The 56,691-nt window shown below is 59.8% G+C and carries 52 protein-coding genes (2 of these 52 cut by a window edge); 25 read left to right on the top strand and 27 right to left on the bottom strand.

All coding sequences use genetic code 11. From position 1 onward, the window contains the following. Together ACF8YQ_RS02035 and ACF8YQ_RS02030 are read left to right on the top strand one after the other, a co-directional pair. Positions 1-514: the 3' portion of a sigma-70 family RNA polymerase sigma factor gene (locus tag ACF8YQ_RS02035; RefSeq protein WP_014420382.1), read on the top strand. Its footprint begins 86 nt before the window's first position; the window shows 514 of its 600 coding nt (coding positions 87-600); its start codon lies off the left edge, out of view; its stop codon occupies positions 512-514. Then, complete coding sequence (locus tag ACF8YQ_RS02030; RefSeq protein ID WP_206855169.1) at positions 511-1,149, top strand: ChrR family anti-sigma-E factor; 639 nt, start codon at positions 511-513, stop codon at positions 1,147-1,149. The genes ACF8YQ_RS02035 and ACF8YQ_RS02030 overlap by 4 nt, the downstream gene beginning before the upstream one ends. A gap of 34 nt (positions 1,150-1,183) precedes the next feature. Here the strand turns inward: ACF8YQ_RS02030 and ACF8YQ_RS02025 are convergent, their stop codons facing one another. Then, entirely contained in the window at positions 1,184-1,918 is a 735-nt protein-coding gene (locus tag ACF8YQ_RS02025) for an SDR family oxidoreductase (RefSeq protein ID WP_396622469.1), read from the bottom strand. Positions 1,919-2,094: 176 nt separating this feature from the next. Here ACF8YQ_RS02025 and ACF8YQ_RS02020 point away from each other — a divergent pair, with 176 nt between their 5' ends. The 3 genes from ACF8YQ_RS02020 to ACF8YQ_RS02010 all read left to right on the top strand — a co-directional run bounded on the left by ACF8YQ_RS02020 (position 2,095) and on the right by ACF8YQ_RS02010 (position 6,812). After that, positions 2,095-3,870, top strand: a complete 1,776-nt coding sequence (locus ACF8YQ_RS02020; protein ID WP_396622468.1) for an acyl-CoA dehydrogenase C-terminal domain-containing protein — start codon at positions 2,095-2,097, stop codon at positions 3,868-3,870. 260 nt (positions 3,871-4,130) lie between these two features. Beyond that, positions 4,131-4,922, top strand: a complete 792-nt coding sequence (gene tcdA, locus ACF8YQ_RS02015) for a tRNA cyclic N6-threonylcarbamoyladenosine(37) synthase TcdA (protein WP_396622467.1) — start codon at positions 4,131-4,133, stop codon at positions 4,920-4,922. 21 nt (positions 4,923-4,943) lie between these two features. Beyond that, positions 4,944-6,812 (top strand): cation:proton antiporter, encoded by a 1,869-nt coding sequence (locus ACF8YQ_RS02010; protein WP_396622466.1) that lies wholly within the window; start codon positions 4,944-4,946, stop codon positions 6,810-6,812. A gap of 15 nt (positions 6,813-6,827) precedes the next feature. Here ACF8YQ_RS02010 and ACF8YQ_RS02005 read toward each other — a convergent pair whose 3' ends face one another. The 4 genes from ACF8YQ_RS02005 to ACF8YQ_RS01990 form a co-directional block, all read right to left on the bottom strand. After that, positions 6,828-7,808, bottom strand: coding sequence for an NADP-dependent oxidoreductase (locus tag ACF8YQ_RS02005; protein WP_226597560.1), 981 nt, complete (start codon positions 7,806-7,808; stop codon positions 6,828-6,830). A gap of 81 nt (positions 7,809-7,889) precedes the next feature. Further along, positions 7,890-8,360: a thioesterase family protein gene (locus ACF8YQ_RS02000; RefSeq protein ID WP_226597559.1), complete on the bottom strand. Its 471-nt coding sequence runs from the start codon at positions 8,358-8,360 to the stop codon at positions 7,890-7,892. Then, entirely contained in the window at positions 8,357-9,448 is a 1,092-nt protein-coding gene (locus ACF8YQ_RS01995; RefSeq protein ID WP_396622465.1) for an SMP-30/gluconolactonase/LRE family protein, read from the bottom strand. The genes ACF8YQ_RS02000 and ACF8YQ_RS01995 overlap by 4 nt, the downstream gene beginning before the upstream one ends. Before the next feature lie 98 nt (positions 9,449-9,546). Further along, complete coding sequence (locus ACF8YQ_RS01990) at positions 9,547-10,341, bottom strand: alpha/beta fold hydrolase (protein ID WP_113879499.1); 795 nt, start codon at positions 10,339-10,341, stop codon at positions 9,547-9,549. Between the two features lie 384 nt (positions 10,342-10,725). Here ACF8YQ_RS01990 and ACF8YQ_RS01985 point away from each other — a divergent pair, with 384 nt between their 5' ends. From ACF8YQ_RS01985 to ACF8YQ_RS01975, 3 genes are all read left to right on the top strand, one after another. Next, positions 10,726-11,766, top strand: a complete 1,041-nt coding sequence (locus tag ACF8YQ_RS01985; RefSeq protein ID WP_226597558.1) for an AraC family transcriptional regulator — start codon at positions 10,726-10,728, stop codon at positions 11,764-11,766. Next, positions 11,763-13,199: a cardiolipin synthase gene (gene cls / locus ACF8YQ_RS01980; protein ID WP_396622464.1), complete on the top strand. Its 1,437-nt coding sequence runs from the start codon at positions 11,763-11,765 to the stop codon at positions 13,197-13,199. The genes ACF8YQ_RS01985 and cls overlap by 4 nt, the downstream gene beginning before the upstream one ends. A 64-nt stretch (positions 13,200-13,263) precedes the next feature. Then, positions 13,264-13,923: a GntR family transcriptional regulator gene (locus ACF8YQ_RS01975; RefSeq protein WP_396622463.1), complete on the top strand. Its 660-nt coding sequence runs from the start codon at positions 13,264-13,266 to the stop codon at positions 13,921-13,923. A 12-nt stretch (positions 13,924-13,935) separates the two neighbouring features. Here the strand turns inward: ACF8YQ_RS01975 and ACF8YQ_RS01970 are convergent, their stop codons facing one another. Together ACF8YQ_RS01970 and ACF8YQ_RS01965 are read right to left on the bottom strand one after the other, a co-directional pair. Continuing rightward, positions 13,936-16,182, bottom strand: coding sequence for a patatin-like phospholipase family protein (locus tag ACF8YQ_RS01970; protein ID WP_396622462.1), 2,247 nt, complete (start codon positions 16,180-16,182; stop codon positions 13,936-13,938). Further along, a complete protein-coding gene (locus ACF8YQ_RS01965; RefSeq protein ID WP_396622461.1) occupies positions 16,160-16,768 on the bottom strand; it encodes a hypothetical protein in 609 nt (202 codons plus the stop codon). Before ACF8YQ_RS01965 ends, ACF8YQ_RS01970 begins: the two co-directional genes overlap by 23 nt. 239 nt (positions 16,769-17,007) lie before the next feature. On the opposite strand from ACF8YQ_RS01965, the gene ACF8YQ_RS01960 reads away from it, so the two are divergent. Next, positions 17,008-17,373, top strand: a complete 366-nt coding sequence (locus ACF8YQ_RS01960) for a hypothetical protein (RefSeq protein WP_396622460.1) — start codon at positions 17,008-17,010, stop codon at positions 17,371-17,373. Positions 17,374-17,387: 14 nt separating this feature from the next. Here ACF8YQ_RS01960 and ACF8YQ_RS01955 read toward each other — a convergent pair whose 3' ends face one another. Continuing rightward, entirely contained in the window at positions 17,388-20,156 is a 2,769-nt protein-coding gene (locus ACF8YQ_RS01955) for an ATP-binding protein (protein WP_396622459.1), read from the bottom strand. A gap of 96 nt (positions 20,157-20,252) precedes the next feature. Between ACF8YQ_RS01955 and ACF8YQ_RS01950 the strand changes: the two genes are divergently transcribed. Further along, positions 20,253-20,486 (top strand): DUF2789 domain-containing protein, encoded by a 234-nt coding sequence (locus tag ACF8YQ_RS01950; protein WP_396622458.1) that lies wholly within the window; start codon positions 20,253-20,255, stop codon positions 20,484-20,486. A gap of 9 nt (positions 20,487-20,495) precedes the next feature. On the opposite strand, the gene ACF8YQ_RS01945 is transcribed toward ACF8YQ_RS01950, so the two are convergent. From ACF8YQ_RS01945 to ACF8YQ_RS01915, 7 genes are all read right to left on the bottom strand, one after another. Continuing rightward, complete coding sequence (locus ACF8YQ_RS01945) at positions 20,496-21,881, bottom strand: diguanylate cyclase (protein ID WP_396622457.1); 1,386 nt, start codon at positions 21,879-21,881, stop codon at positions 20,496-20,498. Between the two features lie 11 nt (positions 21,882-21,892). Then, entirely contained in the window at positions 21,893-22,867 is a 975-nt protein-coding gene (gene xerC, locus ACF8YQ_RS01940; RefSeq protein ID WP_396622456.1) for a tyrosine recombinase XerC, read from the bottom strand. Then, a complete protein-coding gene (locus tag ACF8YQ_RS01935; RefSeq protein ID WP_011784041.1) occupies positions 22,864-23,613 on the bottom strand; it encodes a DUF484 family protein in 750 nt (249 codons plus the stop codon). The genes xerC and ACF8YQ_RS01935 overlap by 4 nt, the downstream gene beginning before the upstream one ends. Before the next feature lie 18 nt (positions 23,614-23,631). After that, positions 23,632-24,558: a diaminopimelate epimerase gene (dapF, locus tag ACF8YQ_RS01930; RefSeq protein WP_226597549.1), complete on the bottom strand. Its 927-nt coding sequence runs from the start codon at positions 24,556-24,558 to the stop codon at positions 23,632-23,634. Positions 24,559-24,572: 14 nt separating this feature from the next. Continuing rightward, positions 24,573-25,823 (bottom strand): diaminopimelate decarboxylase, encoded by a 1,251-nt coding sequence (gene lysA / locus ACF8YQ_RS01925; protein ID WP_396622455.1) that lies wholly within the window; start codon positions 25,821-25,823, stop codon positions 24,573-24,575. 37 nt (positions 25,824-25,860) lie between these two features. Then, positions 25,861-26,055: a lipoprotein gene (locus ACF8YQ_RS01920; protein ID WP_396622454.1), complete on the bottom strand. Its 195-nt coding sequence runs from the start codon at positions 26,053-26,055 to the stop codon at positions 25,861-25,863. Between the two features lie 71 nt (positions 26,056-26,126). Next, positions 26,127-28,976, bottom strand: coding sequence for a class I adenylate cyclase (locus ACF8YQ_RS01915; RefSeq protein WP_396622453.1), 2,850 nt, complete (start codon positions 28,974-28,976; stop codon positions 26,127-26,129). Between the two features lie 127 nt (positions 28,977-29,103). Between ACF8YQ_RS01915 and ACF8YQ_RS01910 the strand changes: the two genes are divergently transcribed. Beyond that, entirely contained in the window at positions 29,104-31,548 is a 2,445-nt protein-coding gene (locus ACF8YQ_RS01910) for an EAL domain-containing protein (protein WP_396622452.1), read from the top strand. Between the two features lie 72 nt (positions 31,549-31,620). Here the strand turns inward: ACF8YQ_RS01910 and ACF8YQ_RS01905 are convergent, their stop codons facing one another. The 5 genes from ACF8YQ_RS01905 to argH all read right to left on the bottom strand — a co-directional run bounded on the left by ACF8YQ_RS01905 (position 31,621) and on the right by argH (position 36,493). Beyond that, a complete protein-coding gene (locus ACF8YQ_RS01905) occupies positions 31,621-32,226 on the bottom strand; it encodes a DUF2931 family protein (RefSeq protein ID WP_396622451.1) in 606 nt (201 codons plus the stop codon). Positions 32,227-32,260: 34 nt separating this feature from the next. After that, positions 32,261-32,863 (bottom strand): DUF2931 family protein, encoded by a 603-nt coding sequence (locus ACF8YQ_RS01900; RefSeq protein ID WP_396622450.1) that lies wholly within the window; start codon positions 32,861-32,863, stop codon positions 32,261-32,263. Next, positions 32,860-34,317: a phospholipase effector Tle1 domain-containing protein gene (locus ACF8YQ_RS01895; RefSeq protein WP_396622449.1), complete on the bottom strand. Its 1,458-nt coding sequence runs from the start codon at positions 34,315-34,317 to the stop codon at positions 32,860-32,862. The genes ACF8YQ_RS01900 and ACF8YQ_RS01895 overlap by 4 nt, the downstream gene beginning before the upstream one ends. Beyond that, complete coding sequence (locus ACF8YQ_RS01890) at positions 34,290-34,940, bottom strand: hypothetical protein (RefSeq protein ID WP_396622448.1); 651 nt, start codon at positions 34,938-34,940, stop codon at positions 34,290-34,292. The genes ACF8YQ_RS01895 and ACF8YQ_RS01890 overlap by 28 nt, the downstream gene beginning before the upstream one ends. A 143-nt stretch (positions 34,941-35,083) precedes the next feature. Further along, positions 35,084-36,493: an argininosuccinate lyase gene (argH, locus tag ACF8YQ_RS01885; protein ID WP_224850912.1), complete on the bottom strand. Its 1,410-nt coding sequence runs from the start codon at positions 36,491-36,493 to the stop codon at positions 35,084-35,086. A 119-nt stretch (positions 36,494-36,612) separates the two neighbouring features. Here argH and ACF8YQ_RS01880 point away from each other — a divergent pair, with 119 nt between their 5' ends. From ACF8YQ_RS01880 to ACF8YQ_RS01855, 6 genes are all read left to right on the top strand, one after another. Continuing rightward, positions 36,613-37,656 carry a sensor histidine kinase gene (locus tag ACF8YQ_RS01880; RefSeq protein WP_396622447.1) on the top strand — a complete coding sequence of 348 codons (1,044 nt, stop codon included), beginning with the start codon at positions 36,613-36,615 and terminating at the stop codon, positions 37,654-37,656. 11 nt (positions 37,657-37,667) lie between these two features. Continuing rightward, the gene (locus ACF8YQ_RS01875; protein WP_396623265.1) at positions 37,668-38,426 is read left to right on the top strand and encodes a LytR/AlgR family response regulator transcription factor; all 759 of its coding nucleotides are present in this window, start codon (positions 37,668-37,670) and stop codon (positions 38,424-38,426) included. Between the two features lie 85 nt (positions 38,427-38,511). Further along, positions 38,512-39,453 (top strand): hydroxymethylbilane synthase, encoded by a 942-nt coding sequence (gene hemC, locus ACF8YQ_RS01870; protein ID WP_396622446.1) that lies wholly within the window; start codon positions 38,512-38,514, stop codon positions 39,451-39,453. Next, positions 39,434-40,246: a uroporphyrinogen-III synthase gene (locus ACF8YQ_RS01865; protein ID WP_396622445.1), complete on the top strand. Its 813-nt coding sequence runs from the start codon at positions 39,434-39,436 to the stop codon at positions 40,244-40,246. The genes hemC and ACF8YQ_RS01865 overlap by 20 nt, the downstream gene beginning before the upstream one ends. A gap of 10 nt (positions 40,247-40,256) precedes the next feature. Beyond that, positions 40,257-41,372: a uroporphyrinogen-III C-methyltransferase gene (locus ACF8YQ_RS01860; protein ID WP_396622444.1), complete on the top strand. Its 1,116-nt coding sequence runs from the start codon at positions 40,257-40,259 to the stop codon at positions 41,370-41,372. Beyond that, positions 41,369-42,610, top strand: a complete 1,242-nt coding sequence (locus ACF8YQ_RS01855) for a heme biosynthesis HemY N-terminal domain-containing protein (protein WP_224850918.1) — start codon at positions 41,369-41,371, stop codon at positions 42,608-42,610. Before ACF8YQ_RS01860 ends, ACF8YQ_RS01855 begins: the two co-directional genes overlap by 4 nt. A gap of 78 nt (positions 42,611-42,688) precedes the next feature. Here the strand turns inward: ACF8YQ_RS01855 and ACF8YQ_RS01850 are convergent, their stop codons facing one another. The 3 genes from ACF8YQ_RS01850 to rho all read right to left on the bottom strand — a co-directional run bounded on the left by ACF8YQ_RS01850 (position 42,689) and on the right by rho (position 46,609). Further along, positions 42,689-43,681, bottom strand: a complete 993-nt coding sequence (locus ACF8YQ_RS01850) for a CDP-6-deoxy-delta-3,4-glucoseen reductase (RefSeq protein ID WP_396622443.1) — start codon at positions 43,679-43,681, stop codon at positions 42,689-42,691. A gap of 12 nt (positions 43,682-43,693) precedes the next feature. Next, positions 43,694-45,181 (bottom strand): 4-hydroxy-3-polyprenylbenzoate decarboxylase, encoded by a 1,488-nt coding sequence (gene ubiD, locus ACF8YQ_RS01845; protein ID WP_396622442.1) that lies wholly within the window; start codon positions 45,179-45,181, stop codon positions 43,694-43,696. 165 nt (positions 45,182-45,346) lie between these two features. Continuing rightward, a complete protein-coding gene (rho, locus tag ACF8YQ_RS01840; protein WP_014420346.1) occupies positions 45,347-46,609 on the bottom strand; it encodes a transcription termination factor Rho in 1,263 nt (420 codons plus the stop codon). Between the two features lie 355 nt (positions 46,610-46,964). Here rho and moaB point away from each other — a divergent pair, with 355 nt between their 5' ends. Genes moaB through ACF8YQ_RS01820 form a run of 4 tightly spaced genes read left to right on the top strand, consistent with a single transcriptional unit; the run spans position 46,965 to position 49,475 of the window. Further along, positions 46,965-47,537, top strand: a complete 573-nt coding sequence (gene moaB / locus ACF8YQ_RS01835; protein ID WP_014420345.1) for a molybdenum cofactor biosynthesis protein B — start codon at positions 46,965-46,967, stop codon at positions 47,535-47,537. A 12-nt stretch (positions 47,538-47,549) separates the two neighbouring features. Further along, on the top strand, positions 47,550-48,764 hold the full coding sequence (gene glp, locus ACF8YQ_RS01830; protein ID WP_396622441.1) for a gephyrin-like molybdotransferase Glp: 1,215 nt from the start codon (positions 47,550-47,552) through the stop codon (positions 48,762-48,764). A 2-nt stretch (positions 48,765-48,766) separates the two neighbouring features. Continuing rightward, positions 48,767-49,027, top strand: coding sequence for a molybdopterin converting factor subunit 1 (gene moaD, locus ACF8YQ_RS01825; RefSeq protein WP_396622440.1), 261 nt, complete (start codon positions 48,767-48,769; stop codon positions 49,025-49,027). Position 49,028: 1 nt separating this feature from the next. Next, positions 49,029-49,475 (top strand): molybdenum cofactor biosynthesis protein MoaE, encoded by a 447-nt coding sequence (locus tag ACF8YQ_RS01820; protein ID WP_224850926.1) that lies wholly within the window; start codon positions 49,029-49,031, stop codon positions 49,473-49,475. Between the two features lie 170 nt (positions 49,476-49,645). Here ACF8YQ_RS01820 and mobA read toward each other — a convergent pair whose 3' ends face one another. Both mobA and trxA read right to left on the bottom strand, forming a co-directional pair. Continuing rightward, a complete protein-coding gene (gene mobA / locus ACF8YQ_RS01815) occupies positions 49,646-50,236 on the bottom strand; it encodes a molybdenum cofactor guanylyltransferase MobA (RefSeq protein WP_224850928.1) in 591 nt (196 codons plus the stop codon). Positions 50,237-50,293: 57 nt separating this feature from the next. Continuing rightward, on the bottom strand, positions 50,294-50,620 hold the full coding sequence (gene trxA, locus ACF8YQ_RS01810) for a thioredoxin TrxA (RefSeq protein ID WP_011784020.1): 327 nt from the start codon (positions 50,618-50,620) through the stop codon (positions 50,294-50,296). A 318-nt stretch (positions 50,621-50,938) separates the two neighbouring features. Here trxA and ppx point away from each other — a divergent pair, with 318 nt between their 5' ends. Beyond that, a complete protein-coding gene (ppx, locus tag ACF8YQ_RS01805; RefSeq protein ID WP_224851086.1) occupies positions 50,939-52,420 on the top strand; it encodes an exopolyphosphatase in 1,482 nt (493 codons plus the stop codon). A gap of 12 nt (positions 52,421-52,432) precedes the next feature. On the opposite strand, the gene ACF8YQ_RS01800 is transcribed toward ppx, so the two are convergent. After that, the gene (locus tag ACF8YQ_RS01800) at positions 52,433-54,379 is read right to left on the bottom strand and encodes an ATP-binding cassette domain-containing protein (protein ID WP_396622439.1); all 1,947 of its coding nucleotides are present in this window, start codon (positions 54,377-54,379) and stop codon (positions 52,433-52,435) included. A 42-nt stretch (positions 54,380-54,421) separates the two neighbouring features. On the opposite strand from ACF8YQ_RS01800, the gene ACF8YQ_RS01795 reads away from it, so the two are divergent. From ACF8YQ_RS01795 to ACF8YQ_RS01785, 3 genes are all read left to right on the top strand, one after another. Continuing rightward, entirely contained in the window at positions 54,422-54,964 is a 543-nt protein-coding gene (locus tag ACF8YQ_RS01795; protein ID WP_224850935.1) for a DUF2390 domain-containing protein, read from the top strand. Continuing rightward, complete coding sequence (locus ACF8YQ_RS01790) at positions 54,955-55,335, top strand: DUF4124 domain-containing protein (protein ID WP_224850937.1); 381 nt, start codon at positions 54,955-54,957, stop codon at positions 55,333-55,335. Before ACF8YQ_RS01795 ends, ACF8YQ_RS01790 begins: the two co-directional genes overlap by 10 nt. A gap of 136 nt (positions 55,336-55,471) precedes the next feature. Then, the gene (locus ACF8YQ_RS01785; RefSeq protein WP_224850938.1) at positions 55,472-56,203 is read left to right on the top strand and encodes an FKBP-type peptidyl-prolyl cis-trans isomerase; all 732 of its coding nucleotides are present in this window, start codon (positions 55,472-55,474) and stop codon (positions 56,201-56,203) included. A gap of 94 nt (positions 56,204-56,297) precedes the next feature. Here ACF8YQ_RS01785 and rsd read toward each other — a convergent pair whose 3' ends face one another. Beyond that, positions 56,298-56,691: the 3' portion of a sigma D regulator gene (gene rsd, locus ACF8YQ_RS01780; RefSeq protein WP_224850940.1), read on the bottom strand. 86 nt of this gene lie beyond the right edge of the window; 394 of the gene's 480 nt are visible here — the last part of the coding sequence; its start codon lies beyond the right edge, outside the window; the stop codon is at positions 56,298-56,300.

Raw genomic sequence — 56,691 nt, 5'->3', positions numbered from 1 at the left:
GGATCGGGCGGCTTATCATGCTTTGTTCGAGCACTTTGCCCCGCAGATCAAGTACTACGCGATCTCGAACGGGCTGGCCAGCCACGCGGAAGAGCTGGTGCAGGAAGTCTTCGTCTCTATCTGGCGCCGTTCCTGTCTTTACGACTGGCGCAAAGCGGCCGCATCCACCTGGATTTTCACCATTGCCCGGAATCAGCGCATTGATATGCTGCGTAAAATGCAGCGGACCAGTGCTGAGATGGCGGTGGAAACCGAGGATCTCTGGCAGATTCCGGGTGATAACGAAGACGAACCAGTTACCTCCCTGCACCGCCTGATGTCCGAGCGGCGCATCCGGGAGTCGCTGAGCCAGCTCCCGGAAGAGCAGATTACCGTAATCGCGAAGGTATATATGGAGCACAAATCCCACCAGATGGTGGCAGATGAGCTCAACATTCCTCTCGGCACCGTGAAAAGCCGGGTTCGCCTGGCACTGAACAAACTGAAAGTGATTTTGCAGGATCAAAACGTATGACACGGCACCATCCCGACAGCCTGAGTCTGATGGAGTACAGTGCGGGCAACCTGAGCGAGCCCCATGCTCTGTGCATCCGCCTGCATCTGGAGCAGTGCCCCCACTGCCGTAGCCGGGTAGATACTCTGAACAGCCTGGGCGCGGTCATGATGGATCACCAGCCAAAGGTGACGGTGGCTGATTCGAGCTTTGACCAACTGATGGCGCGTATCGATAGCTCCCCGCAAGCATCATCTCCGGTGGTTCCTCAACCGAAGGTGAGCCCTCTGCAGAAACTGCTCGGGGATGACATCAATGCGCTGCCCTGGAAACGTCAGCTTGCGGACGTGAGTGTGCTCGACATTACCGACAAGTTTCCCGGCCAGAACGAGAGGGTCGTTCTGCAAAAACTGGTAGCGGGCGGCAAGGCGCCGGCCCATACCCACCGTGGCGATGAAACCACGATTGTACTTCAAGGGGCATTTGCAGACCAGAAGGGCGTATTCAATCAGTGGGACTTTGTGGTTCTGAACGAACAGGACGAACATCGTCCGGTGGCCGTCGGTTGCGAAGACTGCATTACGCTGTCAGTGCTGAGCGCCCCCCTGAAGCTGACCGGGACCTTCACCCGCCTGCTCAATCCGTTCCTGCGTTAACAGTATGCTGCGGCGCCGCCGCAGCATGACTGCGCTACCATGGCAGATCACTGCCATCCCAACTGATAAAACGTCCATTATCCCTGTCATCAAGGCTTTCCAGAACCGAAAACAGATTGCTTGCCGTCTGCTCTGGCTCGTGTACCGTTAACCGCTCCAGCGACTGCTGAAATGGTTGGCTCAGCGACGACAAGGTGGTGCCCGGGTGCACGGAAACGCATGCCAGTGGCGCGTAACGCCTCGACAATTCAATAGAAAGGTTCTTCACCACCATATTCATCGCCGCCTTGGAGGCGCGATAGGCGTACCAGCCCCCTAACTGGTTGTCCGAAATAGACCCCACTTTCGCAGACACCGCGGCAATACGCTTGAAGTGCTTTCCCCTCAGCACCGGAGCCAGCCTCTGCATCAGCGAGACAAACCCGAGGCAGTTCACCTGGTAGCTTCGCATCATGCTTCGGCCATCAATATCCTCCAACCGTTTCTCCGGAAACAACTGGTCATCGTGCAGCAGGCCTGCGGCATAAATAACGGTTTGAACCGGACCAGAAGCTTCCAGCACAGCCTTGAACTCGGCGACATCAAGCCGCTGCTCGTCCTCTGCATCCCAGGCCATCAATCTCACGCCAGAGTAATTTTTCAGATCGTTCGGTGCCGTCTCCGGCTTACGGCACAAGCCAACCAGGCTCTGGTCCGGATAGCTTCCCAGATAACGCCGGGCCAATGCCGCACCGATGGCACCGGATACGCCCGCAATAACGGTTGTCATTCGCTACTCTCCCAATGATCAATCAACACCATGCCGTTGATACGAAAAATCAATGCTTTCAGGCCATCCAGAAGCAAACCAAAAATTTCAAACGCCCGTATGAAGAAAAACTTCCAGATCAGAACGACGACATCCGTCGGTCATTTAGACCGCCAAATCAAAACAGGAGAGTATCCATGCAATACCAGGCACCAGCGAACGACCTTCGCTTTCTGTTGTTTGATGTGTTGGGCGCAGACAAGCTGCACGAGCTGGAAAAGTATGCCGATGCCACACCAGACCTGATCTCCGCGGTCATTGATGAGGCCGGAAAACTGGCGGCAGAGGTCATTCAGCCCACCAACCAGGTTGGCGACCGTCAGGGCTGCAGCTACGACCCGGAAACCAAACTGGTCAAGACACCAGACGGCTTCAAAGAGGCCTATCAGAAGTTTGTCGAAGGTGGCTGGACCGCGCTGGACGCGCCACTGGAGTTTGGCGGCCAGGGCCTGCCTCACACCCTGAAATTCGTCGTGGACGAAATGGTATGCTCCACCAACCTGTCGCTGGGCATGTACCCCGGCCTGACGCATGGTGCCATCAGCGCCCTCTATGCCCACGGCTCGGAAGAGCTTAAGCAGACATATCTGGAAAAACTGATTTCCGGCGAATGGACCGGCACCATGTGCCTGACCGAGCCCCAGTGCGGCACCGATCTGGGCCTGATCCGCACCAGGGCCACGCCGAACGACGATGGCAGCTACGCCATTGAAGGCACCAAAATCTGGATTACCGGAGGCGAGCACGACCTGGTGGACAACATTGTCCATCTGGTGCTGGCCAAGTTGCCGGGCGCACCAGACACCACCAAAGGCATTTCCCTGTTTGTAGTACCCAAGTTCCTGCCGGACTCCGGCGAGCGCAACCCGGCCTTCTGTGGTGGCCTGGAGCACAAGATGGGTATCAAAGGTTCCGCCACCTGCGTGATGAACTTTGAAGGCGCCAAGGGCTGGCTGGTGGGCGAGCCCAACAAGGGCATGAGCGCCATGTTCACCATGATGAACGAAGCCCGCCTGATGGTGGGCATGCAGGGCCTGGGCCTAGCGGAAATGGCCTACCAGGAGAGCCTGGCCTTCGCCAAAGAGCGTCTGCAAAGCCGCTCCCTGAGTGGCCCGAAAAACCCCGACGGCCCGGCCGACCCGATCATTGTGCATCCGGATGTACGCCGCATGCTGATGCGCCAGAAAGTGCTGAACGAGGGCATGCGTGCGCTGGCACTGTTTACCGGCCACCAGCTGGATCTCTCCGTGGCACACCCGGACGAAGAGGTTCGTGAAAACGCCGACGACCTGGTACAGCTGCTGACGCCGGTGGTCAAAGCCTTCCTGACCGATGAGGGCTACAACAACGCCAACTGGGGCCAGCAGGTACTGGGTGGCTCCGGCTTCACCCAGGACTGGCCGCTGGAACAACTGGTACGCGACGGCCGTATCGCCCGTATCTACGAGGGCACCAACGGCATCCAGGCGATGGATCTGGTAGGCCGCAAACTGTCGCTGAAGGGCGGGCAACTGGTACGCGCCCTGTTTGCCGAGCTGACTGGTTACCTGAAAGACAATCCTGATGCGCCCTACCGGGAAGAACTGAAAGGCGCCATCAAGGGTCTTGAGCAGGCCACTCTGTGGCTGGCCCAGAATGCCCCGAAAGATCCGGAGCAGGCTGGCGCTGCGGCAACACCATATCTGCGTCTGACAGCCCTGACCGTCATCGGCTATCTCTGGTCTCGCATGGCTGCCGTTGCCGGCCAGAAGCTCGAAGCCGGCGAAGGCAACAAGCCTTTGCTGGAAAGCAAGCAAGTATCCGCCCGTTTCTATTTCGAGAAACTGATGCCCGAGGCGGACTGGCTGCTACGGGATATCCAGTCCGGCAAAGACAGCCTGATGGCCCTGGAGGATGAGCAGTGGATGGCCTAAGCGGCAGAACTTCCGGTCAGGCCAAAAATCCTGGCCGGAAATGACCGGCAAATGGCAATTTGTGACCTTCATCAAGACAGATCAGAAATTGATAATAGTCACGTTGATTAGTGTCTCTGAACTAGTCCAACCCGCCTCCTTGCGAGGCTGGTACCTTCTTGAAGCCGCGCTATGCGCGGCTTTTTTTATGAATGCTTTTCGCCAGTCCTGCTACACAAGTACAATGCACACTGTATTTTTGATACTCCAGTAGAGACTGCATGACCTCCGACGACTACCACCTCCGCTTCGGCGGCATAGAACGTCTGTACGGCCGCAAGGCCCTGCATGCTTTCCGCCATGCCCACATCGCCATTGTCGGCCTCGGCGGCGTGGGTTCCTGGGCGGCGGAAGCCTTGGCGCGCAGCGGTATTGGCACGATCACCCTGATTGATATGGACGACATCTGTGTCTCCAACACCAATCGGCAGCTGCATGCTCTGCAGGGCCAGTATGGTCGAACCAAAACCGACGCCATGGCGGAGCGGTTGCGGGCCATCAATCCCCAGGCGGATATTCGGGTGCACTTTGGCTTTCTCACGGTGAAGAATGTCGGCGAGCTGATCACCGAAGATATGACCGGCGTGGTGGATGCCATCGACAGCGTGAAGGCAAAAGCGGCGCTGATTGCCCACTGCCAGCGGCGCAAGATTCCGATCATCTGTGCCGGTGGTGCCGGGGGCCAGATGGATCCGACCCAGATCCAGGTTGCAGACCTGGCGAAAACCACACAGGATCCATTATTGGCCAAGGTCCGTAATATGTTGCGCCGGGAATACGGTTTTTCCCGAAACCCGAAACGGCGCTTCGGCGTAGAAGCTGTATACTCTCTGGAACAACTGACCTATCCCGCCCCGGACGGCGAGGTATGTCAACAGAAACCGACAAGCGACGGCCCGGTGCGGCTCGACTGCGCCACCGGTTTTGGTGCTGCCAGCCCGGTGACAGCAAGTTTCGGCTTTTTCGCAGCGTCGCGGCTGCTGAATCGCATCGCCCGCAAGGCCAACGCCTAATTCAACCATCGGGGCCCTTTTATGGCCGTAAGCACCACGTTAATTCTGGCCGGCATCGGCGTTTCTTCCCTGGTTTGCCAGTGGCTGGCATGGCGGGTACGCATGCCGGCTATCCTGTTCCTGCTCGCCGGTGGCATCCTTGCCGGCCCAGTGACCGGGTTCCTGCAACCGGAAGCCATTTTTGACGACCTGCTGTTTCCCGTCATCTCCCTGGCAGTGGCCATCATCCTGTTCGAGGGCAGCCTTACCCTGCGCTACGAGGAAATCAAAGGCCACGGCAAGATGGTGCGCAATCTTATTCCTGTGGGCACCATCGTCACCTGCATTATCGGCACCCTGGCCGCCCGCTGGATTCTCCAGGTATCCTGGGAAGTTGCTTTGTTGTTCGGTGCTATCTCCGTCGTCACCGGGCCTACCGTGATTGCGCCCCTGCTCCGGGCGGTGCGCCCTACCTCCAAGCTGGCGAACATCCTCACCTGGGAAGGCATCATCATTGACCCGGTAGGCGCACTGCTGGCCGTTCTGGTGTTCGAGGGCATTGTTTCCTGGGGCCAGGGCAATGTTTTCAGCCATTCCCTCTATATTTTTGGCAAAACCCTGCTGGTAGGCTTTGCCATCGGTGCCGCCGCCGGCTACCTGAACGGCCTGGTCCTCAGAAAGCACTGGATCCCGCAGTACCTGCATAACGCCGGCACGCTCACTTTCATGCTGGGTGTCTTTGCCATCTCCAACGAACTGGCCCACGAATCGGGGCTGCTGACCGTGACCGTGATGGGCATCTGGATGGCCAACATGAAGCAGGTTCCGGTCGACAGCATTCTGGAATTCAAGGAATCCCTCAGTGTGTTGCTCATTTCGGCCCTGTTTATCATTCTGGCCGCCCGCGTGGAGTTTGCCGCCATCGCCGAATTGGGCTGGGGCCTGGTTGCTGTGCTGGCTATCCTCATGCTGATTGCACGCCCCGCGAGCATTTTCCTCTCGGCCATTGGCACCACACTGAACTGGCGCGAAAAGCTGTACCTGAGCTGGATTGCTCCACGTGGCATTGTCGCTGCGGCGGTCTCAGCGCTGTTCGCATTCCAGCTTGAGCGAATCGGCTATGAGAGTGCCGGCGTACTGGTGCCACTGGTGTTTATGCTCATCATCACCACCGTTACCCTGCAAAGCCTCACTGCCCGGCCAGTGGCAAAGCTGCTGGGGGTTCAGGAACCGCCCGCGCACGGCTTCCTGATTCTGGGTGCCAACCCGGTGGCCCGGCTGGTGGCCCAGGCCCTGAAAAAGCATGACATTCCCACCATGCTGACCGACACCAACTGGGAGAACGTGCGCCAGGCACGCATGGAAAACCTGCCGGTGTATTTCGGCAACCCGGTGTCGGAACACGCGGCCAAGCATATGGACCTGACCGGCATCGGCAACCTGCTGATTCTGTCGCCGTACAAGCAGATGAACAGCCTGGCCACCTACCATTTTCTGGACTGGTTCGGAGATGATTCAGTGTTTGGTTTGGTAGAGGGCGACCAGGATCAGCGGGCGCGGCTTCAGACCGCAGGCAAGGTGCAGCGAACCCGGGGACTGTTCGATGGTGTCAGCTATGCCAAGCTGGCGAGCCTGGTCAGCCAGGGCTACACCGTGAAAACCACGCAGCTAAGCGAAGAGTTCAGCTACCAGCAGTTTCTGAACCAGTATCAGAACCAGGCCCTGGTGTTGTTCGTACGCGACAGTCGGGACCATATTCACCCGGTCAAGGACATGGAAACCCTCGAGCCCGGTGACGACTGGGTACTGATCAGCCTGGTTCCCCCACAACCCCAGAAGGAACGTCGGGACCGGGAAGAACCTGCCGGTGAGAAGGGCGACAAAACGGCAAGCGGTGCCGCTCCAGCCTGACGCTATTCGCAACCGTCAGCGGCAGTCGAGTACCAGCTTGCCACGGACGTGGCCGCCCTCCAGCAAAGCGTGGGCGGCCTGCACCTGATCCAGCGGGAAAGCCTGGTCAATGTGGACCCGCACATCGCCGTCTTCAATGAGCTCGGCAATTTCGTCCAGGTGAAACACGTCCGGCCTTACGGTCATGCCGTGGGCCCGGAGCCCCATGGCCTCGGCGGCGCTGACAATGTCATCTGCAGTCACAGTGGGAATGGTCACCAGCACGCCGGTTTCTGACAGGGTATGCAGGGAGCGTTTGCCGGCTTCCCCTCCCACCAGGTCCAGCACCACATCCAGGCCATAGCACTCCTCAGCCACGTCGGTAGTGTGGTAATCAATCACTTCGTGCACGCCGAGCTCTGCCAGAAAATCCCGATTGGCCGGTGAGGCTGTTGCCACCACATGGGCACCACGCTCCAGCGCAAACTGAACCGCAAAATGGCCGACACCGCCTGCCCCGGCATGAATCAGTATCTTCTGACCGGATTCCAGCCTGGCCACCTCAAACAGGGCCTGCCAGGCTGTCAATGCCGCCAGGGGCACCGCGCCGGCGGTCACCAGATCAAGCTCATCAGGGACGATGGCCAACTCGTCAGCACGAGCCAGTGTGTACTCCGCATATGCACCACCGCCGGCCGGAAAGCCCACCATACCCATCACCCGGTCGCCCGGGGCCAGGGTGGTCACGCCCTCAGCAACGGCGACGACCTCACCGGCAACGTCGTACCCCGGCGTCCAGGGCAGCCGGTTTTCGATCTGTCGGGCGGCGAACCCCAGCCCCTTCCGGGTCTTCCAGTCAATCGGGTTCAAACCGGCGCCATGCACTCGGATGACCACTTCACCTTCCCGGGCCTCAGGCACCGGAGCCTGCGCCACCTGAAGCACCTCCCGCTCACCAAACTCGCCGTAGATCACGTGCTGCATGAGGATTGATTCACTAACGTCGGTAGGTTCCATGGTTGCCTCCGGAGTGCATGGGGTCAGATGTCCCTCGAAGGGCATCAAGGATGAGACTAGCAGATATTTCCGACGACGGCCCTAGCGCGGCAGGCCCCGGCCACCGGGCACCAGAGCGCCGGACAGAATATCGACGAATGCTTTCGGAGCCCGTGCCGGGCGTTGGGATTTCATATCAACGCAGGCGTGAGTGGACAGACCCCGCAACAGGGTTTTGCCATCGGCCCTGCGAATCAGCTGGAACTGTCGGGCGGAGCGGAAACGACCATCCCAGTCCGTCAGCCAGGTGCCCAGCACCAGCTGGTCTCCGGCATTAGCCGACATCAGGTAGTCCACGTCGGTGTGGGTAATGGCCATGGCCTTGCCGGTTTCCTCGTGCAGGGCCCAGGTCATGCCCAGACTCTCGATGTGCGCCCAGCTCACCTCCTCCAGCCAGCGGATGTACACCACGTTATTGGCATGGCCAAGTCGATCGGTATCTTCGGCCTGAACCGAGATTTCCAGGGTGAACGGGCCGGGCAAATCCCAGCTCAGGGCGGGGGCATCAGTCATGGGGTTGCTTCTCCAAGGCCAGGGATGGCCTGCAACGGTAGCCGGCCAATACGGTCGTTGTGAAGTGAACCAAAGTATAGAACACCGTCGTGGGGATTAACTGAGGTAATCTCCTGCAGATGAGTACCACGAGTGTCGTGCAGGCTGGTCAGCATCTGGCCCTTGCTATCGAAGGCGACCACCAGGCCGTAGTTCTGGGGCTTGGGCTTCAGGCTATCCGGCAACTTGGCAACCAGATCCTTCAGCCACGGGGACTTGTGCATGGCATCCACCTGGGGATTGCGCAGGGTCGGGAAGGCGACCCAATAGCGACCCTCATCATCCACCGCCAGGTTATCCGGAAAACCCGGCAGGTTGTCGGCAAACACCTCTGCCCGGCCAGCCTTGGGACCGTTGATCCAGTAACGGAGAATGCGGTATTTCCAGGTCTCGTTCACCAGCACATAATCGCCCTGAGGGGATACCGCCACGCCATTGGCAAAATGCAGGTTACCCAGCAACACCTCGGTTTTCCGGGTTTTCGGGTTGTACCTCAACAACCGGCCGTGAGGACGCATCTCCAGCAAGTCGAGCACGTAATCCGGCTGCTGAAAGCGGGAACTGGCATCGGTGAAATAAATTCGGCCATCCGGGGCGATCACCACATCATCCGTGAACCGGAAGGGGGTGCCTTCGGCCTCCCGGGTAAGCACCGTGATGTCACCCTCAGGGGTAATGGATAACAGGCCTTTCCAGGCGTCGGCGACAATCAGATTGCCGTTGCTGTCAAACACCATTCCAAGGGGCCTGCCACCGGTTTCCAGCCAGTGTTCAACCGTATCATCAGAGTGAACACGCACAATCCAGCCGTCCTGGGTACCGGTGTAGAGTACGCCATCAGGGCCGATGGTGGTGTCTTCAGGGCCGTATACCTGACCACGGGCGAGCAGATCGGCCAGTCGCAACCGTTCATTGGGTGCCAGTACGCCGGTCATCGCCGGTGGCGAAGGCGCCTGCCAGGCTTTGCTGTCAATCGGGGACGGGGTCAGCAGAAAGCTGCCAAGCAAAAAAAAGACAACCAGCAAGCCAACCAGCAACCATTTCATCATGCGCGCCCGTTCCCTTTTATGATTCTTTGTCCGCAGGCGACCCGGCGGATAACTCCGTGTGCCTAACCTTAGCAGACATCACAGGGTTTCTGACAAGGTCAGGCCTGTTCCAGAAAACGCCGGCACAGCATGGCAAAAGCGTCCGGCTTTTCCGCGTGCAGCCAGTGCCCGGTGCCTTCAATGATTTTCAACTCGGCGCCCGGAAACAGGGTACGAATCGTGTCCCGGTGTTTCTCCTGGATGTAGGCCGAATCCGCTCCCTTGATAAAAAGCACCGGCCCCTCAAACGGTCCCTGCCCTTCCGGCGCCGCCGCCAGTTTGTCATAACAGGCATCAATAACAGACAGGTTCAGCCGCCAGCGGAAGGCCACCTCATCGTCGGCCTGTTCCTGGGCCGGAATACGCTCCAGGTTTTTCAGCAGGAACTGGCGCACACCCGCCACTTCGACAAACCTGGCCAGGCGGGCATCCGCCTCGCTGCGGGATTTCACGCCACGAAGATCCATCTGCTGCATGCCTTCAAGAATGGCGTCGTGGTGGGCCTTGTAGGTAACCGGCGAGATATCCGCCACAATCAATGACCGCACCCGCTCAGGATGCTTCAGGGCAACCTGCATGGCGACTTTGCCGCCCATGGAGTGGCCCAGCAGACTGGCTTTTTCAATACCCTGGGCATCCAGATAGGCAATGACATCCTCGGCCATAGCCGGATAGTCCATGTCGTCAGTATGGGGAGAGCTGCCGTGATTGCGTTCATCCAGAGCATGGATCTGCCAGCCGTCCTCAAGCCGGCGGGCAATACCACCCAGGTTTTCCAGGGAACCAAATAGTCCGTGCAGCAGGATCAAGGGATCTCCCTGACCGGAAATACGGTGATTCAGTGCAACACTCATGGTCTGGCGGCCTCCGGTTGTCGGATCAAACCGGATACACTACCACTGCCAGTTTACGGGGCAAGGGGAATTTGGTGCCAACCCGACAGGCAGAAAAAAGCCGGGCATGGCCCGGCTGGAAGGTCACAGACATACGCCTGAAAGATCAGCAATAGAAAATGCTGTCCAGGTATTCAGCGAGTGCCAGAACGTTTTTGCGCTCCATTTCGCTATGGGGTACAAAGATTTCCTGTTCCATACAACACCTCCACTTTGTAACGCATTACTTCAACCTGATAGCCAACATGCTATCGTTGAAGCAGTGGCAACCCGTTGACTTGCTGTCCCAATCATTTGACATTTTGTATCAGTCCACCAGATAACAAACGGGAGCAGAACCCAGGCATGCAGCCCCAGACCGAATATCCGGAATCGCCCCAGGTGGCGGCATCCAGCACCCTGGCGCTGGTGCATTATCTGGAAACACGGGGCCTTCTGGATCGTGCCCGGGTTGAACAGGCTACCGGGCTGGCGCTGGAAACCTTGAAAGATCCGGATCTGCGGGTACCCGCTTCTGCCCACTACCGTTTGTGGGAACTGGCCGAGCAACTGACCGCCGATCCGGGCGTCGGCCTGCATGCCGGCCAGGTCATCGACCCCGAGCGCATGGGGTTGGTCGGCCATGTGTTCTTCAACTGCGACACTCTGGGCGAAGCCGTCGTGCAGTACGTCCGGCTGCACCGACTCATCAACGAATCGGTCACCCTGAGTTTTGAGCAAACCCCGGACCAGGCCATCCTGACCTGGCAGCCGGATCGCCCGGATCATTACTGTCGACAGGACATGGACCGCACCCTGGCCGCTGCCCTGTGCCGGACCCGGCATTTTATCCATCGCGGGATCGAGGCTGACTGGCTGGAAATTGCCCATCCGGAGCCCGCATATGCCGCTGAGTACCGCAAACTGTTCGGTGGCACCGTTCATTTCGGCTGTGGCGTTACCCGCATGGCGTTTGACAGCAAGCATCTGGGCCACCCCATCCCGCACCGGAATCCCTATGTTTACTCAGCGGTGCTGAAACAGGTCAATGCGGTCATGGCCCGGCTACAGACCCGCCGCTCGTTCAGCCGAAAGGTGCGGCGCCTGATTTCCCGTCAGATGGCCACCGACCGGATTGATGCCGACACCCTGGCCCGGCAGTGTCATATGAGCCGCCAGACCCTGTACCGAAAACTCAAGAAAGAAGGCATGAGTTTCCACGACCTGGTGGAGCAGGTCCGCAAGGACAAGGCCCTACGCTATGTCGCCGACGACCAGTACGCGCTTGGCGAAATCGCCTTTCTCCTGGGGTTCTCCGAGCTGAGTGCCTTCAGCCGTGCGTTCAAGCGCTGGACCGGTGTTGCACCGGCCCAGTTCCGGGCCAGTCATCAGGGGCGCGAGTCATGATTTTAGAAAACCTGTCGCTGCTGGCCATTCCCCTGGCGGCGCTGTACCTGGCGGCGCTGGCCTGTATTTACCGCATCCTGCTCACCTATCGGACGGCCCAGGGAGCCATAGCCTGGATTCTCGCACTGGTGGGCCTGCCATACATTGCCGTGCCCATGTTCCTGTTGTTTGGTCGTTATCGCTTTGGTGGTTACGTCAAGGCGCGCCGCATGGGCGATGAATCCCTCACCAACCTGTTGGATCAGTTTGAAAGCCAGACCACCTCCATCACCAATCCGGGCCAGGAGCATTTCAGCGATGAGCTACAGGTGCTGTGCAAGCTCGGCCGACAACCGATCACCAGCGGCAACCGGTGCACGCTTCTGAGAGACGGCGAAGCCACCTTCGAAGCCTTGTTCGATGCCATGGAAGACGCCCGCCACTACCTGCTGCTGGAGTTCTATATTGTCCGCTCAGACCGGGTCGGCCAGCGCATCAAGGCCATCCTTGAACGCAAGCTGGCCCAGGGCGTGGAAGTCTGGTTCCTGTACGACGATATTGGCAGCGCGTTTCTGTCCCGCAAATGGCTGAATGAACTGTCTGCTGCCGGCGCCCGCATTGCCTCGTTTGGTGACGGCAACATCCGGCGTCGGCGCTTCCAGATCAACTTCCGTAATCATCGCAAGCTCCTGGTCTGCGATGGCAAGGTGGGATTCGTCGGTGGTATCAACCTGGGCGACGAATACCTGGGCACCGCTATGGACCAGGAACCTTGGCGCGACACCCATTGCCGGATTGAAGGGCCAGCTGTCACCGGCCTCCAGCTGGCCTGGCTGGAGGACTGGAACTGGGCCAGAAATACCCGGCCGGAACTGAACTGGGCGTCCGTGTCGCAGCCTCCCGGCGACCAGGAAGTACTGATATTGCCCACCGGCCCGGCAGACACCTGGGAAACCTGCACCCTGTTCTTCCTGAACTGCATCAACAACGCGCGCACAAGGATCTGGATTGCCTCACCCTATTTTGTGCCGGATTTCCAAATCATGAATGCCCTGCAGTTGGCGGCGCTCAGGGGGGTGGATGTTCGCATCCTGATACCGGAGAAAACCGACAGCCCACTGGTCCGGCTGGCCGCCTATTCCTATCTGGTACAGGCCAGTCAGGCCGGTATCGGTATCTATCGTTACCAGCCAGGCTTCATGCACCAGAAAGTGGTTCTGGTGGACAGCCGCTACGCTGCCATCGGCACCGCCAACCTCGACAACCGGTCCATGCGCCTTAACTTCGAGATTACCGCCGTCAACACCAGCCCGACGTTCATCCAGCAGGTGGAAACCATGCTGGAGGAAGATCTGGGGGCCTGCCGGCCCATGACCGAAAACGACTATCGCCAGCGCTCCATCCTGTTCCGGCTGGGCTGCCGGGCAGTACGACTATTGGCGCCCCTGCTTTGATCTGGCCCCGGGCGGGCGCTTGTGCGAACATGAGCGCTCGACTGATGCTGTAAACGACCATTTCATGAACGCATTCAAGCCCAGAGAAACTCTGACCGAGCAGGTCGCTCGTCACATTGAAAACCTGATTGCCTTCGAGCAACTCCGTTCCGGCGAGCGCATCTATGAAAGTGCCATGGCCAAGCAGATGGATGTCAGCCACGGCTCCATCCGGGAAGGCCTGCTGCTGCTGGAGAAGCGCCATCTGGTGCGTAACGTCCCCCGCAAAGGCGCGTTCGTCACGCCGCTGGATGAACACTTTGTCCGCAGTCTCTATGAGACTCTGGAACTGTACCTGACTCACACCGGACGGAAGCTGGTGCGTCAGTGGCAACCGAATGACATGCAGCGGCTGGAATCCCTGTACGAGCAGATGCGTGACCGTTTTCAGAACAACGATCTGATGGCGTTTCTGGAGCTGGGTATTGAATACACCAAAGCCTCATTGGTGTACGCCGACAATTACTTTATTGTCTCTGCCATTGAGGATCTCTGGCCCTCAGCCAAGCGCTGCGCCTTTGTCGCCTTTCGCCATGGCGGCAAACAGGTTCTGGAAGACAACCTGGTGCACATGGAAGAATCTATCCGGATAATACGGGAACGGGACGAACAGGCCCTGGCCGATATCCTGCACCGCTATGCCGTGCAGCAGTGTGAGCAGGTGTTATCCGCTCTGAACAAATGATACCGCGAAAACTCAGTAGAACAGCTGGGTGAACGAGAAGCCGATATTGAGATACGCGGTCCATTCGTCTTCGTTGTTATAGGCGGCCGAGAGCTGTACCGGTCCCAGGAAGGTATCCACCCCGGCGAAAACACTCCAGGATCGCACCAGCCCGGACCAAGTGGCATCATCCATCTGCTCCCAGGCATTGCCGGTCTCAAATCCTACGCCGGTGAACCAGGGCAGCACCGGCCCGCCGAACTCACGCCGGGCCCAAGCCGCCAGCAAAGCCGCATCATTTCCTGTGATCTCGCCCGGGGCGTAGGCTGACAACTGCCGAAAGCCGCCGAGGCGCGCTGCGTTCTCAACGCCCGGCTCACCGCTGATGACCTGCCGGGTATACAGCAAGCCGGTGAGATTGAAACGTTGCCAGGTACCGGTTCCCAGCAACATGCCGGTGAGGGCGTCGAACTCCCGGTCACTGCCGAGTTCTTCCCGCTCTACCCTGGCCCGGATACCGGCAAAAGCACCGGATTTCGGATAAAAGGCATCGCTCAGGGAATCATGCACCAGCTGCAGGCTGCCGTAGCCCTGATGGATCTTGCCTGACGGCGCAACCGGAACACCCACTTCGTCATCCACGGTGGCATAGCCACGGACATAGCCCAATCGGATTTCACCATCGCCGCCCAGTTCCATGCCAAGGGCCAGATCCACCTCCCGAAAGGTCACATCAATCTCGGAAATACGGTCGCCGTTGTCGTAGACACTGTAATCATCCCGGCGATATTCCACCCCAACCACCGCAAACCGGTCATAACCGTAATCGAGAGGCTGGTACCATTGGCTACGCACCCAGGGCTGAGTGCCCAATTGAAGCCCGGTCTGCCATTCCGCGCCCAGGCGATTGAGTTCGGTCATCCGCAACCCGGTGGCCAGATTGAATCGGGTATCGCCGTCGAAGTTGTCCTCATAATTCAGGCCGAACGACAGGTAATTGGGCCCCCAACTCTTCTCCCTGGCCTGGATAATCAGCACGGGGCCGGCCTCGGAAGGACGCATGGACCAGGACACGGTCTCGTAGTACCCCAGCCCGTAGATGCGTTTGAGATCGGCTTCCAGTTGCTCCACATCGAGCGGCTCACCCTCTTTCTGCCGGATCCGCTCGCGCAGAAAATCACTGGCCAGGCGGTCGCCTTTACGGAATTCGATACGGGCGACCGGCCCCGGCGCCAGTTCCTCGGCTCGAAGCCGGTTGCGGTAATCCCGCCACTCCGAGTCAGACACTGCCAGCCGGTTCAGGGCCACAGCATGATCCCTGGCTCCGCTGGCCCCCAGCTCAAACAGCACCGGCGCGTCGTAGAAATCGGCAGAGGTGTAGCCTTGCAGATCTGGCTGGATCAGGATGTCGCGTTCGGTTAACAGGCCCAGCTGGAATTCGGTGTTGCGCCGGGTCATCAGCGTGGTGAGCTGCCCGACCACTGAAAAAGCTTCGCGCATGTCTTCAGTGGTCATAAGCGGATCGGTGATGTCCACGGCAATGACCACATCGGCGCCCATTTCCCGGGCCACGCTGACCGGTAAATTGTTGGCCACACCACCATCCACCAGTAATCGCCCGCTCCTTTCCACCGGCGCGTATACGCCGGGAATGCTCATGCTGGCACGAATCGCATCAGCCAGGTTACCGTCGCCAATCACCGCTTCAACGCCGGTTTCCAGATCGGTCGCCACAGCCCGAAACGGGATGGGTAGCTGATCAAAGTCATCCACCAGGGCGGCGTTACGGGTCAGCTCGTTGAGAATAAAGCCGAGATTCTGGCCGGTAACCAGTCCGCCACCAAACCGAACGCCCTCGGAACCGACGCCAATACCCGGCACCAGAGGCAGGCGCCAATCGTCCTGCTTTCGGCGCACCGGCTTGTAGGCCCGGCCTGGGTCATCGCGAAAACTGGACAGCCAGTCCAGCCCGATAAATCGCTGTTCGATTTCTTCCACTGGCATCCCGGTGGCGTACAGGGCGGCAACGGCCGATCCGGCACTGGTACCGACCACCACATCAACCGGCACCTGCATTTCTTCCAGTACCCGCAGTACCCCGACATGAGCCATGCCTTTGGCACCACCGCCACTGAGCACCAGGCCAATGGTTGGGCGAGCGCTACTGGCGCCAGCATCGGCGAAAGCAGAAGGGAATACGGGCAGGACAAGCAGAATGCACAGTAACCAGGACGGCCAACGAGTGCTCACAGTCCCGTCACGAGCTCTGTTTTTTGTCATCGTCGGCCAGTGACAGATGGGAAGTATCCGGCACAATCGGTGGGGGAAGGTCCCGCTTTACCCCCAGATCACTGCCGGCCGGAGCCAGTGTCCAGTCATCAAGATGCTCAAACATCGGTGCCTCAGCCTCCTGATGCTCAACCAGAGTCACCCCGACCGGGTCCAGGCTCAGGCCGGAACCGGCCAGAATATCATCCACCTTTTCGCCGGCCACCGGCAGGCGATCGCCCGGTTCAACGGCGGGAGTTTTACCGGATTTCGCTTCCGGTTGCGCCGGCTTTGGTGCCGGAGACTGTGGCGGGACAGGCTGTGACGCCGGAGTCTGAGCAGAGGGCGCCGGCGCTTGCCTGGCCGGCTCGGCTCCGGGCATCGGCTGTGCATACGCCACCATTCCGTGTTTTTTCAGCACCGCCAGGTACTTCTCGGCCTGAACCTGCTCAAGCTTGTTACGAATGACGACCGGTTGCCCACTGAACATGCGGTCCAGCTGCTCGACGCTGGCCTTGAACAGAGCCCGGGCATTGTTGCGAGCGGTTTCCAGATCGGTGCCTGGTGTGCACTCTCCTTTGAACACGAGCTGGTACATGGCTATCCCTCTGCTTTTACAACAACTGTTGGTCAATGATAGCTGAAATCACAGGCCACAACAGGCATTAACCAACGCCGGGCCTTACCATCCGGAAATCATTTCAGCATTGCAAACAATTGAAAAATCCAGCGTCCACAGGAGGAAAAGTACGCCACACTCTGCAACAATCAACTGTAACCAAACTTTACACTTGGTTACACTAACAAGAATCGCAGATTACCTTTCGGGAGCCTCACATGCGCACCTTTACTACCGCCCTTCTCTCTGGTCTGGTGCTCGGCTTGTCATCGGCGCAGGTAGCCGCCGAAAATCTGGATGTATTGATGAGCCAGGTTTTTCAGGCCAATGAAGCCACCTACATCGGCTACGAAAGTATCGAGCGCGAGGACATTCCCGCCCAGGCCAGAGTAGACCGGAAATACCTGATTGTGGATTTCCGCTTTCCGAACCAGCAACCGGCCGCCGAACAACTTCAGGCCAGCGTACACAAAGTGTGCATGACCCTGCTGAAAGATCGCGAACTGATCCGCTCGCTGTCGGATTCCGGCTACGACATGGTGGCCGTGGCCTTTAACCGCCAGTCCCAGTTTGACTGCCTCTGAGCAAGCCGCCCGTGCTATTCCTGCCCCAGTAGTCGGGGGAACGCATCCAGGGCAGTATTGACCGCGTCCAGGTTGAAAGCCTCCACATCCGCCAGCAGCTTCTCCCCGTAACGCGTGACCGACGATGACCGGTGCCGCTGGCCCCATTCGATAATGCGGGCAGCAAAATCCTTCATCTGTTCCGGGTCGCCGCTCTCCCGCACTTCCTGCCATTCGTTACCGAAGTCTTCAGCCAGCTTTTCCCGTAGCCAGCCCCGCTCATGCATACTCATGGTCTGGGCCAGCAGGCGTTCGGATTCCTCCGGCGCGCCCTCGTCATCAGCCTGCTCCACGGTCGCTTCTACCCTGGGCAGTACCACCTTGAACGTCGAGCCCACATTGGCCTCACTTTTCACGGTCAGTCTGCCGCCCATCATTTCCACCAGTTTACGGCTGATCGCAAGCCCCAGCCCGGTGCCGCCATAACGCCGGGAACTCTGGCCTTCCTGCTGCTCGAAGGCTTCAAAAATGCGCTCCTGCTGGTCCGGCGCAATGCCGATACCGGTGTCTGCCACGGTAACCACCAGCCGGTAGAAACAGACCTCGGAATCGGCATCCGCCGGCTCACCCAGCGGCTTGGCCACCGCGCGCACGGTAACCCCGCCCTCATGGGTGAATTTGATGGCATTGCCCACCAGATTAAACAGCACCTGTCGCAAGCGGGTCTCGTCCAGCATCATCGCCGAGGGCATACCCGGCCCCACGCTCACTTCCAGGGTAATGCCCTGCTCCGTCGCCCGCAGGTCAAAGATGTGGCGGACATCACTGAGCAGCCGGCGCACGGACACAGGGCCGAAATCCAGGCGCATCTTGCCGGCCTCGATCCGCGACAGGTCCAGAATGTCATTGATCAGCATCAGCAGGCTTCGACTGCCCGCCCGGATAGCATTGAGGTAGTTGCGCTGTTGCGGGTCCGTCACCGAGTTGTAGAGCAGATCGCTGTAGCCGATCACCGCGTTCATAGGCGTTCGGATTTCGTGCGACATGTTGGCCAGGAATTCGCTCTTGGCACGGCTCGCAGCCTCCGCTTCCCGGGCCAGCCGCTCCGCCTCAAGCTTGGCGGCACGGAGTTCATCCTCACTCCGGCGCAGCGCGTTCTCGGACCGGATTCGCTCATCCACTTCCAGTGACAGTTTGCGGTTCCAGTACAGGAAGATCAGCACCACCACGATGGCTATCAGAATGATCCGCCGAACCACGGTGTAATCGGCTTCCTGTTCGATATCCAGGTGAATCCAGCGATTATAGATGGCTTCGGTTTCGGACGTCGGCAGACTGCCCAGCGCCTTGTTCAGAATGCGGTGGAGCTCGGGCTGGGCCGGGCTGACCGCCAGTCTCAGATCGTACTGATAAGGCGTAATACTGGTAATCCGCAGGTTCGACAGACCGAGCCGTGCCACCGTGTAGCTTACCGCGGGGATGTGCGTCACCATCACATCCAGATCGCCGTTGGAAAGCGCAAGCAGCCCGTCTTCCACGGTCTGCTGGGGATAGAGGTCGAGATTCGGATGGTTGATCAGCAGGTAGTCATGACTGGCCTGGCGGTTTACCACACCGACCCGTTCATCCCGCAGTTCACGCAGGTCTCCGATAAAGCGGCCGGTATCGCGGATCGCCAACGCAATGGGCACGTTGACATAGGCCCGGGTGAACAGGAATTCCTGCTCGGTACGGGGCGTGCGGGACATGCCGGGAAGAACATCCAGCTCACCGGATTTCAGTTTTTCCTCAGCACTGGCACGACTGTCTACCGTCACTCGCTGAAAGCGCATCCCGAGATCCTTCTCCAGCCGGCTGAGCAAGTCGGCGACCAGCCCCGTGGGCCGGCCGTCCTGCTCAAACTCGAACGGTGGCCAGTCCGGCCTCAGCCCCACGGTAATCTCCGAGTTGCCGGCCAGCCATTCCATTTCACCCGCCGTGAGCGCAACATTTCGGGTCTCGACTTCGGGCAACTCCCCCGCCAACCAGGACTGGCGAATATTGCGATGTTCCTGGTGAGTCAGTGAGGAAACCGTGCGATCAAACACCCGGAACATGCGCTCCTGCTCGATCGGAATCTGAAGCACCACATCCACAGGACGCCGATCCAGCAGCACCGCCAGCCCGACACCATTGATCATCGCCGATTCCAGATAGTCGGACACCACAGGAACCGGCCCAAGAAAAGCACCCGCCTCACCAGACATGACCCGGCTGACGGCCTCACCCAGGCTGGAAACCGGCACTGGCGTGAAACTTTCCACCGGGTCAAGCAGCGGGAACTGATTGGGGTCGTCACCGACAATCACAACCTTCGCCGCCTCCAGATCCGACAGATTCCGGATTGCCGGGTCACCGGCATTCACAAACACGCCGTAGGTAAGTGACATCAAGGGGGCTGTATGTCGCACGCCGGGAATAACCGGGGCACCGGGCAATCGGGTGGTGAGAATCAGATCCGGCTCTGGCCGCTCAGTGCCCAGCGTCTGGTTCATCAGAAAGGGCTCAATGGGCAAGCCCAGCTTGGAAGACAGTCGATTGAGGTAGTCCACCCAGATACCCGCCATCCGCCCTTCGCCGGTATCGAACACCAGGGGCACCTGGGTGTGCCGGACCCCCACATTGAAGCCATCCTGTTCTGCCAGCCAACGCAGGTCATCAACACCCAGTACGGGAGCCGGCGAATCCTGGGGCGGATCAGCCAATACGGCCCCTTGAAAAACCAGCAACAGGAGGCAAAACATGAACTGTGAACGAGACTTCACTGGATATCCTCGGCGGGTCCACTACATTTCAGGAAAACCATACCTGCAAACGGGCAGGATTGCATTTTGCCAATGAGCTGATGGAGGCAAGTAACCATGGACACCAGCAAACACAGCCTGAGCACCCTGTTCGAACAACTGGGGCTGCCCTCCGGTCAAGCGGAAATCGAGAATTTTATCGCCCGACATTCACCATTGCCCAGTGAAGTCGCCATCCGGGATGCGCCTTTCTGGTCTGAGAGCCAGTCCCACTTTCTGGAGGAAGGGCTGGAAGAGGACAGCGACTGGGCAGAAGTGATCGACGAACTGGATGCCCTGCTAAGACACTGATTGGCTGCGTCAGAGCACCGACACCCGGTTTCGGCCCTCATCCTTGGCCTGATAGAGGGCCCGATCAGCCCGGTCAAACACCGACTCCTCGGTGTCGTCGTCCTGAAAACCGGCCAGCCCCGCTGAAAAGGTAATGCTTACCGGCTCGCCGCTGAAATGGAACGGCAGGCCGGATACATGTTCGCGCAGTGAGTCCAATACCTTGCGGGCTTCATCTGTAGGCGTTTCCGGCAGCAGTACCACAAACTCCTCGCCACCGAACCGGGCGATAAAATCCGTCGACCGCAGGCGAGTGCTCATCTCCCGGGCCACCAACTGCAGCACGCGATCCCCTGCCTTGTGGCCATAGGAATCGTTGATGCGCTTGAACAGATCCACGTCCAGCACAGCCACCGTGAGCGGGTGCCGGTAGCGCAACCAGCGATTGTATTCAAACGACAGCCGTTCCTGCCAGGCTTCACGGTTGGGCAGCTGGGTGAGCAGATCGGTCAGGGCTCGCTGACGCTCTTCACGCACCTGGGCCTGCATCTGTTCCGAATGGGCCTCCATGGCCGCGACTTTCTCCTGCATGGCTTCCAGTTGGTTCGCCAGCAGTTTTTCACGCTCGCTTTCCGACGTCCGGAACCGCTCCAGCGCACTGCCAATAAATTCCAGGCGTTGACTGACCGACTGCTTCAAAGCTTGAATATCCTCGCTGGCGCGGATGTCATCCCCCACCTTGTCCAGCTCGGCACGGATTTCCCGGTCCAGCGTCGCTGTGGCGTCCTGCCGGCCAGTCTGGGCATCACTCTGCTGGGCAAAATGCTCCCGCAACGCCTGCAAGCGTTCATCCAGACGTTTCAGGAAGGCCTCGAATTCGCGCTGGCTGCGGGTAATGGCGGCAATCACCAGATCGGCGACCCGGTTCAGCCCCTCCCGGAGCACTTCCCAGTCGTTGCTGGTCAGCAAGGTCTGCTGTAATTCCCGGGCTTCTGCTTCTGCGGCCGGCTCCAGGGAAGCCTGTTGCAACAGTTGCCCCAGTAACTGGCCGATGCGGCGTGCAATTCTCAGTCGCTGGGTGGTATCCGCCAGATCCACACCTTCTGCCGGGGCTTGCGGTTCCGGTGTGGGCGACACAGCCTGAGGCCCGGCCTGCTCGTCCAGCAGGGTAATCTGCCGGTCAATCTGGTCCTGCAGTTCCCGCCAGTGCTGCAGGTTGATCTGCTTCTTACGGATATCCTCCCGCAACCGACCCAACAATTCGTCCAGCTCCGGTCGCTGCCCTTCAGAGGCCAGACTGGTTCGTACCAGCATTCTTTCCAGCAGATTACGTTCGGATTCCCACTGTTTTTCCCGATGCTCTGCCTCTTCCAGTTCCCTGAGATATTTCTCTTTCCAGGAATCTTCAGATGCCATGAACTGCTCCCTTACTGGCCGGCACGATGGTCTTCCTCTTCACACCCTGTGCGATCGGTCGTTCGGCGGCGCGCCCGGGGATGGCTCTGGTCATAAACCCGGGCAAGATGTTGAAAGTCAAGATGAGTATAGACCTGGGTTGTGGCAATGTCCGCATGACCCAGCAATTCCTGAACCGCGCGCAGGTCGCCACTGGATTCCAGCATGTGACTGGCAAAGGAATGCCTGAGCAGGTGGGGGTGCAAACACTGGTCCGCGCCGTGCAGAATACCCCAGCGAGACAGGCGACTCTGGATACTGCGCCGGCTCAGGCGGGTACCCCGCTGGCTGACAAACAGTGCCTTCTCACCCTCGGTGACCAGTGCCCGCCGGCAGGACAACCACTGTTGCAGCGCCGCCACCGCCTTGCGGCCGACCGGCAGCACTCGCTCCTTGTTACCCTTACCCAGAACGCGGATTTCTGCGCCCTTCAGATCCAGAGCCGACAGATCGGCCCCGGCCAGCTCCGCCAGCCGAAGGCCGGAGGAATACATCAGCTCGAACATGGCCAGATCACGGATTTCGAGGGGGTCTTCGGGGGTGGCATCCAGTAACTGGCCAATCTGATCAACATCCGCAACGCGGGGCAAACGCCGACCACTTTTCGGCGCCCTGATGTCCAGAGCCGGATTATCGATGGCAAGCCCTTCGCGAAGCAGGTACTGGTAGAAACGCCGAATCGACGACAGGTGCCGGGCAATGCTGCGTCCGCTCAGCCCATCCCGGCTGAGCCGGGCTACGTAGCGCCGAACATCGTGGGCAGACAGCTCTGACCAGTCATTGAGGCCGTTATCCGCAAGCCAGGCGACCAGCCGCTGAAGGTCGCGCTGATAGTGTTCGCAGGTAAGGGGTGAATGCCGTTTCTCGGATTGCAGATGACGAATGAAGCCGGTCAGCGCCGCCAATTGGCTCGCTGATCCTTTGTGGTCACTCGCCGCCACGCTCACCCCTGGCCGGTCTCCGCGGTCAGGTCCGTCACCGGAGCGCCGGTACCATGACGCTTGAGCATGGGTGGTAAAAGCCGGCTCAGGGTGTCACTGATGTAGCTCAGGAACAGCGAGCCCATGCTCTGATCAAAGTAACCGGGTTCACAACTGCCGACAGCAAACACACCCACCAGACCTTCGTGGCGCAGGGGCACAAGGGCAACGGAGGCGATGGGCTCGTCACGGTCCGGGAACAGGAATTCACGCTCATTCTCGCGGAACTGGCCACAAACGGCCCGCTCCCCTTCCAGCAAGCTTCCCAACCGTTCGCGTGCCGCGGCCGCATCCACCATATGCAGGGCACCCTGTGACTGAAGCTGACCGGTTTCACTGAACAGAAGTACCGACGCGGCATCCAGACCAAAATCACCCCGGATACTGTCATCAATGGCAGCCGCCATATCCTGCAGGTTACGGGCTTCAATCACCTGCATCAGCAGGCGTTTGCTTTTCTCGAACAACCGGTCGTTGTGGCGGGCGATGGACACCAGTTCCACCAGCTCCCGGCGTAACGTGTCCCGCTGTTCCCGGAACAGGTGCACCTGACGCTCCACCAGAGAAATCGCCCGGCCGCTGTCATGGGGCAGAGTCAAACTGCGCAGCAGCTCGTCCTGGCCGATAAAAAAGTCCGGATTGGCCCTCAGATATTCTGCGACCTGTTCCCTGGTGAGTTCGCCGGCCTTCTGGCGGGCCGTTTGTTCTGTCATCGTGTTCTCCTGATCGGTTCAGGCCCCGTTTTTATGAGGTCGGGTGTTCGGGCGGGCACTCCTGCGGCGTCGGGGCTGGGGCTCGCCAGGCAATCGCAGCTCGCCTTCAAATACCGTGGTTGCAGGGCCTTCCATCATAACAGGGGTACCTTCCCCCTGCCATTCAATGACCAGCCGGCCGCCACGCAACTCAACTTCGACCCGGCTGTCCAGCAGGCCGCGGAGACAACCGGCCACCACCGCTGCACAGGCACCGCTGCCACAGGCAAGCGTTTCGCCAGAGCCCCGCTCAAACACACGCAACCGGGCATGGCGGCGATCAATCACCTGCAGAAAACCAATATTGGCGCGGGCCGGAAACCGGGGGTGTTTTTCCAACTGCGGGCCAAGGCTTTCCACCGGCGCCGTATCGACATTGTCCACCACCAGTACCCCGTGGGGATTACCCATGGAAATGGCTGACAGCTCGACCGTCTGGCCATTCACGTCGACGGTATACACATCCTTGCGCTGATCTGCCGCAAAGGGGATCGCGGGTGGGTTAAGCTCCGGCACCCCCATGTTGACCGCTACCAGGCCATCCCGACCCACTTTGAGCTCAATCACACCCTTGGCAGTCTGGACCCGGATAACACGCTTGTTGGTCAGGCGCTGATCGCGCACAAAGCGGGCGAAGCAGCGGGCTCCGTTGCCGCACTGTTCCACCTCCGAGCCATCGGCATTGAAAATGCGGTAGCGAAAATCCACATCCGGAAGCCCCGGTGGCTCCACCACCAGCAGCTGATCAAAACCGATCCCGAAATTGCGATCCGCCAGCTCCCGGATCGTGTCCGGGGCCAGCCGGAATGGCTGGCTGATGGCGTCGACCACCATAAAGTCGTTACCCAGCCCGTGCATCTTGGTAAAGCGCAGGACCGGACCCTGGCCACGTCGTTGCTGAGACATCTCGTTCCCCCCGCTCATTCCGGCAGGCAACTTTCCGGCGCCAGCTGGTCGTCCAGAGTCTCCCGGCGCCGAACCACATGCACCTGATCTCCGTCCACCATCAACTCCGGGGGCCGGTTGCGGGTGTTGTAGTTGGAGGCCATAACAAATCCGTAGGCCCCGGCCGAGCGTACCGCCAGCAAATCGCCGGCTTTCAGGCGCAGAGCGCGATCCTTGCCGAGGAAATCGCCGGTTTCGCACACCGGGCCCACCAGGTCCCAGGGCCTTTCCTCACTGTCCTGATGGGGCCGAACCGGAATAATGGCCTGCCAGGCACTGTAGAGCGCCGGTCGGATCAGATCATTCATGGCCGCATCGATGATGGCAAAATTCCGGTGTTCGGTGCACTTCAGGAATTCCACCCGGGTCACCAGAATGCCCGCATTCGCGGCAATGGAGCGGCCTGGCTCCAACACCAGCTCCAGCTCCCTATCACCCAGGCGTTCATTGAGCGCTTTCACATAATCTGCCGGTTGCGGCGGGGTTTCCTGGTTGTAGGTCACACCCAGACCGCCCCCCATATCCAGATGGCGAATACGGATGCCCTGCTCTGCCAGGGTGTCGATTAGAGAAAGCACCCTGTCCAGGGCATCCAGGAACGGCGACACCGACGTGAGCTGTGAGCCGATGTGGCAGTCCACCCCGTGGATATCGAGGTTGGGCAGGCTGGCTGCTCGGGCATAGACCGCCGGCGCCTCGGCAATGTCAATGCCGAACTTGTTTTCCTTCAGGCCGGTCGAGATGTAAGGATGGGTGCCCGCATCCACATCCGGGTTCACACGCAGGGAAATGGGCGCCTTCACCCCCAGCTCGCCAGCCACCTTATTCAGGCGATCAAGCTCGGTATCGGATTCCACATTGAAACAGCGAACGCCGGCCTCCAGGGCCCGCTTCATTTCCCACTCCTGCTTGCCAACGCCGGAGAATACGACTTTACCGGCATCCCCACCGGCGCGGAGCACACGCTCAAGCTCACCCGCGGAGACAATGTCAAAACCCGCCCCCAGGCGAGCCAGCACATTGAGAACGGCCAGATTGCTGTTGGCCTTGACCGCATAACACACCAGATGAGGGCGATTCTTCAGAGCCTCATCGTAGGCACGATAGTGACGCTCCAGCGTCGCCCGGGAATAGATGTAGGCCGGCGTACCAAAGCGCTCGGCGATTTCGGCAACGGCAACGTCTTCGGCGTAGAGTTCGCCGTTACGGTAATTGAAGTGGTCCATGCTGTTCCTGAAAGCTTAAGGTCGGGAGTGGTCTGGCTCAGGGCTGTTCATTGTCCTCATCGGCATTCTCGCCCGCTTCTGCGGCTGCCGCGGTGTTACCGGTCTCCGATGGCGCGGCGTCCGGCACCGGCGCGTCCCGGTACAGCGGCCCCTTCTGGCCACAGCCAGACACCATCAAAACCACAAACACCGAGAGCGCGACCGCCAGACGGCGCACAAGCCCAAGCTGCATACCCTATCCCCTGAGTGAATAATGGCCGAAGTATACCCGACACCCGGGTCGCACCGCGAGGATTCGCAGGTTCAGGACAGGTGCTGGTTAAGGGCATCCTCCAGCTGTGCCCGATAGAACAGGTACTGACTGGTCTGGATATCGCGCTGATACAGCTGTGGGTCGAGATCGTGGGGCAGATGCAGGTCAGTCAGATACACCGGATAGGGGTCCGGGCTCTGCCGCAAGGAGCGGATGTAATGGGCCACCGCCGGAATCAAACGGTCGCCATATTCCTGCACGGTAAACTCCTGATCATTGCAATACAGATCAAAGCGCAGAATGCTGTCACCCTGTTGCACGCCCACCGCCTGCACTTCGAGGCCGGACAAGGGCATTCCGGCGACCAGCTCTGGCCTCGGATCGGCCAGCCATCGGCCATCCCTGCATACCAGTTCGTAACACCGGATACCGGCGACCGGCTCCAGATTATCTGCCTGGCGCAACTGCCGGCGCTCAATAACACTGTCCAGAAATCGCAACAACGGTGCCAGTAGATGACGGCGTTGCTGGGCCTTCAGCTGGCGATGCCACAGACTGCCATACTCATCCACCACCCAGAGCTGGCCCTGGTCTCCCTGCAGCTGCCAGAATACCTGGATGTTACCGGCTTCGGAGGCTTCACATACCGCTTTCAATAGGGGAGCATCCTGCAAAGCATAGCGATCCGGCACCACCGGCAGAAAACTGTCCTGGGGCTGGAACAAGGCATCCATCAATGCCGCGCGGCTATCCAGGGCAACAAACCCCGGCTCCTGGCCATTGAACTGGAGCAGAAAATAACGCTGATCCATCTCGATGATATAACGCAAGGGATGGGGGCCGGTGCCGCCTGCAAAAAACTGTCGGAGCACATCGGCAAACAACTCACTCACCCGCCGGGCAATCGCCTGTCCGTGGCCCCGGCTGGGTGCTGTCACCCGGATCTCCGGCAACTTTGCCGGGTTGATCGCCACCTGAGCGAGCACATTCTTCAAACACTGGATCAGGGTATCCCCAGCCGCGTAATGCTGCAGACTGACTTCGTGCCAACTGTTCAGGGTAATCTGGTCGATGGTCGCCACCAGGTTGTCCCGGGCCCCACTGAACCCGAGCGAGTCGTTGCGGGCGCTGAGTTTATGCAGCCCCCGCTCGGTCAGATGAGCCTGTGGGTCCACCGCCACATTCAGCAACAACAGGTTGCGTAACGGCCGTACTGCACGGGACAGGGCCTGCCGGGGCGCCGGGGGCATAGGCACCGGCAGGAAACCAGCCAGCACATCCAGTATTTCCTTCAACTCGCTGACCGACGCCACGCTCTGGCCCGCTCGCACATTCAACCGTGTACTGCGACTGAGCAGCCCGTTGCAGTAACACCAGACAAGCAACTCAGCCAGGTTGCCGGCGCGGCGAATAACCGGCTGCCAGAAGGCGTCGGACGGATCTTCAAGATCCCGGTACAACAGCCAGCCGTCTCCGGCTGCCCCCTGTTCACTGCGATGGTGAAACGACAGGTTCTCTTCTGCCAGCGAGGGCACCAGCCCCGGATTGATCAGCTCGACCTTACCGGCCTTGCGCTGGAAGGCGGCATAGAGCTTGCGGCCCAGCAGATTGATGTCATTGGCGCTGATCGACGCCTGTGCATCCTGTTCCCGGGCCAATCTGGCAAGCAGGCGGTAACTGTGGGTAAGCTCGGCAACCACCCGCCGGCGTAGTCCCATCACTTCCTCGGCACACCAGCGCTGACGATCATCCAGCCGGCCCATATCCTCCGACGACCAGCCCCAGGTTTCAACCAGGCTGCGCAACAACTCGACCCGCCAGGGGTCACCTACCATACCCGCCCGGCTGAGCGGCAAGCCGGATTTCAGGTACAGGCTTCGGCGCACCAGCTCCAGCCGATCTGCGCCGTCACGGGCCAGCAACCACTGCTCCAGTCTCTGGTACAAAAGCACGTAGGGGTCCAGGGCATCGGCGCTAATCACACCATTGTGAACCGCCTGCTTGAAGCTGGCCGAGAGCAATGGTCGCTCCCGGTCGGTGGCGTAACATTCAATCAACAGCAGCTTGAGAATGGCTTTCCAGGGCGCATCGATTCCTTTGTAGAGCTGCCAGATGCCAGCGCCAGGCAGTTCTGCGGGAGGAATATCCGGCACCGCGCCAAAGTCGATGTAATCGCTGGCCTTGATAAACCGGCACTCCACCAGTTGTCGCCGGCATTGGTCGTAATCGGCCTCCCGGTCTACCGGAATCAGCCACCACAACGGATATTGACCGGCCAGGTGAATGCTGGTGCGGTAGAACTCATCCAGCAACAGAAAGTGCTGGGCACTGCCGCAGTTTTCCCCGGTAACTTCCACGCGCTGGCGCCCGGCCCGCCAATCGGCGGCAGAGAACACAAACACGTGCAGCTCCACCCCCAGGCTACCGGCCCATTCCGACAGTTTTTCAGCTTTGCGCTCCAGGCACCGAATGCCCGACGCCGGCAAATCCTGACGGTGGCAGAGCCAGACATCCAGATCACTGGCCACCGAGTGCCCGAGGGTGCCAGGGCTTCCCATCAGGAACAGACTGTCCAGATCAGGCTTTCGAGTGCCCTTGTCACGATAGTGAAAGCTACGGGCGTAACGGCGGGCCGCATCCAGCACTTCCGGGCCGGGCGTGTAACCACTGAAGCCGTCCGGGCAGTTACCATCCAGATAGCCAGGCAAGGCCGGATGGTTGCGGTGAAAAACCAGCGGCAACAACTCCAGCACCATCTGCTGCCGGTAGGTCAGTGCCGAGCACGCCCGCCGCCAACGCTGCTCGTTAACCAACAGAAACCGGTCCCGCAGGCGCCTGAGCGTTTTGCGGTCGATTCCATCCTCGAAATCGAGAACTATGGGCGCGGCGTGAACGGTCAAGAGAGCTCCGGCAAGAGGTTATTTTCGGCAAGATAGTCAGTATGATGAATGAATCGTGGCAAAACCTGTAAAAAAATAAAAGCACAGGCAGTGAACACGCTGCCAGCCCGAGCGAGGCACCCGAGCTGTGAAAGAATTTCTGATCCAACGCTACCGGCCCGATCCGACGGGCCCCGTTATCCGGCCCACCCTGCTTCGGGTGGATGACGATGGCCGGATCATCCAGGCTGATCGCCATGCAGAAACCATGTTTGGCTACGACATCAGCGATCTGACCGGACAGAAAGTCCAGCATATTCTGGCTTCCCGCCAGGACGATCCCTTCGCCCCCGCCCACCGACACCGGCTGGACAATGGCCAGACAGTGCTGGTGACGTTCCGCCACAAGGATGGCTTTTTCTTTACTGCCCTTCTCGGGCTGCGAATGGAGATCCGGGATTCAGACCAGGCCGCTACTGCCTCGATTACCCTCAGGGACAGCGATGCCATGGATAGCCGGATTCAACGACTGGCGGAACAGAATGCCGGCTTTGGACTCTGGGAGCTGGACATGCCCAGCAACGAGATCAGCTGGTCCGAAGGTATGTACCGCCTGCTGGAACTCAAAGCCGGCAGCGAGCTGACCCCGGAACAGGCGCTGTTTTACTGCCAGACAGGCCAGAACCGGGTACGAGCGATGTTCAGGCGCTGTATGCGCACCGGCCAGCCGTTCAGCATGGACCTGACCATTCTCACCAGCCGGCAACGGCCACAACGGGTTACTCTGGCCGGCCGCGCTCTGAAAAACGGCGGCCGGGTGCAGAAACTCGGCGGCGTGATGGTCAACCGCAGCGAGGCTATGGTCCACGATCTGGAAAAACAACAGGCACAGCAGATTCTGCAAGCTACGACCACCGCCTCCTCAGACCTGGTAGTGGCCATCGACACCGAGTTCAGGCTGCTGCATTTCAACACCCCCTGGTGCCAGCAGTTTCAACACGCCTTTGACCTGACGCCAAAGCCCGGGGACAACCTGCGCAGCCTTCTGAAGGACTTCCCCAATGAGCGCCGCCTGATCGAACGGCTATGGCAACGGGCCTTCGACCGTGAGCATTTTGTGGCAGAAATGCCCCTGAACCGCCAGGGAGAGGGACAGCCGATTTACGAGTTTCACTTCCAGAGCATCCGCGGAGACCGGGGTGAGGTCACCGGGGCCGTTCATGTCGCACGCGATATCAGCAACCGGATCCAGCACACCAGCAACAGCGATTACCGCATGCGGCACGATCCGGTCACCGGGCTGATGAACCGGCGTTCCTTCATCGAACACCTGGAACGGGCCATGGGCCATCGCCACAAACGCCAGAACACCGACGGGCTGCTGTTTCTGGACCTGGATAACTTCGAACAGTTCAACGAGGACGCTGGCAGCGGCACCTGCGACCGCTACCTGCGGGAACTGGCCGCCATGCTCGGGCTGCGCGTACGCCAGCGTGATGCCTTGGCACGACTGGCCGGCGATACCTTTGCGCTGTTCATCGAGAACTGCCCGGAACCCAGAGCGCGAAAGATCGCCGAGGAAATCCGCGAACAGATTGCCCAGTTCCAGTTTGAATGGCAGGGGCATACCCTGCAGACCACTACCAGCGGTGGTCTGTTGATTCTGGACAGTGAGTTGCCGAAACGGGCTGACACGCTGCTCACCCAGGCTGCGGACCTGTGCCATACCGCCAAGACTTCAGGCCGGAACCGGATCCACACCGCCCATGCACTGCCGGATGCCGCCGGCGATACCGGCACAGACAAGCAGCTGGAACAGCTACGCCAGGCTCTGGACCAGCATCAACTGATCCTTGAGTTTCAGGCTCTGAAGCCGGTCGCCAGTGTGACCTGGGGCGACCATATTGAAATACTGTGCCGCATTCCCGGCCAGGAACCGGACGACACCACACTCCTGCCCGGGCAGTTCCTGCCCCTGGCCGAGCGCTTTGACCTGGCCAAACGGCTGGACCGCCAGGTCATCCGTCAGACCCTGGACTGGCTGGGACAGCACCGGCTACTGGAACCAAGGCTGAAATACTGCGGCTTTAACCTGTCTCTGGCCTCGTTACTGGATGACACCTTCGCCGATTTCATGGAACAGCTGCTGGCACCCTCACCGTTCCGGGCGGAGTGCTTTTGCCTGGAGATCCGGGAAGCCCATGCCACCCAGTATCCGGACGAAGTGGCCGTGCTCTGCGATGCCCTGCATCGAATCGGTTGCCGAGTGGCGTTGGAGGGCGCTGGCGCCTCGGTGGAAAGCTACAGTCTGGCCGCCCACCTGCCGGTGGATATCATCAAACTGGATAGACGGGTGATGGATCATCTGGAGGACGATCCGGTTCAGCAAGTGATGGTGGATGCCCTGCATCGTATTGCAGAAGCCGCAGGCAAGGAGACCGTTGCCACCTTTATCGAGAGCGACGAAACCCTGAGAAAGGTCCGTACCCTGGGCATTCATTTTGGCCAGGGTTACCGGTTATCAAGGCCCCGACCGCTGGCGGAGCTGAAGCCGGTGGGGGTTGAGCTGAGTACGGGCTGGATCGGCGGCTAAGTTATGTTGAGGGCAGGATTCGTTCTACCCCGACCTCACACTGGGTCACTTTAGAACCGCTTCCGCGGCCGCTTACCAGCCCTCCATAGGGACGCCGTGTTCCCTGAGGTAGTCACCGTGTTTTTCGAGATAATTTCTGGTGCCTACCTCAAAATCATCCGGGTCACCCGGCACTTCCGTCGCCTGCATCCGCATCACCTCGATCTCATTGCCAATCTGGTTCGAAATCCAGACCACCACGGTACCGCCGGGCGCCAGACCAATGGTCAGGAGGTTCCGGGGGCCTGAGCGTACATCAACCTGCGTAACATAGGTTGCCGGCTCCCGCATTCGGTCCAGCAGGTCTTCCGGCACCTGAATGATCTTGGTGTAATATTTCTGCTCCGCGTAGGAAAACCACTTGACGAGAATCAGTTCCGGAAAGGGGTCAGCTCTGCCCCCAGGCCCGGTTGGGCCACGGGCACCCTTCCAGCAGCACCCCACCGTGCCTATCGGCTGGCGCCAGCTCCGCTCCCCCGACTTCTCCAGGAACATATCAGTCACCCACACTTCATAGTGCTGTGGCGCCGCTATCCTGATCATCCAAAGAGTGTCGTCCGCCTTCGACCACGCCGAACAGCCGCTGCCCAACAGGGCGATGGCCACAACGCCCATGGCCAGAATTTTCTGAATCATCATTCGCCCTCTGTCTGTGGCTAAGCGACGGGGCAGCCTACCAGCCCTCCATCGGGACGCCATGTTCCCTGAGGTAGTCACCGTGTTTTTCGAGATAATTCCTGGTTCCTACCTCAAAGTCATCCGGATCACCCGGTACCTCCGTGGCCTGCATGCGCATCACCTCGATTTCGTTGCCAATCTGGTTCGAAATCCACACCACCACGGTACCGCCGGGCGCCAGGCCAATGGTCATGAAGTTCCGGGGGCCTGAGCGCACATCAACCTGCGTAACATAGGTTGCCGGCTCCCGCATTCGGTCCAGCAGGTCTGGCGGCACCTTGATTATCTTGGTGTAGTACTTCTGCTCCGCGTAGGAAAACCAGTTGACCAGAATCAGTTCCGGAAAGGGGTCAACTCTGGCTCCCTTGCCACGAGGGCCACGGGGCCCCTTCCAGCAGCACCCCACCGTGCCGATGGGCTGGCGCCAGCTCCGCTCACCCGACTTCTCCAGAAACATATCGGTCACCCACACTTCGTAGTGTTTGGGGGCAGCCACGTCGATATACCAACTTGTGTCATCCTTCGACCACGCCGAACACCCGCTGCCCAACAGGGCCATGGCCACGATGCCCATGGCCAGAATTCTCTGAATCATCATTCGCCCTCCGTCTGTGGATATACCAGGCGCTCCCTGGAGAGCACCGGTGCGTGGGGATGCAATCCCTCTAACTTCGCAGGTGTTCCCGCCACCAAGGTTTCGATGCCGTTGTAGTGGGCGGAGTAATGGATATAACGCTGGAGCAAAAGGTGTTCATGTTCCGTGGTCAATGAAGGGGCGTCGCTCCCTTGTTCAACCTGTTTCAGGATTTGTTGCAGGATGGGGTTCAGTTCCTCTGGCAAGGTATTGTCGGTTTTTCTGGTATCAATAGCTTGCAGCGGCGCACCGCTATCAGTGGCCAGCCGATGCATCAACCTCAAGGCCACCTGCGAATACTCCCCCCGCACCTGGCGCAGCATTCGCAACACCAGTTCCACTCGGCCATCCGGCGCCGGGTGCTCATGGCGCAGGGTGACAACTTCCAGCCGGGCTGGTCCTTCAGGACCCAGGTCTTTCGGCCATGCCTGCAACTGTTCGGATTGCCGAACCGGCAGACTGTAGGGGCCTATCCAGCCTTCTGCCTCTATCTGTTTCCTTCTGGCCTCCAGGTTGTCCCACTGCAGGGTTTTGTCCGGCCAACGCAGCCGGTCGCGAGATACCTGCAGCCTGCGGCTTAACAGCACGTCCTCTCGTTGGCTGTCGCCGTAACCACCGCCAATATCGGAATGAACGCCCGGCAGGGAGATTTCCCGGAAGTTGGCCGGCAAGCTGCCGTCACGGCTTTGCAGACTGTTCAGGGCAAAGTTCCTGCGGTGCTCATGGGCGGCGGTCAGGTGCACCGCATGGCCCACCTTGTCCGGAGCAAGGTACAGCTTCACTGGGTGGTTGCGGTTGTTATGGGCCAACAAATCGCCGGCGGCCGGGTTCACAATGGCGGCCACGGAGTCGAACAGCCCCACGAAGCGAATCTCTACCGTCTTCGGCCAGAGGATACCGTTCTCAGCCAGCATTTGGGCCAGCAGACCATTCTCCCCCTGGTTTATCTCGTGCGCAGCGTGGCGGGCCGCAGCTGCTCCACGACTAAAGCCGAACAGATCAAGGGTCAAACGATCGATGGGCTGCCCCTCGGTAAGTCTCTTAGTTGTCTCTACTAGCGTCTTGAATGCTCTCTTGACCTGCTCAACAACCCCCGCTTCTCCCATGCCGGTGGCTGCGCTATACAACACATCATCATCGCCGGTCTTGGTGCCCGCCGCAGGCGCATAGATACTGAACCGGTAGGTGCTGGTACCCTCCACCTCTTTTTCTTCTTCGATGTACAAATCCCACAACTTAGCCACATTGCTGGGGGCATTGGCGTAACTGTCACCCAACATCAGGCCCATCCGCCGCTCACACTCTTCCCGGCCGATGGTGTTATTTTCGTAGGGAATCAGGCACTCCTGCTCTAGCTGCTCAACGAAGGCCTGGGTATTGGCGGCGTTGTTCATGGTGCCATCGGTAAACAGGCCCACTTCCAGGTGAACCCTGGGGCAGGTGCCTGGGGGGAATCCGCCGTGGCGTCTTCGGTTGAGGATGCTGCAGACATCAACACGGGAGCCACCAGTGCGGAAGCCCCTAAGGGCAGGCTCAGCCGATGGTCATCCACGCTACCTTGAGCCGCCCGCTCCCGGCGCTGACGCTGCCGGTAGTTCATTGAGAACATGTTCACTTCCAGCGACCCGACACCCCAGGATTCGGATTGGCGCAACTGCTCGCAGGTGATGCCACAGTTGTTCAGCTCTGCTACTGCACACTCAATCTCAGATGGAACGTTCAGCCAACTGCGGTCTAACCGCCACTGGCCTCCGGCAGGCAGACTGTTGTCTGGCCGCCAGGTCACCATCGGCGAGAAAGGCTTATTCCACTCCGAACAGACCAGCATCAGCTCGCCGTCTCTCACCGCACGGTGAACAGTTTCCGCTAGGTTCCGCCAGTCACCGGGGCCATGCCTGAACAGCGATAGCATGCTTGAACGAAGATGGTTGTCCTGCTCAACCAGGAGACGGGCCCTGTCAGCAGCAAAAAAGGGAGTTTCAACAAAGGGAATGTCGAGGGCCTTCAACTCTGAAGGCCTGACCAGTTTCATAAAGCTCATCGTCAGCGTCCTTGTTGACGGCAGCAAACAGGTAGAGATAGTCGGACAATCCTAGCCGATATTGTGTATTTATGACAAAACCGCGCTTTACGGTTTTGTCATAAATTTTTTTCTAAACTGCCACGCCCATGACAGCCAATCGACTATGCCAGATTTTTCCGAGCGCGGGCCACCGCTGCACGTACCTGGTTTGGCGCAGTTCCACCCAGATGATCACGGGCCTGCACGGAACCTTCCAGGGTCAGCACGTCGAACACATCCTCGCCGATCACATCTGAGAACTGTTGAAGTTCCTCCAGCGTCATGTCTGACAGGTCACGACCTTCGGCGACACCGAAAGCAACTGACTTGCCGACAATCTCATGGGCATCACGGAACGGCACGCCTTTCTTGACCAGGTAATCGGCCAGATCCGTGGCGGTGGAGAAGCCCCGCTTGGCGGCTACCCGCATGTTGTCGGCCTTGGCCCTGATGGCCGGGATCATGTCGGCGTAAGCCTTCAGGCAGCCCTTGATGGTATCGACCGTGTCGAACAGCGGCTCTTTGTCTTCCTGGTTGTCCTTGTTGTAGGCCAGCGGCTGGCTCTTCATCAGGGTCAGCAGGCTGATCAGATGGCCATTGACCCGGCCGGTCTTGCCACGCACCAGCTCGGGTACATCCGGGTTTTTCTTCTGGGGCATGATCGAGGAACCGGTGCAGAACCGGTCCGGCAGGTCGATGAAATCGAACTGGGCGGAGGTCCAGAGCACCAACTCTTCGCTGAACCGGGACAGGTGGGTCATCAGCAGCGCGGCGAAACTGCAGAATTCAATGGCGAAATCCCGGTCGGAGACCGAATCCAGGCTGTTTTCAGTGGGCCGGTCAAAGCCCAGCAGTTCGGCGGTCAGGTTACGGTCGATCGGGTAGGTGGTACCGGCCAGGGCAGCGGCGCCCAGGGGCATCACATTCACCCGCTTGCGACAGTCCTGCAGACGATCGGCATCGCGCACCAGCATTTCGTACCAAGCCAGCAAATGGTGGCCGAAGGTAACCGGCTGGGCGGTCTGCAGGTGGGTAAAGCCGGGCATAATGGTGTCTGCCTCACGCTCGGCCAGGTCCAGCAAGCCAGCCTGCAGGCGAGCCAACTCTTCGGCGATCACATCGATTTCATCCCGCAGGTACAGGCGAATGTCGGTAGCGACCTGGTCGTTACGGCTGCGGCCAGTGTGCAGTTTCTTGCCGGTGATGCCGATGCGATCGGTCAGCCGTGCTTCGATGTTCATGTGCACATCTTCCAGGCTGACGGACCACTCGAAGCGACCGGCTTCGATGTCTTCCTTCACGCCTTTCAGGCCGTCGATGATCTGGTCGCGCTCGGCCTCCGTCAGCACACCCACCTTCGCCAACATGGTGGCATGGGCGATGGAGCCGGTAATATCATGATGATACAGGCGCTGGTCGAAGCCCACCGAGGCGGTGAAGCGTTCAACAAAGGCATCGGTAGGCTCGCTGAAGCGGCCACCCCAGGGTTTTTCGGAGGATGTGGTCTGGTCAGACTTTTTCTGATCCGTCATGGTCTATCTTTCCTGCTGACAGCCCGGCATCATCATGCCGGCAATGGATAAGTGAAAAGTTGCGGCAGTATAGCATTCCGGCCCCGGTTAAGGAGACTCCCCTGAAACCCGACAAAGGCATGAACCACAAGGACACCGACAGCTTCTACGTGCCCGATCTGTGTCGCGTGCGGGCTGTGTTCATGCTGTTGATTACCAGCGAACTTCTGGTTCTGGTGCTGGCCATCGTGCAGGCACAGAACAGCTGGATCGACTGGAACTACTTCGGTCTGCTGTCCCTGTTCGTGCAATGGACCACCCTCACCAGCGCCGCACTGATCTGTCTGTTGCGCCCCCGCCTGGCTCGTTTGAGCAACAGCCGCGCCACACTGACCATCGTCACCATTGTCTTGCTGGACGTACTGGCATTCAGCCTGTTTGCCGACAGCGTATTGCACCCGCAGCCAGGCGTGGCACTCTGGCACGGCATTGCCAAAAAGCTGTTACTGGCATTGCTGATCGTCCTGATGGTGCTGCGTTATTTTTACCTTCAGCACCAGTGGCAGCAACAGCGGGAGGCGGAAATGCAGGCCCGGCTGACCTCCTTGCAGGCCCGGATTCAGCCACACTTTCTGTTTAACAGCATGAACACCATTGCCAGCCTGATTGCCACCAATCCGGAGCAGGCGGAAGAAGCGGTGCTGGATCTGTCGGAACTGTTCCGGGCCAGCCTGCGCACCGACGACCAGCTCATTCCCCTGAACCGTGAGCTGGAACTGTGCCAGCGTTACCTGGCGATTGAGTCTCTGAGACTGGGGGAACGCCTGCAGCTGGAGTGGGATATTCAACCCGGGCTTGGGCAACAGGTAATACCACCCCTGACACTGCAGCCGCTGGTGGAAAATGCCATCTATCACGGCATCCAGCCGCGGCCGGAAGGCGGTGTCGTCCGGGTCGAAGTATCGGCCAAGGATCACTTTGTCTACCTTCTGGTGCAGAATCCCGCGCCGGAATCTACGGAACGCCAGCACCAGGGCAACCGCGTTGCCCTGAGTAACACCCAGGCCAGACTACAGGCACTGTTTGGCGAACCCGCCGTGCTCAAACACAGCCGCCAGGGTAATACCTACACCGTCACCCTTCGCCTGCCCCGGCGCAGCATCAATACCAGCAACCGTCAGTGACAAAACAGGCCATGAATACCGAAGACAGCAAACGCGTACTGATTGCCGATGACGAACCCCTCGCCCGCCAGCGCATCCAGCGCCTGCTGGAAGCCCTGCCGGATTACCGGGTTTGTGGCGAAGCGGTGGATGGCAACGACACTTTGCGCAAAGTGGCCGAACTGGAACCGGACATCCTGCTGCTGGACATCCGCATGCCCGGCATGGATGGTATGGAGGCAGCCGACCAGCTCAGCCGGCTCCAGAATCCGCCCGCGGTAATCTTCTGTACCGCCTATGACCACTATGCCATCCAGGCGTTCGAGGTTCGCGCCGTCGCCTACCTGCTCAAACCGGTACGGCGTGAGGCCCTGGCCGATGCCCTGGCCCGGGCCGGCAAGCTTAACCGGGTACAACGGCAAGCCCTGGCGCAAAGTACCGATGCTGGCAACGACCAGCTGGCGGTGCGCACACACCGAGGTACCGAACTGATCGACCTGGTAGACCTGTACTACTGTGAGGCCGACCAGAAGTACGTGACCCTGTACCACAGCCACGGCGAGACGGTGTGCGACTACACCCTGAAAGAACTGGAGCAGGCTTACCCGGATCACCTTCTGCGCGTCCACCGACACACACTGGTTGGCGTGCGCTTTATCCAGGGGCTGCGGCGGTCGTCCGATGGCCAGAATCAGTTGGCACTGAAAGGCAATGCCACCCTGCTGCCGGTCAGCCGCCGCCATGCCAGTACGGTTCGCCAGTGGCTGCAGGAACACCAACCCTCCCCCTGACGGGGTAGGCGGGGGTTCACCGCGGGACTTTTTTTCTGCCACAAGGTAACCTTGGGGCACATTTTCCCGAACGACAGTGAGTGACATGTCCAAACGTACCCTTCGCATTGCAACCCGCAGCAGCGCACTGGCGCTGTGGCAGGCGGAATTCATCAAGGCCGAGCTCGAACGGCTGCATGACAACGTTGACGTTGAGCTGATCAAGATCAAGACCCAGGGCGACAAGATCCTGGATGTTCCCCTGGCCAAGATCGGCGGCAAGGGCCTGTTCGTGAAGGAACTGGAAGAAGCCATGCTGGACGGCCGTGCCGATCTGGCCGTGCATTCCATGAAGGATGTACCCATGGAATTCCCCGAGGGCCTGGGGCTGGTCGCCATTTGCGAACGCGAAGACCCCACCGATGCCTTCGTCAGCAACCAGTACGAACACATCGACCATCTGCCTGAGGGCGCGGTGGTAGGCACCGCCAGCCTGCGTCGGGAGGCCCAACTGCGGGCCAACCGCCCGGATCTTCAGATCAAGGTACTGCGTGGCAATGTGAATACCCGGTTGGCAAAACTGGATGCCGGTGAATACGACGCCATTGTACTGGCCAGCTCCGGCCTGAAGCGTCTCGGCTTCCATGACCGTATCCGTTACTGTCTGCCAGACACGTTTTCCCTGCCCGCCGTTGGCCAGGGTGCTTTGGGCATCGAATGCCGGGTCGACGACACGGAACTTCTGGAGCTGATTGCCCCGCTCAATCACACCGACACCTGGGACCGCGTCAGCGCGGAGCGGGCCCTGAACCGTCGCCTTGAGGGCGGTTGCCAGGTGCCCATTGCCGCTTACGCCCTGCTGGAAGACGACAACACCCTGTGGCTGCGGGGTCTGGTGGGCGCCGTCAACGGTACTCAGATTTTCCGGGTGGAAGGCCGCGCTCCGCGTGCCGAGGGTGAACGCCTGGGCCGCGAACTGGCGGAACAGCTTCTGTCCATGGGAGCCGACAAGGTGCTGGCTGAAATCTATGGCCACACCCCGCGCTGAGTTTCAGCAACCGCCTGAACTCCAGGGCCGGCGAGTACTGATCTGCCGGCCCGAGCCCGAAGCCAGCCGCCTCGCTGAGGCCTTTCGCAAGGCCGGTGCCGATGCCCGGGTGATGCCGATGATGGCGCGCGAGCCTTTACCGGAAACCCCGGAGCAGCGCGGCATCCTTCAGCAACTGGACAATTTTTCCCACATCATCGCGGTCAGCCCCTATGCCGCCCGCCGGCTGATGGAGGAAATCGACCACTGGTGGCCTCAACTTCCCGCCGGCCTGCAATGGTACGGGGTGGGCGCCGGCACCGCCGCGGTTTTTCGCGAACACGGCCTGAAACCGAGAATGCCTGCCGAAGGCTGGACCAGCGAGGCGTTGCTGGCGCTGCCATCACTGCAGAGCATTGACGGAGAGAAAGTGCTGCTGGCTCGGGGCGAGCATGGCCGGGAACTGATTCGTGAGACCCTGGCGCAACGGGGCGCACGGATTACCACCCTGCCCCTGTACCGGCGCGTGCTGCCGTACTATTCTGCAAAACAGGTGAAGGCTCTGGTTGCCGACTTCCACCCCGAGGTGGTGATTGCGCTTTCCGGCGAAACCCTGAACAATCTGGTGGAGCTGGGCCACAGATACCAATTGGCTCTGACGCCCGACATAATCGTAGTACCTGCGGAGCGTGTGGCGGAACAGGCGCGCGCGCTGGGCTTCCGCAAGCCACTGGTGCCCGGTAGCCTGAACGATGACGACCTGGTCATCAGTGTTGCTTCCTGCCTGTCGCAGGAGGCCGGTGACAACGGATAACCAAGTAAGGATGCCCGTGACTGAAACAACAAAACAACTCCCCGCTCCCGTACAACCCGCCAGGCCGGAACGCCCACGCTTGTGGCCAGTGTGGATTGTGGCGGTTCTGGCGCTGATTCTGGCGATTGCCCTGGGGCTCTGGAACTGGCAACAGTGGCAGAAGCACCAGGCCACCCTGCAGGTGGTTCAGGACCTCCGGCAGGATACCAACCAGCTGGAAAGCCTTTACGGCAACCGCGGCAGCGAACAGAGCGAGCGGCTTCAGGCACTGGAAAACCGAGTGGCGGAACAGCGGGAGCTGATTGCCACCCAGCAACGCCAGATCGATCACACCGCCCGCGAATTGCTGGAAGCCGGCAACCGCACCCGCACCGACTGGCTGCTGGCAGAAGCCGAATATCTGCTGCGTATTGCCAACCAGCGCCTGCTGATTGAAAAAGACATCCGCGGATCACTGTCCGCCCTGGAATCGGCCGACGAGGTGTTGCGGGAATCCGACGATATCGGGGTTTATCCGGTGCGCCAGCAACTGGCACGGGAAATCCAGTCGCTGAAGGGCATTCAGGGTGTCGACCGCACCGGGCTCTACCTGCGGCTGGAGGCCGCCATTGCCAGCGTCAACGATCTCACCGACCAGGCCCTGATCAGTGATCAGGCGCCGGGATTCGACATGGTCGAAGACCAGAATGCGCCATCTGACGGCAGCAACATGTTCACCAGGGGCTGGAACCGGTTCCTGGGCACCCTCAAGGAAGTCGTTGTGATCCGCCGCATGGACGAACCGGTAAAACCCCTGTTGTCTCCGGACCAGAGCGCCTGGGCCCGTCTCAACCTGCAACTGATGCTGGAAGAAGCTGAAATGGCGGTCTTGCGGGGCAATCAGCCACTGTATGAACGCGCTCTGAACAAGGCCATCACTACCATCAACGACTGGTATGACGGCACCAACCCGGCCATTCGCGGGCTCAACGAGACCCTGAACGAACTGGCCGAGCGCAACGTAGACCCGGAACTGCCGGATATCAGCCAGTCCCTTAGCCTGCTGAAAGAGCGTCTGGCGGGTCGCCTGGCCACCGGCGACAACGACACCGACAGCAACGCGGCCAATGGGGGCAATGAGTCATGATCCGCGTATTGCTGATCCTGCTGATTGCCCTTCTGGTGGGCACCGGGCTATCCCTGGGGCTGACCTACGACCTCGGCTATATCCGCATCAGCCTGGGCAACTACCTGATTGAAACCAATTTCTGGGTCGGGCTGGGCCTGATACTGGTCATCATTCTGTTAGCCGTCACCATCATCAATACGGTTCGCCGATTCCGACAGGGTACCGGCGTGATGGCGGGTTGGATTGCCCGCGGTAATGAGCGCCGGGCCCGGCGCCGGACCACACGAGGCCTGCTGGCTCTGGCCGAAGGTAACTGGCCCCGCGCCCGCAAACTGCTGACCAGCTCCGCCAGCCATGCCGACACCCCCCTGATCAACTATCTCGCGGCGGCCCAGGCCGCGTTCGAGTCCGGCGACCATGAAGCGGTCGATGAACTGCTGCGCAAGGCCTTTGAAAGCACACCTGGCTCCAGCATGGCGGTCGGGTTGACCCAGGCCCAGCTGCAACTGGCCGGTAACCGGCCCGAGCAGGCTTTAGCGACCCTGTTGCGCCTGCGCAAGGAATCTCCACATCATCCGTTTGTCCTCAAGCTGCTGAAGAACGCCTATCTGCGCCTGGAAGACTGGCGCGAGTTGTCCCGGCTTATCCCGGAACTGCGCAAGCGAAGCGTGGTGCCGGAGAGCGAACTGAACGAGCTGGAACGCCAGGTCTGGCACAACCTGCTGGAGCGGGCCGCTGAGGAATGCCAGCGCAGCCGCAAAGAGAATCCCGAAGCCAGCCTGGAACCGCTGACTCGCCTGTGGGACGAACTGCCGGGCTTTGTGCGCCGGGATGAGTACACCATCCGCGACTACGCCCGACTGCTGGCGGGACTGGGTGATGAGGCCCAGGCAGAAACGCTGCTGAGAAAGGTACTGCGTAACCACTGGAGCGACGAGCTGATCAACCTGTATGGCCGGATTCAGGGCCAGGATCCGGAGGAACAGCTATTGATTGCAGAGCAGTGGCTGAAACATCGCACCAACAACCCCGAGCTGTTGCTGGCATTGGGCCGGCTCAGCCTGCGTAATGAGCTGTGGGGAAAAGCACGGGAGTACTTTGAAACCAGTCTGAAACTGCGCCGTAATCGTGAAACTCTCGCGGAGCTGAGCCGGCTGAATGCCCATATGGGCGAGGAAGAAGCCAGCATCAAGCTGCTGATGCAGGGGCTGGAAACCGACCACGGCCTGCCCGACCTGCCCATGCCCCGGGCCTGAGACTTCGCAGTCTTTGGCTCAGACAAACAAAAGAGCCGGCAAATTGCCGGCCCTTTTTAATAGCGCCCACTGAAGTTGTCAGCTGCGGGGAGCGTACTCCAGAACATCCGAGAAAAAGGCCTGCTCCGGAAGGCCAGCCTCCACCAGCGCATCCATCAGGGTATACACCATGGTGGGCGAGCCACTGGCATGAACTTCCACATCCTGCCAATCGAACCCTGAAGCCAGCACAGCCCTGACCAGCTGGTCGTGATGACCGCCCCAGTCATTGTCTTCATCGTCTCCCACCACCGGCAAAAAGCTGAACGGTGCCCACTCTTCCTGCCACTGCTGCGCGAGAGAACGCAGGTACATGTCCTCGTGCTTGCGCACGCCCCAGAACAGTTTGACTGGCCTCTGGTAACGGGTTTCCCGCAGGTAATCCACCAGGCTTTTCATCTGGGCAAAACCGGTACCCGCCGCCACCAGTAGCAAGGGTTTGTCCGGCATACTGGCCAGGCAGGCCTTGCCATGAGGCAGTTCCACCGTCACATCCTGGCCGGAAGTCAGCGCATCGATGACTTTCTGGGCCGAGACCCAGTCGGGCGAAGCCTGGATGTGCAGTTCGATCTGCTCTGCTGAGGGGCTGCTGGCAATCGAGAAATAGCAGGGGTCAGCTCCGGGCAGGATCACCGACAGATACTGCCCGGCATGAAAAGCCACATCCCTCCGCCGGGGAAGCTGCAAGGCCACCCGGTACACATCGTGACTGATGGAACGTACGTCGATTACCTTCGCCTGGTACTGGCGGGGCTGGTAATTTCCTGATGCCATAACGGCAGGTATCTCCAGTTCAAGGTCGGCGAGCGGCCGAGTCCGACACATCATCAGTGGCTCGCCAACCGCGATAGAATGTTGATTTCGGGTATTCAGCGCCCGACCTTTCAACAACCGGGCCTCACAGATTTCGCACACACCATTTCGGCAGGCTGCCGGCACCCGTATTCCGGCTGCGGCCGCTGCAGACAACAGGTCTTCAGCCTTATCAGCACCGTATCCAAGCCCCGATGGCTGCAGACGTATCCGAAACACTCTCTGCCCCTGTCAGTCGGGGCGAGCACCGGGAATTTCAATCCCCAGGCTGTCCCAGACGTCATCCACCCGCTGTTTAACCTCGTCGGTCATGGCGATGGCAGTGCCCCACTCCCGGTCGGTCTCTCCCGGCCACTTGTTAGTGGCGTCCATCCCCATCTTCGAGCCGAGCCCAGACACCGGGGAGGCAAAGTCCAGATAATCAATCGGGGTGTTTTCCACCAGTGTGGTGTCCCGGGCCGGATCCATCCGCGTGGTAATGGCCCAGATCACATCTTCCCAGTTACGGGCATTGACGTCGTCATCGGTGACAATCACAAACTTGGTGTACATGAATTGCCGCAGGAACGACCATACCCCCATCATCACCCGTTTGGCATGGCCGGGATACTGCTTCTTCATGGTGACTACGGCAAGCCGGTAGGAACAGCCTTCCGGAGGCAGATAGAAATCGACAATTTCCGGGAACTGCTTCTGCAGGATTGGAATGAACACCTCGTTCAGCGCCACCCCGAGAATGGCCGGCTCGTCCGGTGGACGGCCAGTATAGGTGCTGTGATAGATTGGATCCCGGCGGTGGGTAATGCGCTCCACGGTAAACACCGGGAACTGATCCACTTCGTTGTAATACCCGGTGTGATCACCAAACGGCCCTTCCGGCGCCATATCGTCCGGGTAGATAAAGCCTTCCAGTACAATCTCGGCACTGGCCGGTACCTGAAGATCGCTCAAGCCCGCATTCACCAGCTCCGTTCGACTCCCTCGCAGCAATCCTGCAAAAGCATATTCAGACAGCGTATCCGGCACCGGAGTAACGGCACCCAGAATGGTGGCCGGATCAGCACCCAGTGCGACCGCAACCGGATAGGGCTTGTCCGGGTTGACCTTACGGAACTCCTGGTAATCCAGGGCGCCACCCCGATGGCTGAGCCAGCGCATAATCAGACGATTACGACCAATCACCTGCTGCCGGTAGATACCCAGGTTCTGACGTTCCTTGTTGGGGCCACGGGTAATCACCAGCGGCCAGGTCACCAGAGGACCGGCGTCACCCGGCCAGCAGTGCTGGACCGGGATCTGGTACAGATCCACCTTGTCTTTTTCAATCACTACATCCTGGCAGGGTGCCGAGCGCAACACCTTGGGGCTCATGCGCATGACCTGCCGGAACAATGGCAGTTTTTCGATGGCGTCCTTGAAGCCCTTGGGGGGGTCCGGCTCTTTGAGAAACGCCAGCAGCTTGCCAATCTCCCGCAACGCAGCCACATCGTCCTGCCCCATGCCCAGTGCCACCCGTTTCGGTGTTCCGAACAGGTTGGCCAACACCGGCATATCGTAGCCTTTCGGATTCTCGAACAACAACGCCGGACCACCGGCACGCAGGGTGCGGTCGCAGATTTCGGTCATTTCCAGGTGGGGGTCAACTTCGGCGGTAATGCGCTTGAGCTCACCCAGCTTTTCCAGCTGGCTGACAAAGTCCCGAAGGTCGTTGTATTTCATGGTGTGCTCCGTTTCTGGTCTACGGTACTACGGAGTTTTTTCTGGTCTGGATTCAGACCTGAGTTCAGGTATTGGCCTGAGCAGCTTGAATGCTGGGGAGGGAATCCGCCCCGACCAGCCGGACATTCCATAAGAACGCCCGCCGGTCGGGAACCGGAGTCAGTATCATCGACGCTTCATGGACTGGAAGAACTCGTCGTTGGTCTTGGTGTCCTTGAGCTTGTCCAGCAGGAACTCGATGGCGGCGGTATCGTCGTCCATGGAGTGCAGCAATTTGCGCAGAATCCAAACACGCTGGATATCGGCTTCGGACATCAACAGGTCTTCGCGGCGAGTGCCGGAGCTACGAATGTTGATGGCCGGGTACACCCGCTTCTCTGCAATCCGTCGGTCCAGATGCACCTCCATGTTACCGGTGCCCTTGAACTCCTCGTAGATCACTTCGTCCATTTTGGAACCGGTGTTCACCAGCGCCGTGGCGAGAATGGTCAGGCTTCCGCCTTCTTCCACGTTACGGGCAGCACCAAAGAAACGCTTGGGCTTTTCCAGCGCGTGAGCATCAACACCGCCGGTCAGTACCTTGCCGGAGGACGGAATCACCGTGTTGTAGGCCCGGGCCAGACGCGTGATGGAGTCCAACAGAATGACCACATCTTTCTTGTGCTCGACCAGGCGCTTGGCCTTCTCGATCACCATCTCGGCCACCTGGACGTGACGGGCGGGCGGCTCGTCAAAGGTGGAGGCCACCACTTCGCCGCGCACGGTACGCTGCATTTCAGTCACTTCTTCCGGGCGCTCATCAATCAGCAGCACCATCAGGTGGCATTCCGGGTTATTGCGGGTAATCGACTGGGCGATACCCTGCATCAGCAGCGTTTTACCAGCCTTGGGCGGGGATACGATCAGCCCCCGCTGGCCTTTACCTATCGGCGCTACCAGATCCAGAACCCGGGATGAGAGATCCTCGGTGCTGCCGTTACCGGCTTCCAGCATCAACCGTTCCTGAGGGAACAGCGGTGTCAGGTTCTCGAACAGAATCTTGTTGCGGGCGTTGTCCGGCTTGTCAAAGTTGATCTCGTTGACTTTCAGCAGGGCAAAATAACGTTCGCCGTCTTTCGGAGGACGGATCTTGCCCGCGATGGTGTCGCCGGTACGCAGGTTGAACCGACGAATCTGGCTGGGGGAAACGTAAATATCGTCCGGCCCGGCCAGGTATGAGGCATCGGCGGAGCGGAGGAAGCCGAAACCATCCTGCAGAATCTCCAGTACACCGTCACCGTAAATGTCTTCGCCGCTTTTGGCGTGTTTTTTCAGGATGGTGAAGATCACATCCTGTTTGCGCGAACGAGCCAGGTTGTCGAGGCCCATTTCTTGCGCGATATCGAGCAATTCGGGCACGGATTTCTGCTTGAGTTCAGTAAGATTCATAGTTTGTTGGATTTTCAGGAATGGAAGTAAACGACTGTTGGAATGACAGGGGCGCCCCTGAACGTGTTGATCGAATCAAAAATGAAACAAAGGTGCTGGCAGATGGAGCAACCGGTGTAGATGGAAGCCGGATATTAAATGCCGAAGCCAGAGAGTGGGAACAACTGTTCGCCGGGCAACGGCATCATCGGCCACCTTTAGCGCGAATGTCAAGCCCCTGAATAAAATTAAGCCAGTTTTTGGCATGGGGTTCACTGGTTCTGGAGCTCCCTCTGATGGGTTACTCCCTTCCCAACCACGCAGCAGATCAGGATACTGAGCCTATGATTGATGACAGACTTCCGGAGCCTACCCCATGAGCAGTGATCGCACCAGCGAATTGAAGCCCCTGAACATCGCCCTTCTGACCGTCTCGGACACCCGAGGCCCGGATGAAGACACGTCTGGCCAGTTTCTTGAGGACAGCGTTGTCGAGGCCGGTCACCGGCTGGTGGCCCGCCGCATCCTGCCGGATGACATCTACCTGGTCCGGGCCCTGATGTCACAATGGATTGCCGATCCGGAGATTCACGCCGTCATCATTACCGGCGGCACCGGCTTCCACGAACGTGACAGTACGCCGGAGGCGGTAGCGCCCCTGCTGGATAAAACCATCGACGGATTTGGTGAGGAGTTCCGGCGACTGTCCGCCTCTGAGATCGGCACCTCCACTATTCAGTCCCGGGCCTTTGGCGGCCTGGCCAACCATACGGTTATTTTCTGCCTGCCCGGCTCAACCGGGGCTTGCCGAACCGGCTGGAACGGCATTCTGGCAACCCAGCTGGACAGTCGCCATGGCCCCTGTAATTTCTCTGCTCTGGCCCTGCGCAAGCCGGACCGCCCCTACCAGCGGGTTCAGGAAGTGATTGGCCAGCGGGCCGAGCGGTAATCAGGAGGACACATGGCGGCTAACGATCTGACATCGGTTGACGATGCACTCCAGCATATTCTTGACCGGGCTCCGGTCATCACCCGGACCGAAGCCGTTGCTTTAACGGACAGCCTCGGCCGGGTTCTGGCGGAGAACCAGTGTGTTCCCGCCGACGTGCCGCCGGCGGACAACAGCGCCGTGGACGGCTACGCGGTATGTCTGGCCGATGTCGCCGCCGGCAAGCCGATGGCGGTATCCGCCAGAATCCCGGCTGGTGTTGCCCCCGGAACACTTGCACCCGGCACGGCGGCACGGATTTTTACCGGCTCAGAGATTCCCGAAGGGGCCGATGCGGTCGTGATGCAGGAACGGGTGGAACGCACCGACGACATGATTCTGATCCAGGCGGAGGTTTCGGAGGGCCAGAACATTCGCCGGCGGGGCCAGGATCTTGCCCGGGGCGATCTGGCGCTGGCAAAGGGCAAGCGTATTCGCCCCCAGGAAATGGGCCTGCTGGCCTCCATGGGAATCAGCCAGGTTCCGGTCATGGGCCGGCTAAGAGTCGCGGTATTGACCACCGGTGATGAACTGGTGGAGCCGGGCCAGCCACTTGATTCTGGCCAGATATACAACACCAACCGATTTACCCTCATGGGCCTGTTGGCCGAGGCTGGCTGCGAGCTGGTGTTGTGCGAAACCCTTGAAGATACCCGGGAAGCCACCCGCAGCACGCTCGAGTCTGCTGCTGCCAAGGCCGACCTGATCATCACCAGCGGCGGCGTATCGGTCGGCGAGGAGGACCACGTTCGCGCGGTACTGGAGGAATCCGGCAAGCTGTCACTTTGGCGCATGGCAATCAAGCCCGGCAAACCGCTGGCGTTTGGCGACGTGGCAGGGACACCGGTACTGGGCTTGCCGGGCAATCCCGCGGCGGTCCTGGTCACTTTCCTGGTGGTGGCGATGCCTTACATTCGCAAACGCCAGGGCCGGCTGGACCTCCTTCCCGTGGGCGAATATCTGCCTGCGGGGTTTGAAGTGACCTCCACGTCTGTCCGTCGTGAGTTCGTGCGGGCCAGGAAGCAGGGCTCAGCAGCGGGCCTGGAGGTTGTCGCCTATCCGAACCAGAGCTCCGGTGTGCTGAGCTCAGCCTGCTGGGGCGATGGCCTGGCCGTGGTGCCGGAGCACACGGCCATCCACGCAGGTGATTTGATCACGTACTATCCTTTTACCGAATTACTGAGCTAACGATGACGGAACCGACACTGACCGTGCGTTTTTTCGCCCGACTGAGAGAAGAGCTGGGTACCGAAACCCTGACCCTGCCGGCATCAGAGCACCAGACGGTGGAGGACCTGCTTACCCACCTGGCCAGCCGGGGCGGTGCCTGGGCCCAGCTAACCGGTGGCCAGCCGGTGATGGTGGCGGTCAATCAGTCCATGGCAAAGCCGTCCAGCCGGGTACAGCCAGGGGATGAGGTAGCCTTCTTCCCACCGGTCACCGGAGGTTAAGATGATTTCAATCCAGACCGATGACTTCGATGTGGGTACGGAATATGAGGCACTCCGGTCGACCGGGCCGAGCACCGGGGCCATTGTCACCTTCTCGGGCCTGGTACGGGATTCCGGGGATCTGTCCGGGGTGACGGGGCTGTTTCTGGAGCATTATCCGGGGATGACCGAGCAGGTAATTCAGGGGCTGATTGATGAGGCGAGCCGGCGCTGGGATGTGCAGCGGGCCCGGGTGATTCACCGGGTCGGGCGGTTGGCGCTGGCGGACCAGATTGTGTTTGTGGGGGTGTGCAGTGCCCATCGGGGCGATGCGTTTTCGGCCTGTGAGTTCATTATGGATGCTTTGAAGACGTCGGCGCCGTTCTGGAAGAAGGAGATTACCCGCGAAGGTGAGCATTGGGTGGAGCAGAAAGAGTCTGATGTTGCCCGGAGTCAGGGCTGGTCGTAAGACTTACGTTTGAGTTTGCCGCCCGGTCGCCGGGCTGGTGAGCCTTCCGAAAACCGCTGCAAGTACTTCCCTGTACGCTTGTCTCCGCCATCCATGGCTACGAACATTTTCGGAAGGCTCACCAGCCCAGCGCCCTACGTAATCAGTCAGCTGTCAGCGCAACCAATCCGCTAACGCTCCAGATCCTTCAAACTGTTCCGGTTTTCGAACACTTCGTCAGTTTCAGGACAATCTATCGCCACCGCCCCCACCGATTCAGCAAATCCCATCACCCGGCGGTTATCCGACGCCAGCCAGCGGTCCAGCTCCACCATTACATTTACCGGATACACACCGTGCAGCGGGTGCAGGCGGCCGTTGTGTTCGGCAATAGCCGGGCGGTCGGGTTGGGTTTTCCAGGCGGTGACCAGGGCGCTGAGGGTTGCCGAGGTGATTCCCGGGGTGTCACAGGGGCAGACCAGCACAGCTTCGGCGCCTTGGACTTCCGCGGTTTTCAGGCCCGTGAGCAGGCCGGCCAGAGGGCCCTGGTCACGTAGTTCAGGAGGATCCTGCAGGATGCGGCCGGGCGCCAGGCGTTCGTAGTCCGGCAGGGAGCGGTTGGCGCTGATAAAGACGGCCGGGGTGATGGTCTTCAGGGCCTGCAGCACCCATTCGGCCATGGCTTTGCCTTGCCAGGGTACGAAGCCTTTGTCCTGGCCGCCCATGCGGGTGCCTTTGCCGCCTGCCAGGAGCAGGCCGATGATACTGTCTGGTCGGGTCATGGCATAAAAAAACCGCCCGTGAAGCGTTGTTCAGGGGCGGTTTCCTTCAACAGCGGATCAGAGATTGCTGTCGAGGAAGGCGGCCAGCTGTGATTTGGACAGCGCGCCTACTTTGGTGGCATCCACGTTGCCGTTCTTGAACAGCATCAGGGTCGGGATACCACGGATGTTGAACTTGGGCGGGGTCTGCTCGTTTTCGTCGATGTTGAGTTTGCAGACCTTCAGCTTGCCGTCGTATTCGTCAGCGATTTCTTCCAGAACCGGAGCAATCATTTTGCACGGGCCACACCACTCGGCCCAGTAGTCTACCAGTACCGGAACGTCGGACTTCAGTACATCCTGCTCGAAGGAAGCGTCGGTGACATTAACGATATTTCCGCTCATTACCTTTTCCTGATTCAGGCGCTCCGGGGCTTGGTTTCCGGCCCTGCGGGAGGCGCTGTTGACTGTAGTGGACGGTGTTCTCTTTACGGACCGGCCGTCCACCCGGATTAAGACAGACCATTACTTTACGCGATTGCCGGCCCTGATGTGAAGCCGGTTGTATCCACCCCCGGGTTGATCCGTGTCAGTAATGTCCGCAGCCAATTACTGACACGGCCGGGAAGTTTCACTTATAGTACGGCCAAGTTCATATCACACAGGACGCCTATCAACGTGACGGCCGCATCCACTGCCGAGAAGCCTGAAACCTCCCCGGACATGCTGGCAGCCATCGATATGGGCTCCAACAGTTTTCATATGGTCGTCGCCCGCCTGGTGCACGGCGAAATCCGCACGGTTGAGAAGATGGGCGAGAAAGTCCAGCTCGGCGCCGGGCTGGATCAGTACAACCGGCTGACCGAGGAAACCCAGCAGCGGGCCCTCGAATGTCTGGGCCGGTTTGCCCAACGGCTTCAGGGCATGCCCCCGGAAGCGGTTCAGATCGTCGGCACCAATGCCCTCCGGGTCGCCCGCAATGCTCACGATTTCATTGCCCGTGCCGAGGAGGTGCTGGGCTATCCGGTAGAGATCATCGCCGGGCGTGAGGAAGCGCGGTTAATCTATCTCGGTGTCTCCCACACCCTGTCAGACGATTCCGGCCGGCGGCTGGTGATTGATATTGGCGGTGGCAGCACCGAGTTCATCATCGGACAGCGTTTCGAACCCCAGGAACTTGAAAGCCTGCACATGGGGTGCGTGTCGTTCCGCAACCGCTACTTTCCGGATGGCAAGATTACCCGGCGCCAGATGGACAAGGCCATTACCCATGCCGAGCAGGAACTGCTGAATATCCGCCAGCATTATCGCTCGGTAGGCTGGCAGAGCGCGGTGGGCTCTTCCGGCTCCATCAAGGCGATTGCCAACGTACTGGCAACCCTGAAGATTACCGACGGCTCCATTAACCGCGAGGGCATGGAGGAACTGCGCAAGCGTCTGGTGAGCATGGGCAAGGTGGAGAAACTGGCCGAACTGGGGGTAAGGGAGGATCGCCAGAGCATTTTCCCGGCCGGCTTTGCCATTCTGATGGCAGCGTTCCGGTCACTCGACATCCAGACCATGACCTTTGCCGACGGCGCCCTGCGTGAAGGCCTGTTGTACGACATTGTCGGACGCATTCAGCACGAGGACGTTCGTGAGCGAACCATTGCAGCGCTGCAGGAGCGTTACCACGTCGACCAGGCTCACGGCGCGGCTGTCGAGAACACCGCGATTGCCGCCTGGGAACAGGTGGCAGGACAATGGGGCCTGCGCACCGCCGCCGATGAAGACGTGCTGCGCTGGGCCTGCCGGCTGCACGAGATCGGCCTGACCATTTCCCACAGCCAGTACCACAAGCACGGCGCCTATCTGTTGCGCTATTCCGATTTGCCCGGCTTCAGTCAGCCGTTCCAGAAGGATCTGGCCACTCTGGTTCGGGGCCATCGCCGGAAGTTCTCGGCGGCGGTTTTCGAGGGTATCGAGCCCGAGGACAAGCCCCGCCTGACCTACCTGTGCGTACTGGTGCGGCTGGCGGTATTGATCCAACACCCACGCAACCTGGAAGAACCCCCGGCCTTCACCCTTCACGGCCACGATAACCGCCTGGTGATCGAGTTCCCCGAGGGCTGGCTGGACAACCGCCCGCTGACCCTCGCAGACCTGGAAAACGAGCGGGATTACCTGGCCCGCCAGGACTTTACCCTGGAGATCTCGGGCCGGTAACGCCGGCTCAGTTCAGCCGGCCAGTTCCGCCTCCAGATTCTCCACGGTTTCGCTGACCTCCAACCACTCGGCTTCAACGTCTTCCAGCTCTCGCTTCAGTTCGGTCTGCTCCGCCAGCAGTTCCTTGAGTCGAACCTTTTGCTGGTCATCGTAAAGCCCTGGGTCGGCCAGGTTTTGCTCCACCGTGGCGAGCTGTTGCTGCAACTGCTCCATACGGGTCTCAAGCGTTCCCTGTTTTTTTCGCCACGGGCTGAGTTTCTGTCGCAGTTCAGCTTCCTGGCGCTTGCGGGCCTTGCGTTCATCCGCCGTCAGGGTCGCGGGTCCGGCGGTATTAACCGACTTTTCCTGCCCCCCGACCACTTCACGCCGGGGTGGCGATTCCTCATCCTTTCGACGATCCGCCAGCCAGCGTTCGTAATCCTCCAGATCGCCCTCATACTCGCCGACAGCGCCATCGCATACCAACCAGAACTCGTCCACCGTATTGCGTAGCAAATGGCGGTCGTGGGAAACCACCACGATGGCGCCATCAAAATTCTGGAGCGCCATGGTCAGGGCCTGGCGCATTTCCAGATCCAGATGGTTCGTGGGCTCATCCAGCAATAGCAGATTGGGTTTCTGCCAGGCGATAACGGCAAGCGCAACCCGGGCCTTCTCGCCACCGGAAAACGAGCGAATGGGCGCCAGTGCTTCGTCGCCGTGAAAATCGAAACCGCCCAGGAAGTCCCTGACTTTCTGCTCCGACGCGGTTGGTGCCAGACGCTGCAGATGCAGGAACGGACTGGCGTCCAGATCCAGTGACTCCAGCTGATGCTGGGCGAAATAGCCGATGGCCAGATGCTCACCGCAGGTGCGCTCGCCGCTGAGCAGGGTTCCAGTGCCGCGAAGGGCATCCATAAAGGTGGACTTACCGGCCCCGTTCGGCCCCAGCAAACCGACGCGGGTGCCCGGCAACAAGGTGACATTGATGTTCTTCAGGATGGGCACATCGCCGTGGCCCGCGACCCCGTGGCGAATGGACAGCAACGGATTGGAAACCTTGTCCGCGACAGGGAACTCAAAACTGAAGGGAGAATCCACGTGCGCCGGTGCGATCTTTTCCATCCGCTCCAGTGCCTTGACCCGGCTCTGGGCCTGCCGGGCTTTGGTGGCTTTGGCCTTGAAGCGATCGATAAAGCGCTGGATCTCGGCAATTCTGGCTTGCTGGCGTTCGAAACTGGCCTGCTGCTGGGCCAGACGCTCGGAGCGCTGGCGCTCGAAGGCTGAGTAATTGCCCGTATACAACACCAGCTGTTTCTGGTCGAAATGCACCAGATGAGTGGCCACCCGATCCATGAAGTCCCGGTCGTGAGAAATAAACAGCAAGGTACCCGGGTACTTTCGAAGCCAGTTCTCCAGCCACAGACAGGCATCCAGATCCAGATGGTTAGTAGGCTCATCCAGCAACAGTAAATCGGATGGGCGCATCAGCGCCTGGGCCAGATTCAGTCGAATACGCCAGCCACCGGAGAACGCCGATACCGGGCGCTCGGCATCGCTGTCGGCGAAGCCCAGGCCCCTGAGCAGAGTCTCGGCCCGACGCGGTGCGGACCAGGCTTCGTGAATATCCAGCTCCCCGTGCAGACGGGCAATGGCGTGGTCATCGCCACGCGCTTCCGCCTCGGCCAGGGCTTGCTCCATTCGGCGTAACTCAGTGTCGCCGTCGAGCACAAAATCCCGGGCCGAACGGGACGAAGCGGCCACTTCCTGAGCCATATGGGCAATCCGGCAGCCGCCAGGCAACCCCACACTGCCTTGCTCGGGCGCAAGCTGCCCCAGCAAGAGCTGGAAAAGACTGGATTTGCCAGCACCATTGGCACCAACAATGGCAACGCGCTGCCCCGGTTGCACGGTCAGGTTCACGTTTTCTAGCAACCAGACGCCGCCCCGTTGTAAACTGAGATCGGTTATCGTTAACATAGATTTAATCTATCCATGGATTACTGCCAGGGAAGCGCCATCATGACCGTTCAACAAGCGGAGCCGCTGGAACTTCCAGAACACATGGAACCAGACAATCCGTTATGGCGTTATGCCCTAGCCCAATGGCAGGATCCGCAAGTGGCTGAGGCCTGTCTTGAGCTGCAATCCGAGGGATGGAGCGTAAGTCGCATCCTCTGTGCCGGCTGGCTGGCCACGCACGGTCAGTCGTTCTCTGGCGTTGAGGACGCTAAGGTAACAGAGTGGCGAAGCCGTGTAACCGGTTGCCTTCGCTCCGCCCGCAAGTCTGTTCCCCGGGCCAATGATCGTGGCCGGGAGCTACGGGACACACTGGCCAGGGCAGAGCTGCTGGCCGAACAGCTGGAGCTGGCTCTGGCCTGGCAAACGTTGAAAGAATCCGAACCGGAGCGCGGAAACATGCAGGAATCAGGCACCATCATCGGGCAGAATCTTGTCGCTGCCGCGCCGTCCCGCGACATACCCGTGCGGGTAAAACCTCACCTTGAACTTCTGGCCCGCCGGCTTGCTGGCCAGACCACCAGAGGCGGCCCATCATGTTCATGAAATGGCTGATCCGGCTTTCATTTCCGGCGCTCGGCCTTTTGCTGCTGCTGATTTTCTTCGGCCTGGGCGATCCTGACCAGGTTTCCGAACCGGAGAAAACCGAGCAGGCGACGACGATTCCCTCATTCGAGGGTTTGCTGCCATCGCCAATCCCCACCGAGGGTCCGGACATCGTGTTCAAATGGCAGGACACCGATGGCAACTGGCATTATGCCGATCAGCCACCGGCCCAGGGCCCCTGGAATGCCCTGGCCATTGAGCGCCCTGACCCCATATCCCGGAAACCACAGACCATCAACCCGGAAGATGACTGGCGTTCTCCCTACCAGGCCCCCTATTCGCTCAATGGCTCACCCGCCAGCGGTTCCTGACGCGGGTTGCGCATTGCCGCGAAATGAGTCTCTGATTAACACATGTTCAGTGGCATCCCGCTGCTGAACCCGTTACCTTGTTCACTTTCAGAATCCAGGGTCAGAGAGCCCAGAAACACGTGAAAAGGATGAAATGATGAAGAAAACGCTTTTGGCTATCGCCGTTACCGGCCTGATTGCCGGTTGCTCAACAGCCCAGGAGCCGGCAAACGACCCGGCCCTTGAAACCACGCCCGAGAAAGTCAGCTATGGCATGGGATTGGTGCTGGGTGAGCGCATGAGCAACGACTTGCCGGATCTCCAGATGGACCAGTTCCTTCAGGGCATCCAGCATGGCCATGCCGGTGATGAGGACAGCAAGCGACTGACCCGCGAGCAGATCCAGGAAGCGCTGATGGCCTATCAGCAGGAGCTCCAGCAGAAGCAGGAGCAGCAACTGGAAGAACTGGCGCAAAAGAACAAGGACGCCGGCGAGGCTTTCCTGGCCGAAAATGCCGAGCGTGACGGCGTTGAGACCACAGAATCCGGCCTCCAGTACGAAGTGATCGAAGAAGGTAACGGTGAGCGCCCGAGCGCCGAGGACCAGGTGGAAGTCCACTACACCGGCGAACTGATCAACGGCGAGGTATTCGACAGCTCCCGTGAGCGCGAGCAGACCGTGACCTTCGGCCTGAACCAGGTGATTCCTGGCTGGACGGAAGGACTGCAGCTGATGAGCGAAGGTGCTCGCTACAAGCTCTACATCCCGTCAGACCTGGCCTATGGCCCGGGCGGTAACCAGGCTATTGGCCCCAACGAGACCCTGGTATTCGATGTCGAGCTGATCGCCGTGAACCCGGGGCAGGACGACGCCGGTTCAGACGAATAAGCTCTGGCCAGCACGTCTGCAGGCAACAAAAAACCGGCGCCATTTCTGGGGCCGGTTTTTTTATTGCGGGTAATGCGGTTTCGGGTAGAGGCACTCAGGCCGAAGCAACCTTGCCTGCATGGGCGTTATGCAGATTCTCAATCAGGAAATCTTCCATCTCGAAGCGCGACTCCAGCACTTCCCCGAGCCGTGACAGCTCGTTGAACAGTTCCCTGATTTCGACCTCGGACAGCTCCCGGCCATCCAGGCGATCATTAAAGTTCAATGCCACTTCTGTGGTCTGCTCGATCCGGGGATAGAGCTTTGCAGCCAGCTCGAGACCGCCGTCGTTGAACTCTCGGGCCTCCTGAATCAGCTGTTCATAGACCTCAAAGTGACCGGCCGAAACATAATCCACCAGCACTTCGCACAGGCGGACGATTTTTTCGCGGAGGGCGTCAGTCTGGGAAAAATCACTTTCTCCGGACAGCTCGCAATACTGAACCAGA

Source organism: Marinobacter sp. W-8 (assembly GCF_044342215.1).
Taxonomy (GTDB): Bacteria; Pseudomonadota; Gammaproteobacteria; order Pseudomonadales; family Oleiphilaceae; genus Marinobacter; species Marinobacter nauticus.
Note: the sequence above shows the minus strand (reverse complement) of the source record. Positions and strands in the feature narration are given on the sequence as shown.

What these genes read in the sequence shown, in the direction of transcription:
- ACF8YQ_RS02030 (WP_206855169.1), top strand. Translation starts at nt 511, where the DNA reads ATGACACGGCACCATCCCGACAGCCTGAGTCTGATGGAGTACAGTGCG.
- ACF8YQ_RS02025 (WP_396622469.1), bottom strand. Translation starts at nt 1,918, where the DNA reads ATGACAACCGTTATTGCGGGCGTATCCGGTGCCATCGGTGCGGCATTG.
- ACF8YQ_RS02020 (WP_396622468.1), top strand. Translation starts at nt 2,095, where the DNA reads ATGCAATACCAGGCACCAGCGAACGACCTTCGCTTTCTGTTGTTTGAT.
- tcdA (WP_396622467.1), top strand. Translation starts at nt 4,131, where the DNA reads ATGACCTCCGACGACTACCACCTCCGCTTCGGCGGCATAGAACGTCTG.
- ACF8YQ_RS02010 (WP_396622466.1), top strand. Translation starts at nt 4,944, where the DNA reads ATGGCCGTAAGCACCACGTTAATTCTGGCCGGCATCGGCGTTTCTTCC.
- ACF8YQ_RS02005 (WP_226597560.1), bottom strand. Translation starts at nt 7,808, where the DNA reads ATGGAACCTACCGACGTTAGTGAATCAATCCTCATGCAGCACGTGATC.
- ACF8YQ_RS02000 (WP_226597559.1), bottom strand. Translation starts at nt 8,360, where the DNA reads ATGACTGATGCCCCCGCCCTGAGCTGGGATTTGCCCGGCCCGTTCACC.
- ACF8YQ_RS01995 (WP_396622465.1), bottom strand. Translation starts at nt 9,448, where the DNA reads ATGATGAAATGGTTGCTGGTTGGCTTGCTGGTTGTCTTTTTTTTGCTT.
- ACF8YQ_RS01990 (WP_113879499.1), bottom strand. Translation starts at nt 10,341, where the DNA reads ATGAGTGTTGCACTGAATCACCGTATTTCCGGTCAGGGAGATCCCTTG.
- ACF8YQ_RS01985 (WP_226597558.1), top strand. Translation starts at nt 10,726, where the DNA reads ATGCAGCCCCAGACCGAATATCCGGAATCGCCCCAGGTGGCGGCATCC.
- cls (WP_396622464.1), top strand. Translation starts at nt 11,763, where the DNA reads ATGATTTTAGAAAACCTGTCGCTGCTGGCCATTCCCCTGGCGGCGCTG.
- ACF8YQ_RS01975 (WP_396622463.1), top strand. Translation starts at nt 13,264, where the DNA reads ATGAACGCATTCAAGCCCAGAGAAACTCTGACCGAGCAGGTCGCTCGT.
- ACF8YQ_RS01970 (WP_396622462.1), bottom strand. Translation starts at nt 16,182, where the DNA reads ATGACAAAAAACAGAGCTCGTGACGGGACTGTGAGCACTCGTTGGCCG.
- ACF8YQ_RS01965 (WP_396622461.1), bottom strand. Translation starts at nt 16,768, where the DNA reads ATGTACCAGCTCGTGTTCAAAGGAGAGTGCACACCAGGCACCGATCTG.
- ACF8YQ_RS01960 (WP_396622460.1), top strand. Translation starts at nt 17,008, where the DNA reads ATGCGCACCTTTACTACCGCCCTTCTCTCTGGTCTGGTGCTCGGCTTG.
- ACF8YQ_RS01950 (WP_396622458.1), top strand. Translation starts at nt 20,253, where the DNA reads ATGGACACCAGCAAACACAGCCTGAGCACCCTGTTCGAACAACTGGGG.
- ACF8YQ_RS01945 (WP_396622457.1), bottom strand. Translation starts at nt 21,881, where the DNA reads ATGGCATCTGAAGATTCCTGGAAAGAGAAATATCTCAGGGAACTGGAA.
- ACF8YQ_RS01935 (WP_011784041.1), bottom strand. Translation starts at nt 23,613, where the DNA reads ATGACAGAACAAACGGCCCGCCAGAAGGCCGGCGAACTCACCAGGGAA.
- dapF (WP_226597549.1), bottom strand. Translation starts at nt 24,558, where the DNA reads ATGTCTCAGCAACGACGTGGCCAGGGTCCGGTCCTGCGCTTTACCAAG.
- lysA (WP_396622455.1), bottom strand. Translation starts at nt 25,823, where the DNA reads ATGGACCACTTCAATTACCGTAACGGCGAACTCTACGCCGAAGACGTT.
- ACF8YQ_RS01920 (WP_396622454.1), bottom strand. Translation starts at nt 26,055, where the DNA reads ATGCAGCTTGGGCTTGTGCGCCGTCTGGCGGTCGCGCTCTCGGTGTTT.
- ACF8YQ_RS01905 (WP_396622451.1), bottom strand. Translation starts at nt 32,226, where the DNA reads ATGATGATTCAGAAAATTCTGGCCATGGGCGTTGTGGCCATCGCCCTG.
- ACF8YQ_RS01900 (WP_396622450.1), bottom strand. Translation starts at nt 32,863, where the DNA reads ATGATGATTCAGAGAATTCTGGCCATGGGCATCGTGGCCATGGCCCTG.
- ACF8YQ_RS01890 (WP_396622448.1), bottom strand. Translation starts at nt 34,940, where the DNA reads ATGAGCTTTATGAAACTGGTCAGGCCTTCAGAGTTGAAGGCCCTCGAC.
- argH (WP_224850912.1), bottom strand. Translation starts at nt 36,493, where the DNA reads ATGACGGATCAGAAAAAGTCTGACCAGACCACATCCTCCGAAAAACCC.
- ACF8YQ_RS01880 (WP_396622447.1), top strand. Translation starts at nt 36,613, where the DNA reads ATGAACCACAAGGACACCGACAGCTTCTACGTGCCCGATCTGTGTCGC.
- ACF8YQ_RS01875 (WP_396623265.1), top strand. Translation starts at nt 37,668, where the DNA reads ATGAATACCGAAGACAGCAAACGCGTACTGATTGCCGATGACGAACCC.
- hemC (WP_396622446.1), top strand. Translation starts at nt 38,512, where the DNA reads ATGTCCAAACGTACCCTTCGCATTGCAACCCGCAGCAGCGCACTGGCG.
- ACF8YQ_RS01865 (WP_396622445.1), top strand. Translation starts at nt 39,434, where the DNA reads ATGGCCACACCCCGCGCTGAGTTTCAGCAACCGCCTGAACTCCAGGGC.
- ACF8YQ_RS01860 (WP_396622444.1), top strand. Translation starts at nt 40,257, where the DNA reads ATGCCCGTGACTGAAACAACAAAACAACTCCCCGCTCCCGTACAACCC.
- ACF8YQ_RS01855 (WP_224850918.1), top strand. Translation starts at nt 41,369, where the DNA reads ATGATCCGCGTATTGCTGATCCTGCTGATTGCCCTTCTGGTGGGCACC.
- ubiD (WP_396622442.1), bottom strand. Translation starts at nt 45,181, where the DNA reads ATGAAATACAACGACCTTCGGGACTTTGTCAGCCAGCTGGAAAAGCTG.
- rho (WP_014420346.1), bottom strand. Translation starts at nt 46,609, where the DNA reads ATGAATCTTACTGAACTCAAGCAGAAATCCGTGCCCGAATTGCTCGAT.
- moaB (WP_014420345.1), top strand. Translation starts at nt 46,965, where the DNA reads ATGAGCAGTGATCGCACCAGCGAATTGAAGCCCCTGAACATCGCCCTT.
- glp (WP_396622441.1), top strand. Translation starts at nt 47,550, where the DNA reads ATGGCGGCTAACGATCTGACATCGGTTGACGATGCACTCCAGCATATT.
- moaD (WP_396622440.1), top strand. Translation starts at nt 48,767, where the DNA reads ATGACGGAACCGACACTGACCGTGCGTTTTTTCGCCCGACTGAGAGAA.
- ACF8YQ_RS01820 (WP_224850926.1), top strand. Translation starts at nt 49,029, where the DNA reads ATGATTTCAATCCAGACCGATGACTTCGATGTGGGTACGGAATATGAG.
- mobA (WP_224850928.1), bottom strand. Translation starts at nt 50,236, where the DNA reads ATGACCCGACCAGACAGTATCATCGGCCTGCTCCTGGCAGGCGGCAAA.
- trxA (WP_011784020.1), bottom strand. Translation starts at nt 50,620, where the DNA reads ATGAGCGGAAATATCGTTAATGTCACCGACGCTTCCTTCGAGCAGGAT.
- ppx (WP_224851086.1), top strand. Translation starts at nt 50,939, where the DNA reads ATGCTGGCAGCCATCGATATGGGCTCCAACAGTTTTCATATGGTCGTC.
- ACF8YQ_RS01800 (WP_396622439.1), bottom strand. Translation starts at nt 54,379, where the DNA reads ATGTTAACGATAACCGATCTCAGTTTACAACGGGGCGGCGTCTGGTTG.
- ACF8YQ_RS01795 (WP_224850935.1), top strand. Translation starts at nt 54,422, where the DNA reads ATGACCGTTCAACAAGCGGAGCCGCTGGAACTTCCAGAACACATGGAA.
- ACF8YQ_RS01790 (WP_224850937.1), top strand. Translation starts at nt 54,955, where the DNA reads ATGTTCATGAAATGGCTGATCCGGCTTTCATTTCCGGCGCTCGGCCTT.
- ACF8YQ_RS01785 (WP_224850938.1), top strand. Translation starts at nt 55,472, where the DNA reads ATGAAGAAAACGCTTTTGGCTATCGCCGTTACCGGCCTGATTGCCGGT.